The sequence below is a fragment of the Streptomyces sp. NPDC091271 genome, assembly GCF_044757505.1.
In the GTDB taxonomy this organism is placed as follows: Bacteria; Actinomycetota; Actinomycetes; order Streptomycetales; family Streptomycetaceae; genus Streptomyces.
This window is the reverse complement of the sequence record NZ_JBIVVD010000001.1, coordinates 1,286,528-1,337,660: the sequence shown is the minus strand read 5'-3', so window position 1 is coordinate 1,337,660 and position 51,133 is coordinate 1,286,528. Positions and strand designations below refer to the sequence as shown.

Annotated in this window: 43 protein-coding genes and 3 pseudogenes (1 of these 46 only partly in view); 13 read left to right on the top strand and 33 right to left on the bottom strand. The window is 70.5% G+C overall.

All coding sequences use genetic code 11. From position 1 onward, the window contains the following. Positions 1 to 108: 108 nt before the first annotated feature. Entirely contained in the window at positions 109 to 633 is a 525-nt protein-coding gene (locus tag ACIQM3_RS06360) for a hypothetical protein (protein WP_401619491.1), read from the bottom strand. Positions 634 to 863: 230 nt separating this feature from the next. Between ACIQM3_RS06360 and ACIQM3_RS06355 the strand changes: the two genes are divergently transcribed. Continuing rightward, on the top strand, positions 864 to 1,481 hold the full coding sequence (locus ACIQM3_RS06355) for a YceI family protein (protein ID WP_401619489.1): 618 nt from the start codon (positions 864 to 866) through the stop codon (positions 1,479 to 1,481). 64 nt (positions 1,482 to 1,545) lie between these two features. On the opposite strand, the gene ACIQM3_RS06350 is transcribed toward ACIQM3_RS06355, so the two are convergent. The 3 genes from ACIQM3_RS06350 to ACIQM3_RS06340 are packed head-to-tail and all read right to left on the bottom strand — an operon-like array spanning position 1,546 to position 3,683. Further along, the gene (locus tag ACIQM3_RS06350) at positions 1,546 to 2,184 is read right to left on the bottom strand and encodes an SAM-dependent methyltransferase (protein ID WP_401619486.1); all 639 of its coding nucleotides are present in this window, start codon (positions 2,182 to 2,184) and stop codon (positions 1,546 to 1,548) included. Beyond that, the gene (locus tag ACIQM3_RS06345; protein WP_401619483.1) at positions 2,181 to 3,221 is read right to left on the bottom strand and encodes an NAD(P)/FAD-dependent oxidoreductase; all 1,041 of its coding nucleotides are present in this window, start codon (positions 3,219 to 3,221) and stop codon (positions 2,181 to 2,183) included. The genes ACIQM3_RS06350 and ACIQM3_RS06345 overlap by 4 nt, the downstream gene beginning before the upstream one ends. Positions 3,222 to 3,236: 15 nt before the next feature. Continuing rightward, positions 3,237 to 3,683: an ATP-binding protein gene (locus tag ACIQM3_RS06340; RefSeq protein WP_401619480.1), complete on the bottom strand. Its 447-nt coding sequence runs from the start codon at positions 3,681 to 3,683 to the stop codon at positions 3,237 to 3,239. A gap of 348 nt (positions 3,684 to 4,031) precedes the next feature. On the opposite strand from ACIQM3_RS06340, the gene ACIQM3_RS06335 reads away from it, so the two are divergent. The 5 genes and pseudogenes from ACIQM3_RS06335 to ACIQM3_RS06315 all read left to right on the top strand — a co-directional run. Further along, entirely contained in the window at positions 4,032 to 4,853 is an 822-nt protein-coding gene (locus ACIQM3_RS06335) for a helix-turn-helix domain-containing protein (protein ID WP_401619477.1), read from the top strand. A 29-nt stretch (positions 4,854 to 4,882) separates the two neighbouring features. Continuing rightward, positions 4,883 to 5,041 (top strand): annotated as a pseudogene (locus ACIQM3_RS06330) (DUF397 domain-containing protein); the annotation flags it as partial. 10 nt (positions 5,042 to 5,051) lie between these two features. Beyond that, a complete protein-coding gene (locus ACIQM3_RS06325) occupies positions 5,052 to 5,885 on the top strand; it encodes an SMI1/KNR4 family protein (RefSeq protein ID WP_401619474.1) in 834 nt (277 codons plus the stop codon). Positions 5,886 to 6,009: 124 nt separating this feature from the next. Beyond that, the gene (locus ACIQM3_RS06320) at positions 6,010 to 7,392 is read left to right on the top strand and encodes a cellulase family glycosylhydrolase (RefSeq protein ID WP_401619471.1); all 1,383 of its coding nucleotides are present in this window, start codon (positions 6,010 to 6,012) and stop codon (positions 7,390 to 7,392) included. A gap of 182 nt (positions 7,393 to 7,574) precedes the next feature. Next, positions 7,575 to 8,285 (top strand): annotated as a pseudogene (locus ACIQM3_RS06315) (cellulose-binding protein); the annotation flags it as partial. Between the two features lie 56 nt (positions 8,286 to 8,341). Here the strand turns inward: ACIQM3_RS06315 and ACIQM3_RS06310 are convergent. From ACIQM3_RS06310 to ACIQM3_RS06300, 3 genes are all read right to left on the bottom strand, one after another. Next, positions 8,342 to 8,734 carry a type II toxin-antitoxin system VapC family toxin gene (locus ACIQM3_RS06310; RefSeq protein WP_401619468.1) on the bottom strand — a complete coding sequence of 131 codons (393 nt, stop codon included), beginning with the start codon at positions 8,732 to 8,734 and terminating at the stop codon, positions 8,342 to 8,344. Next, positions 8,731 to 8,967: a hypothetical protein gene (locus ACIQM3_RS06305; RefSeq protein WP_401619465.1), complete on the bottom strand. Its 237-nt coding sequence runs from the start codon at positions 8,965 to 8,967 to the stop codon at positions 8,731 to 8,733. The genes ACIQM3_RS06310 and ACIQM3_RS06305 overlap by 4 nt, the downstream gene beginning before the upstream one ends. 321 nt (positions 8,968 to 9,288) lie before the next feature. Then, complete coding sequence (locus tag ACIQM3_RS06300) at positions 9,289 to 9,753, bottom strand: GNAT family N-acetyltransferase (RefSeq protein WP_401619462.1); 465 nt, start codon at positions 9,751 to 9,753, stop codon at positions 9,289 to 9,291. A gap of 81 nt (positions 9,754 to 9,834) precedes the next feature. Between ACIQM3_RS06300 and ACIQM3_RS06295 the strand changes: the two genes are divergently transcribed. Beyond that, complete coding sequence (locus ACIQM3_RS06295) at positions 9,835 to 10,701, top strand: hypothetical protein (RefSeq protein ID WP_401619459.1); 867 nt, start codon at positions 9,835 to 9,837, stop codon at positions 10,699 to 10,701. Between the two features lie 65 nt (positions 10,702 to 10,766). Then, entirely contained in the window at positions 10,767 to 11,531 is a 765-nt protein-coding gene (locus tag ACIQM3_RS06290; protein WP_401619456.1) for a DUF4097 family beta strand repeat-containing protein, read from the top strand. Positions 11,532 to 11,537: 6 nt separating this feature from the next. On the opposite strand, the gene ppk2 is transcribed toward ACIQM3_RS06290, so the two are convergent. After that, positions 11,538 to 12,488, bottom strand: coding sequence for a polyphosphate kinase 2 (gene ppk2 / locus ACIQM3_RS06285; protein ID WP_401619453.1), 951 nt, complete (start codon positions 12,486 to 12,488; stop codon positions 11,538 to 11,540). A 163-nt stretch (positions 12,489 to 12,651) separates the two neighbouring features. On the opposite strand from ppk2, the gene ACIQM3_RS06280 reads away from it, so the two are divergent. Continuing rightward, the gene (locus ACIQM3_RS06280) at positions 12,652 to 13,257 is read left to right on the top strand and encodes an MSMEG_1061 family FMN-dependent PPOX-type flavoprotein (protein ID WP_401619450.1); all 606 of its coding nucleotides are present in this window, start codon (positions 12,652 to 12,654) and stop codon (positions 13,255 to 13,257) included. Here ACIQM3_RS06280 and ACIQM3_RS06275 read toward each other — a convergent pair. From ACIQM3_RS06275 to ACIQM3_RS06235, 9 genes are all read right to left on the bottom strand, one after another. Beyond that, on the bottom strand, positions 13,254 to 14,645 hold the full coding sequence (locus ACIQM3_RS06275; protein WP_401619448.1) for a hypothetical protein: 1,392 nt from the start codon (positions 14,643 to 14,645) through the stop codon (positions 13,254 to 13,256). The two genes, ACIQM3_RS06280 and ACIQM3_RS06275, sit on opposite strands and share 4 nt — an antisense overlap. A gap of 61 nt (positions 14,646 to 14,706) precedes the next feature. Then, positions 14,707 to 17,793: a glycoside hydrolase family 3 N-terminal domain-containing protein gene (locus ACIQM3_RS06270; RefSeq protein ID WP_401619446.1), complete on the bottom strand. Its 3,087-nt coding sequence runs from the start codon at positions 17,791 to 17,793 to the stop codon at positions 14,707 to 14,709. 43 nt (positions 17,794 to 17,836) lie between these two features. Further along, the gene (locus tag ACIQM3_RS06265; protein ID WP_401619443.1) at positions 17,837 to 19,249 is read right to left on the bottom strand and encodes a GH1 family beta-glucosidase; all 1,413 of its coding nucleotides are present in this window, start codon (positions 19,247 to 19,249) and stop codon (positions 17,837 to 17,839) included. Between the two features lie 52 nt (positions 19,250 to 19,301). Continuing rightward, positions 19,302 to 20,288: an ABC transporter ATP-binding protein gene (locus ACIQM3_RS06260; protein ID WP_401619440.1), complete on the bottom strand. Its 987-nt coding sequence runs from the start codon at positions 20,286 to 20,288 to the stop codon at positions 19,302 to 19,304. Beyond that, positions 20,285 to 21,340 carry an ABC transporter permease gene (locus tag ACIQM3_RS06255; RefSeq protein WP_401620026.1) on the bottom strand — a complete coding sequence of 352 codons (1,056 nt, stop codon included), beginning with the start codon at positions 21,338 to 21,340 and terminating at the stop codon, positions 20,285 to 20,287. The genes ACIQM3_RS06260 and ACIQM3_RS06255 overlap by 4 nt, the downstream gene beginning before the upstream one ends. A 5-nt stretch (positions 21,341 to 21,345) precedes the next feature. Next, positions 21,346 to 22,326: an ABC transporter permease gene (locus tag ACIQM3_RS06250; protein WP_401619437.1), complete on the bottom strand. Its 981-nt coding sequence runs from the start codon at positions 22,324 to 22,326 to the stop codon at positions 21,346 to 21,348. Next, the gene (locus ACIQM3_RS06245; RefSeq protein WP_401619434.1) at positions 22,323 to 23,381 is read right to left on the bottom strand and encodes an ABC transporter ATP-binding protein; all 1,059 of its coding nucleotides are present in this window, start codon (positions 23,379 to 23,381) and stop codon (positions 22,323 to 22,325) included. The genes ACIQM3_RS06250 and ACIQM3_RS06245 overlap by 4 nt, the downstream gene beginning before the upstream one ends. Positions 23,382 to 23,400: 19 nt before the next feature. Beyond that, the gene (locus ACIQM3_RS06240) at positions 23,401 to 25,080 is read right to left on the bottom strand and encodes an ABC transporter substrate-binding protein (protein ID WP_401619431.1); all 1,680 of its coding nucleotides are present in this window, start codon (positions 25,078 to 25,080) and stop codon (positions 23,401 to 23,403) included. A gap of 134 nt (positions 25,081 to 25,214) precedes the next feature. Continuing rightward, positions 25,215 to 26,189: a LacI family DNA-binding transcriptional regulator gene (locus ACIQM3_RS06235; protein ID WP_401619428.1), complete on the bottom strand. Its 975-nt coding sequence runs from the start codon at positions 26,187 to 26,189 to the stop codon at positions 25,215 to 25,217. Positions 26,190 to 26,479: 290 nt separating this feature from the next. Between ACIQM3_RS06235 and ACIQM3_RS06230 the strand changes: the two genes are divergently transcribed. Continuing rightward, on the top strand, positions 26,480 to 28,348 hold the full coding sequence (locus ACIQM3_RS06230; RefSeq protein WP_401619425.1) for a lectin: 1,869 nt from the start codon (positions 26,480 to 26,482) through the stop codon (positions 28,346 to 28,348). Positions 28,349 to 28,357: 9 nt separating this feature from the next. Here the strand turns inward: ACIQM3_RS06230 and cimA are convergent, their stop codons facing one another. From cimA to ACIQM3_RS06190, 8 genes are all read right to left on the bottom strand, one after another. Continuing rightward, positions 28,358 to 29,965, bottom strand: coding sequence for a citramalate synthase (gene cimA / locus ACIQM3_RS06225; RefSeq protein ID WP_401619422.1), 1,608 nt, complete (start codon positions 29,963 to 29,965; stop codon positions 28,358 to 28,360). 278 nt (positions 29,966 to 30,243) lie between these two features. Further along, positions 30,244 to 30,888: a TetR/AcrR family transcriptional regulator gene (locus ACIQM3_RS06220; RefSeq protein ID WP_401619419.1), complete on the bottom strand. Its 645-nt coding sequence runs from the start codon at positions 30,886 to 30,888 to the stop codon at positions 30,244 to 30,246. Between the two features lie 3 nt (positions 30,889 to 30,891). Beyond that, complete coding sequence (locus ACIQM3_RS06215; protein WP_401619416.1) at positions 30,892 to 31,908, bottom strand: agmatine/peptidylarginine deiminase; 1,017 nt, start codon at positions 31,906 to 31,908, stop codon at positions 30,892 to 30,894. Between the two features lie 8 nt (positions 31,909 to 31,916). Next, complete coding sequence (locus ACIQM3_RS06210) at positions 31,917 to 33,599, bottom strand: urease subunit alpha (protein WP_401619413.1); 1,683 nt, start codon at positions 33,597 to 33,599, stop codon at positions 31,917 to 31,919. After that, the gene (gene ureA, locus ACIQM3_RS06205; RefSeq protein WP_401619410.1) at positions 33,599 to 34,288 is read right to left on the bottom strand and encodes an urease subunit gamma; all 690 of its coding nucleotides are present in this window, start codon (positions 34,286 to 34,288) and stop codon (positions 33,599 to 33,601) included. The genes ACIQM3_RS06210 and ureA overlap by 1 nt, the downstream gene beginning before the upstream one ends. Before the next feature lie 121 nt (positions 34,289 to 34,409). Beyond that, positions 34,410 to 35,513 (bottom strand): branched-chain amino acid aminotransferase, encoded by a 1,104-nt coding sequence (locus tag ACIQM3_RS06200; protein ID WP_401619407.1) that lies wholly within the window; start codon positions 35,511 to 35,513, stop codon positions 34,410 to 34,412. Between the two features lie 294 nt (positions 35,514 to 35,807). Further along, positions 35,808 to 36,851 (bottom strand): 3-isopropylmalate dehydrogenase, encoded by a 1,044-nt coding sequence (locus ACIQM3_RS06195; RefSeq protein WP_401619404.1) that lies wholly within the window; start codon positions 36,849 to 36,851, stop codon positions 35,808 to 35,810. Between the two features lie 104 nt (positions 36,852 to 36,955). Beyond that, entirely contained in the window at positions 36,956 to 37,084 is a 129-nt protein-coding gene (locus ACIQM3_RS06190; protein ID WP_401619401.1) for a hypothetical protein, read from the bottom strand. Between the two features lie 363 nt (positions 37,085 to 37,447). Between ACIQM3_RS06190 and ACIQM3_RS06185 the strand changes: the two are divergent. Continuing rightward, positions 37,448 to 37,680 (top strand): annotated as a pseudogene (locus ACIQM3_RS06185) (2Fe-2S iron-sulfur cluster-binding protein); the annotation flags it as partial. Positions 37,681 to 37,778: 98 nt separating this feature from the next. Here ACIQM3_RS06185 and ACIQM3_RS06180 read toward each other — a convergent pair. Continuing rightward, entirely contained in the window at positions 37,779 to 38,405 is a 627-nt protein-coding gene (locus ACIQM3_RS06180; RefSeq protein ID WP_401619398.1) for a TetR/AcrR family transcriptional regulator, read from the bottom strand. A gap of 143 nt (positions 38,406 to 38,548) precedes the next feature. Between ACIQM3_RS06180 and ACIQM3_RS06175 the strand changes: the two genes are divergently transcribed. Further along, positions 38,549 to 40,840, top strand: a complete 2,292-nt coding sequence (locus tag ACIQM3_RS06175) for a glycoside hydrolase family 3 N-terminal domain-containing protein (RefSeq protein ID WP_401619396.1) — start codon at positions 38,549 to 38,551, stop codon at positions 40,838 to 40,840. A gap of 135 nt (positions 40,841 to 40,975) precedes the next feature. Here ACIQM3_RS06175 and pruA read toward each other — a convergent pair whose 3' ends face one another. Next, positions 40,976 to 42,607 (bottom strand): L-glutamate gamma-semialdehyde dehydrogenase, encoded by a 1,632-nt coding sequence (gene pruA / locus ACIQM3_RS06170; RefSeq protein WP_401619393.1) that lies wholly within the window; start codon positions 42,605 to 42,607, stop codon positions 40,976 to 40,978. Positions 42,608 to 42,652: 45 nt separating this feature from the next. Beyond that, entirely contained in the window at positions 42,653 to 43,579 is a 927-nt protein-coding gene (locus ACIQM3_RS06165) for a proline dehydrogenase family protein (protein WP_401619390.1), read from the bottom strand. Between the two features lie 177 nt (positions 43,580 to 43,756). Between ACIQM3_RS06165 and ACIQM3_RS06160 the strand changes: the two genes are divergently transcribed. Further along, positions 43,757 to 44,896 carry a PucR family transcriptional regulator gene (locus ACIQM3_RS06160; RefSeq protein WP_401619387.1) on the top strand — a complete coding sequence of 380 codons (1,140 nt, stop codon included), beginning with the start codon at positions 43,757 to 43,759 and terminating at the stop codon, positions 44,894 to 44,896. A 35-nt stretch (positions 44,897 to 44,931) separates the two neighbouring features. Here the strand turns inward: ACIQM3_RS06160 and serA are convergent, their stop codons facing one another. The 5 genes from serA to ACIQM3_RS06135 form a co-directional block, all read right to left on the bottom strand. Continuing rightward, a complete protein-coding gene (gene serA / locus ACIQM3_RS06155) occupies positions 44,932 to 46,524 on the bottom strand; it encodes a phosphoglycerate dehydrogenase (protein WP_401619384.1) in 1,593 nt (530 codons plus the stop codon). A gap of 302 nt (positions 46,525 to 46,826) precedes the next feature. Beyond that, a complete protein-coding gene (gene ilvC, locus ACIQM3_RS06150) occupies positions 46,827 to 47,828 on the bottom strand; it encodes a ketol-acid reductoisomerase (RefSeq protein WP_389193933.1) in 1,002 nt (333 codons plus the stop codon). A gap of 104 nt (positions 47,829 to 47,932) precedes the next feature. Beyond that, on the bottom strand, positions 47,933 to 48,460 hold the full coding sequence (gene ilvN / locus ACIQM3_RS06145) for an acetolactate synthase small subunit (protein ID WP_104789338.1): 528 nt from the start codon (positions 48,458 to 48,460) through the stop codon (positions 47,933 to 47,935). 22 nt (positions 48,461 to 48,482) lie between these two features. Beyond that, positions 48,483 to 50,339 carry an acetolactate synthase large subunit gene (locus ACIQM3_RS06140; protein WP_401619380.1) on the bottom strand — a complete coding sequence of 619 codons (1,857 nt, stop codon included), beginning with the start codon at positions 50,337 to 50,339 and terminating at the stop codon, positions 48,483 to 48,485. 217 nt (positions 50,340 to 50,556) lie between these two features. Further along, positions 50,557 to 51,133 carry the end of a putative bifunctional diguanylate cyclase/phosphodiesterase gene (locus tag ACIQM3_RS06135; RefSeq protein ID WP_401619377.1) on the bottom strand. 2,255 nt of this gene lie beyond the right edge of the window, so only the last 577 of its 2,832 coding nucleotides appear in the window; its start codon lies beyond the right edge, outside the window; it ends in the stop codon at positions 50,557 to 50,559.

Sequence of the window (51,133 nt, the reverse complement as noted above, 5' to 3'; positions counted from 1 at the left end):
CGGCGCCCCCGGGGGGGGGGGGCGGCCCCCCCCCCCCGGGGGGGGGCCCCCCCCCGGGGGGGGGGGGCCCCCCCCGGGGGCCCCGGGGCCGGGCCTGTGCGCGTGAGGTCAGCAGCCGCCGCAGTTGTAGTACGTCACGTCCCAGTGGTTGCCCTCGTCGGCGTAGATGTTGCCGGAGCCGGACTTGTACTGCGGGGCGCCGTCGCCGCGCAGGCCGATGTAACTGAACACTCCCTTGACGTAGTTGGTCAGGCAGGTGCTCTTCCCGAAGTCCAGCTTGTAGCCGTTCCAGTGCGAGTACGTGCCACTGGCGTGCCCGGTCTCGGTGCCCCCGGTGATGTTCAGGGCGCAGCCCGTGGCGCTCTTCAGGGTCTGGGCACCCTGGGCGCTGGTCAGGTTGAGCTGGTCGAAGGACGTGCAGGTGGAGACGTTCCGGTTGGAACAGCCACCCGAGGACGACCAGGTGATCCCGGACGAGCTGAAGCGGGAGGTCGCCTGGGAGTGGGTCAGCTTGGTGACGGCGTGCGCCTCGGTGGCACCACCGCCGAGAACGCCGACGCCGGGTGCGAAGAGCGCGCCGAGGACGAGGGCGAGAGCGGTGAGGGCCGAGCGGAGTCGGGGACGGGTCAGCATGGGGGGATTCCTCCTGCTCATGACAATTACGGGCAGGGAGAGATAGTGCCCCAGCTCTACGCGCGTCCGCCAGGGGGCGGCGGGGCCCCCGTCAGACCATCCGCGACTTCCGGACCGGCCTGGACCCTTGATGTTGAACTTTGAACAAGATGGCGCTACAGTCGAACTCGTTGAAGGTTAAATCAACTCTTCGACGGCCACTCGTCTGATCCGTCCCCCGAGGAGGAGCCATGGCTCTGTTCAACCGCAAGAACAACGACGCCCCGACCGCCACCGCCACCCTCGCGGTGGACCCCGCGCTGGCCGCGCTGACCGGCACCTACACGATCGACCCGGCCCACAGCAGCATCGGTTTCACCGTGCGCCACGCCATGGTCACCAACGTGCGCGGCTCCTTCGGTGAGCACGAGGGCACCCTGGAACTGGACGGCTCCGCCCCCTCCAACTCCTCCGCCTCCATCGACGTCAAGATCTCCAGCGTCGACACCGGCATCGCCGACCGCGACGGCCACCTGGTCAGCGGCGACTTCTTCGACGCCGAGACGTTCCCCCTGATGACGTTCCGCTCCACCGCCGCCGAGCAGCTCGGCGGAGACACCTACCGCGTCACCGGCGACCTCACCATCAAGGACGTCACCCGCCCGCTCTCCATCGACCTGGAGTTCAACGGCTCCGCGACCGACCCCTTCGGCAACCAGCGCGTGGGCTTCGAGGGCAGCGCCGAGATCCTGCGTTCCGACTGGGGCCTGACCTACAACGCCGCGCTGGAGACCGGCGGGGTGCTGGTCGGCGACAAGGTCAAGCTGAACTTCGACATCTCCGCCATCAAGGCCGCCCCGCAGGCCTGACCCTCCCGAACCGAGCGCGCCCGCCGGCTCTCCCCTTCCCGGGGAGGACGGCGGGCGCCCGGCGTCAGCGGCCCGCGATACGGCGGACCTTCAGCGCGTTGTCCGTGCGGGTGGTCGGGTTGCCCTCGGGGTCGTTCTGGATCCGCTCGTGCTCCTCGCTGAGCAGCACCTCCCACTCCCCGTCCGGCAGTTCGAGCGAGGCGAGCACCTCGTCCGTCGTGGGCAGCTCCATGTCCTGGTGGTCGTGCTCCCACGAGGGGAAGCCGGCGTGCCCGACGATCAGGAGCACGCCTCCCGGTGCGACCGCCCTCGCCGCCCTGCGCAGGATCTCCTCGCGGGGCAGGTCGCCCATCGAGTGCAGGAACTGGGCGGAGACCAGGTCGTACTCCCCCTGGGGGAACGAGGCCCCCAGGTCGTGCCACTGCCAGTCGATCCGGTCGGCGACATCGGCCTCGGCCGCGTGGACCGCCGCCCGCTCCAGGGCCACCCGCGAGATGTCCGTGGCGGTGACCCGCCAGCCCCACCGGGCGAGCCAGACCGCGTCCGCGCCTTCGCCGCACCCCAGGTCGAGGGCGCGGCCGGGCTTCAGCCCCTCCACTTCACGGACGAGGGCGACGTTGGGGTTCCCGCTCCAGATCCGGTCGCTCTCGCGGTACCGGTCGTCCCACATCTCGGCGTCGGTACGGGTGCTGTCCGTGGTCATCGTGATGTCTCCTGAAGTCCGTGACGGCGGTCCCCGAGCACACGCTCGGTGACATGGCGCTCGGCCTCGGCCGAGAAGGGCGCGCGGCGGGCGTCGACCGCGCGGCGGGTGTCCTCGGTGACGAGGGCCATGTTGATGGCCGAAGCCGCCTTCAGCCCGGCGGCAGCGGCTCCGACGACCTGCTCCATGAGGTTGGCGACGTTCCCGGCCACCCAGACCCCGGGCACATCGGTCGCCCCGGCCGGGTCGGCCGCGATGTACGTGCCGATGACCTGGCCGCCCATCTCCATCTCGGTGGGCCGCAGACCCAGGCTCTCCAGGACCGCCGAGCGTGCGGTGAAGCGGGGCTGGACGACGAGCGCCTCGCGCGGGATCAGCGTGCCTCCGGCCAGCCGCACACCGGTGAGCCGGCCGTCGGCCACCTCCACGGCGGCCACCTCGCCGTCCACCACCGAGATGCCCCGTGCGGCGAACTGCTCGTACTCCTCGTCGCTGAAGTCGGGCTGGTCGTTCCGGAACAGCGTCACGTCGTCGGTCCACTGCCGCCAGAGCAGCGCGTGGTGCACGGCCATGGGGCTGCTCGCCAGAATGCCGACCGGCCTGTCCCGCACCTCCCACCCGTGGCAGTACGGGCAGTGCAGCACCTCGCTGCCCCAACGCTCGGCCAGGCCCTCCACGGCCGGCAGCTCGTCGACTATCCCGGTGGTCACGAGCAGGCGACGGGCGTGGACGGTGGTCCCGTCCTCCCGCACGACGCGGAAGCCGTCGGCCAGCTTCTCGGCCGAGACGACGTTGCCCTGGACGATCTCGGCGCCGTAGTCCGCCGCCTCGGCGCGGCCGATGGCCAGCAGCTCCAGGGGCGGGACGCCCTCCCGGCCCAGGTAGTTGTGCGCGTGGGCCGCGGGGGCGTTGCGCGGGCTGCCCGCGTCGATCACAAGCACGGAACGCCGGGCCCGGGACAGGGCGAGCGCCCCGCTCAGCCCGGCGGCGCCACCGCCGATCACCACTACGTCGTACCGCTGGTTCGTCTCACTCATGCGGAACACCTCCTGTTACGGAAGATGGTGCGCGCGCGGCGACGATTCGACAAACCTGCTTGCCGAACCGGCAAACTCGCACCAGACGGTCTTCCCAGGGTCCCGCTCCCCGACCTCCCACGCATCGGCGAGCGCCCCGACGAGCGTGAGGCCGCGTCCGTACTCGGCGAGGAGCCCGGCGCCCACCGGCTCTCCCACCCGGCCCCCGCCGCTGTCGTGCACCTCGATCCGGAGCACGCTCCCCCAGGTGAGCTGGACCCGGAAGCCCCTCCCGGGCGGGACGCCGTGGACCAGCGCGTTGGTCGCCAGCTCGCTCACGCAGAGGAGTACGTCGTCGAGGTCCACCTCGCACGCCCAGTCGACCAGAGCCTCCCGGACGAACTGGCGCACGAGCGGCACCGACCTGCGCTCACGGCGGTAGAACGCCTCACGGAAGGAGGCGAGTTGCGTTGTCTCGTTCACGGCACGACTGTCACAGAACGTCACTACTGTGGGTCACCGAGTCAGGTCGTACACCGCGTTTGTACGAGCGCTGACGGGTCCGGCGGGGCTCGTGTACGGGGAAAGGCACGGTCACCTCCGCCAGCTCGTCGCACGTTCACAGCCCAGCAGACGACCTCGCCGACGTTGCCCTACACAGCGATCGAGTCGCATCTCCCAATTGGCGGTCGAGTCGTCGCGAGGCCCCGGGCGGCCAAGCCTTTCCAGCCATCTCACGGCGACGCCATGACAGCCATACCCAAAGCCCCTGGGTCCCGCCGATCTTACGAGTGACCAGTTCGAACCCACGACAAGAAAGTAGGGCACGTCATGCACTCGGTGAAGAGGAACAAGCGGGTCACGTCCTGGCATGTCATCGGCGCCCAGCTCGCCGCGTTCCGGCGCGCGGCCGGATACACACAGGCGTCACTGGCCGACCGGTGCTGTGTGGGCGAGGACACGATCGCCTCGATCGAGCAGGGCCGCCGGCCGCTCCAGGCGGACTTCGCGGCGCAGCTGGACGAACTGCTGGACACGAAGGGGGCGTTGGCGGTCGCGGTGGCGAAGGTGCCGCAGAAGGAGCGATTCCCGGCATTCGTGCAGGACTTCGTGGAGTACGAGCAGGAGGCGGTGACGCTGCTGTCGTACGAGAACCAGGTTGTCCCAGGGCAACTTCAGACCGAGGCGTACGCACGCTTCGTGTTCTCGTGCCTGTTCCCACCTCTCGAAGAGGAACAGCGGGAGGAGTGGGTGACGGCCCGGCTCGACCGGCAGAAGCTCCTCGAACGCAGGCCACGGCCGATGCTCCACTTCATCCTGGAGGAAAGCATCGTGCGCGGCGAGATCGGGGCCTCCGCCATGCGGCGGGAGCAGATCCAGCACCTGCGGCGGTGCATGGAACTCCCTTTCCTGGGTTTGCAGATCATGCCCGCGAAGCTCCCCAAGCACGCGGGTCTGGCGGGCCCGATGGTCCTGCTGGAGACGCCCGATCACGACCATCTGGCCTATGTGGAGGCCCAGCTGACCAGCGTGCTCCATGATGATCCGGATGACGTCAGTGTCCTCCAGCAGAAATATGGGATGCTGCGTTCGCAGGCGCTTTCCGTCGAGAACAGCGCGCGCCTACTGGACGACCTGCTTGGAGAGTCATGACTCGCGCAGCACACGGCACGGATCTCTCGTGGTTCAAGTCCAGCTACAGCAGCGACCAGGGCGGCAACTGCGTAGAGGTCGCCGCGCACCCCTCCGCCGTTCACATCCGCGACTCCAAGGTCACCGACGGCCCGGTCCTGACCGTGCCCCCGGCCGCCTGGGCCGCGTTCGTCACCTCCACCGTCTGAGGGTGCGCGCGTGACCGGCTCGCTCGCCCGGATCACCGAACGGGTACGCCCTCCCGCCGTGGTGGTCGACGGCCACGGCGACTGGACGGAGGCGGAGAGGACGCTGGGCACCCGGCTGCCCGAGGACTACAAGCGGCTGGTCGAGACGTACGGGCGCGGAGACTTCTGGGGTGCGCTGTGCCTCTGCACCCCGTTCGGTGACGACAACCCGGTCCCGCTCACGGCGGACCTCCTGGACGACTACGGGCCCCTGCGCGGCTCCTTCCCCGAGGCGTATCCGTACCCCCTCTTCCCCGAGCCCGGCGGCCTGCTCGCCTGGGCCGTGACGGAGAGCGCGGCGCACGTCTGCTGGCTGACCGAAGGGCCTCCCGAGTCCTGGCCCGTGGTGATCTGGTCACGCGACGACGACTACGAGCGGTTCGACTGCGGTGCCGGCGCTTTCCTGGACGGCCTGACGAGCCGCGCCATCACCTCCGAGCTCCTGCACCATGAGCCGGAGCTCGCCCCCTGGTTCGACCCCACGGTCGAGCTCGACCATGTGTACGTCCGGCTGGGCGAGGGGCCCCGCCCGTACGCCGAGCGCCTGCGGATCCTGCGCGACACGCTCGCCCCCACGTCGGACCGTGGCGGCTACGAGCACGACGGCCGGCGGCAGGACCACTTCGCCGTGGACGCGACCGGCTGGCTCCTGACGTACGAGTCGGCCTACGGCCATCAGCTCCGGGTCGCGTTCCCGCCCGCGGACAGCGCGGCGGCCCGCCGTGCCGTGCTGGCGGCCGTGGAACTCATGGGGTGCCCCGTGCAGTCGGCCGACACCATTCACGGCACATCGTCCTGGACCTGATTTCCTCACCGAAGCCTGCCGGATGTCTGTACGCGCATCGGCGCACGGTGTACGGTCTCGGCCCGATGGACCTTGGGAGCGCTCCCACCCCCCACTGTTTCCGCTTCGCACGAGGAGGAACGCTATGAAACGCCTACTCGCCTTACTGGCGACCTGCGCGACAGTCCTGGGCCTCACGGCAGCACTCGGCCCCCAGGAGGCGGCTGCCGCCACCGGCTGCAAGGTCGAGTACACCGTCGCCAGCCAGTGGCAGGGCGGCTTCCAGGCCGGAGTGAAGGTCACCAACCTGGGTGCCCCCACCAACGGCTGGACGCTCGAGTTCGCCCTACCGGATGCCGGCCAGAAGGTCGCCCAGGGCTGGAACGCCACCTGGTCGCAGTCCGGCTCCGCGGTCACCGCCGTCGGTGTCGCCTGGAACCGCACGCTGGCCACCGGCGCGACGGCCGACCTGGGATTCTCGGGCACCTTCACGGGCGCCAACCCGAAGCCCACGGCGTTCGAGCTCAACGGAGTCGCCTGCACGGGCTCCCTCGAAGAGCCCCCGCCCGGACCGGACCCGGAGGCCGACGGCACCCCCGTGGACATCAACGGGCCGCTCCACGTCTGCGGCGTGAACCTGTGCAACCAGTACGACCGCCCCGTCCAGCTGCGGGGCATGAGCACGCACGGCATCCAGTGGTTCGACGCCTGCTACAACGCCGCGTCGCTGGACGCCCTGGCGAACGACTGGAAGTCGGACCTGCTGCGCATCTCGATGTACGTACAGGAGGACGGTTACGAGACCGACCCGGCGGGGTTCACGGCACGGGTGAACGAGCTCGTCGACATGGCCGAGGCCCGCGGCATGTACGCCTTGATCGATTTCCACACCCTCACGCCGGGTGACCCGAACTACAACCTCGACCGCGCGAAGACGTTCTTCGCGTCCGTCGCCGCCCGCAACGCCGGCAAGAAGAACGTGATCTACGAGATCACCAACGAGCCCAACGGTGTGAGCTGGTCGGGCATCAAGAGCTACGCGGAGCAGGTCATCCCGGTGGTCCGTGCCGCCGACCCGGACGCGGTCGTCATCGTCGGCACCCGCGGCTGGTCCTCTCTCGGGGTCTCGGACGGCTCCAACGAGAGCGAGGTCGTCAACAACCCCGTCAATGCGGCCAACATCATGTACGCGTTCCACTTCTACGCCGCGAGTCACAAGGACTCCTACCGCTCCGCGCTGAGCCGCGCCGCCTCCCGGCTCCCGCTGTTCGTCACCGAGTTCGGCACCGTGAGCGCCACCGGCGGTGGAGCCATGGACCAGGCGAGCACCACGGCCTGGCTGGACCTGCTCGATCAGCTGAAGATCAGCTACGCGAACTGGACCTACTCCGACGCCCCCGAGAGCAGCGCGGCGTTCCGGCCCGGCACGTGCGGCGGCGGTGACTACAGCAGCAGCGGCGTGCTGAACGACTCCGGGGCGCTGCTCAAGAACCGGATCAGCACCCCCGACAGCTTCCCCACCAGCTGACCTGCGGCGGCGGGGGCCCACCCCCGCCGCCCCTTTCCGCACCACCTCACCCCCCTGCCTCGGAGGCACACGTGCGCATCGTCCCCCCACGATTACCGCGCCGGCCACGGCCGGCGGTCCTCATGGCCGTAGCACTGCTGGTGACCGGCTTCACCGCGACGTCCGCGAGCGGCGCGGAGTCCACCCCATCCCCGTCAGCCCCCGCCGACTGCGGCAGCGCGGTGATCTGCTCGGACTTCGAGGACCAGAGCGGTCCCGCGCCGTCCGGCGCCTGGCAGTTCACCGCACCGGACTGCCAGGGCACCGGCACGGCTGCCGTCGACACCGCCGTCGCGCACAGTGGCAGCAGATCGCTGCGGATCGACGGGCGGGCCGGTTACTGCAACCACGCCTTCGTCGCGTCCACCGCGGACCTGTCCTCGGCCGGCCCGGTGGTGTACGTACGTATGTGGGTGCGGCACACCACGGCGCTCCCCTCCGCCCACGTCACGTTCGTCTCCATGCCCGACGCCTCCCAGGCCGGACGGAGCCTGCGCGTCGGGGGCCAGAACGGCGCCCTTCAGTGGAACCGGGAGAGCGACGACGCCACCCTGCCGGCCCAGAGCCCGGTCGGAGTGGCGCTGAGCAGGCCGCTTCCGACGGAAAGCTGGCAGTGCCTGCGCTTCGCGATCGACACGACGGCACCGGGTCTCGACACCTGGCTCGGTGACGAACTCGTGCCGGGCCTGCACGCCGACGGTGTCCCCACCCAGGACATCGACCAGCAGTGGCTCTCCCGCACCACCGCTCCCCGGCCCACGGCCCTGCGGCTGGGCTGGGAGAGCTACGGGACGGGTGACGACACCCTGTGGTTCGACGACGTGACTGTCGACTCCACGCCCGTCGCCTGCTGAGGGTCCGCCGGAGCGCCGGGGGCAACCGCCTGCCCCGGTGCTCCGGCGCGTGCCGCTCAAGCAGGCGCCTCCACCGGCAGTCCCGCCTCGCGTGCGGCGTCGGCGAGCCGCTTGTCGTACGTGAGGAACGCGGTGAGCCGGGACCTCGCCCGAAGGGCTGTCGCCAGGTGGATGGCGTCAAGGCTGCGTACGCTCGCCGGCTTCACCGTCTGCGCCAGAATCCTCACACCGGCGTCGATGTCCATCATGTCGATCAGGTCGAGAACCGTATCGAGCCGGACAACGGCCGCGGGTGCGTGGCGAGCCAGCGCCCGGGCCGTTTCGATCTCGGTCAGGACAGAGCTGGTCCACCCGGTGTCCACCCGCTCATCGAGCCATGCCCGCAGTGCGTGGGACTCCGATTCGGCATGGACGAGCTTCACGACAGCTGCCGAGTCCAGGTAGATCACCGGTTCTCGCCCTCGCGATCACGAGAGATCTCGGCCCCCACGTCGATACCGTCGGGCTCCCCGAGCGGCATACGCAGCGCGGCTCGCCGCATCGCGGCTGCGCGCTCCTTGCGCCGGGCCGCTTCCAGCACCGCCTGCCTTATGGCCGCCGACCGGGAATCGCCGTCGGCTGTGAGGACGTCAAGGGCGCGTTCGGTCTCCGGGTCGGTGCGAATCGTCACGGTGTCAGCCACGATCCGAGCGTAAGACGATCTGTCTTACGTCGCAACTGTCACGCATCGGCATCGGGTGGCACCCCGCCCGCCGGACGGCAATGCGGTCGCCGCGGTCAGGAGAGGGCCGGGTCGGTGAGGTCCAGGGTCAGATGGTTCGCCAGTCGTTGGTGAGGACGGCGGTCGTCCCGTCCTAGCGCACGCTCACGAACGATATCCCCCAAGCTTCGTCGGGAAGTTACGGACCGAATCGCGGGCGTTATGCCCGTTTCTCGTGTCCGTAACTTCTCAGCCGGCTCGGTCTCAGCGGGCGTCCTCGGGCTCCACGGCGCTTGGAGGCGTTCAGGAGACGGTCCGGCGATAGACCTGCCGTGAACCGCCTTCCGGGCCGGGTTCGGCGGCCTCGGCCGGTGTGAAGCCGAGGCGTTCGTAGAAGACGCGTGCCCCGCTGTCCACGGCGCCCGGGTGGTCGGCCCCGAAGGTGACCACCTCGACGGTGCCGGGCCCCCGCACGTACCTGCGGAAGGCGTCCGCCATCAGCGCCCGTCCGGCACCTGTACCGCGCGCCTTCTCGGCCACGACGAGCCAGTGCACATGATGAACCGGTGCCTCCGCGCCGAACAGCAGGCCTCCGACGGTCTCCGCGTCCGGCGAGACGGCGACGAGCGCCGCAGACCGGCGGATGTGTTCCTCCACGGCGCCGTGGAAGCCGGGATCCTCCACCATCGGCCCGAACCAGTCCTCGACCTGGGCCGCAAGCGCGATGAAGCCGGCCAGGTCCTGTTCCCGCGCGAGTCTGACGATCACTCAATAAGTCTGGCAGACGAACTCGTACGGTCATATCGGAATCGGCGGGCTGTTCGCTGTCATGGTGGCTAAAGTCCCGCCATGACCACCACACCCGATTCCCCCGCCCTGCCTTCCCTGACCGTGCGCAGCCGTACCGGCTCCTTCTCGATGGAGAAGCGGTCGATCGTCCTGGAACAGGGCGGTGTCCGAAGACGCATACCGCTGGAGGCCGTTGAGGAAGTCCGCCTCGAAAGCCGGCGCGGGCCGGGCGTGCAGGTCGCCCTGACCGCTCCCGCGGGGGCGTCGGGCACGGTCTTCCGGGTGGGCTGCCGCAACCGGGCGTCGGCCACGGCCTTCGTGGACGCGGCGAACGGGGCGCTGCCCGTCCGGGACGCCGACGCACCGCGCGAGGACGGCGCGGCGCAGGTCGTCGTGCTCCCCCCGCTCGCGGGCAAGGACAGGAGGACGGCCCGCGACCGGCTCCTGATCGCCGCCGCGCTGTCCCCCGTGGCCCTCTATGTGGCGGGCCTGGTCGTCCTGATCGCGCACGGGGACATCTTCGGCGTGGTCTTCTGGCTCCTCGGTCTCAAGCCTCTCGCCTTCGGCCTGCTGCTCTACGGCCTGTCGGCCAAGAACCTGTACGACCGTGGGCTTCTGCGCCGTCGCGGCATCTCCGTGCTGGCAACGTTCGACCATGACCAGGGCAAGAAGCAGATCTACAGCTTCGTCGACGCGGAGGGCGTGAAACGGTTCTGCGAGCCCGACAGCGCCGCGGAGGCCGTCCGCGGCGCGCCCCGGCAGGTCACCGTCCTGTACGACCCCCGGCATGTCGAACGGGTCAAGGCCGTCCTCCCTCTGCGGACCTGGGTGCTCAGGACGATCGGTGTCGCCTTCGGCGGCACATCACTGCTGGTCCTCGGGTTCTTCCTGGTCCCGTACCAGCTCATCGAGCTGCTGTCCCGCTGAGCCGCAGTCATGTGATCGTCCGTCTCCTGCCATGGGATGGCCTCGCGCAGGGAACACGAGCGGGCATGGACATCACGGCTTTCACGCATCGAACGCGATGGGCCGCACTGCTGGCGGCCGCCCCCCTCCTCGCGGCGTGCGGCGGCGGGGACCCGGGCGCACGGCTCGGCGGGGCACCGCCCGCCCTGGGCCGGGGAACGCATCTGGTGATCACGACCGACAACGGCGTGCGCCTGCGGCCGTCCGAAGACGACCGGGTGGTCACCGAGGCCCGGATCGACAGCCGTTGGTCCCACCGCGACGGCACCCTGGTCCTCGATCTGTCCTGCCCCCGGCACGAGGAGGGCGGGGATCACGAGGACGGGCCGTGCCCCCGCATGCCGGCGGTCGGCATCCCCGCCGGCGTACCGGTCACGGTCACCGCCAGGAACGCGGGCATCGACGTGGCCGGCGTCGCGACGGCACTGGACCTGACCACCGTCAACGGGGACGTGACGGTCACCCGGTCCGGCCTCGGTGACGCCACCGTCCGGCTGGCCACCCGCAACGGCTCCGTGCGCGCCGGGGATGTGAGCTCGGCGCGCCTGCACGCGGAGACCGTCAACGGGGACGTGACGCTCGGCAGCACCACCTCACCGTCCCGTCTCGACGCCGCCACGACCAACGGCTCGGTACAGGTGGCGCTGCCCCACGACGCGCCCGCGTACGTCGTCGACGCGACCACGCGGAACGGCCGGGCCTCCGTGGCGTTCCCCTCCTCCACGGAGCGGAACGGGCACGACATGACCCTCGCCACGGTCAACGGTGACGTCACCGCCACGCGCGGCTGAGGGTCTTCAGGGATGTTCGCCCGGCCCTTCGGCGTGCGGGGCGAGGGGGGTGGGCGAGAGGACGGTGTCCTCCTCGCCCTGTTCCAGCAGGGTGGCGGCCGGGCCCACGACGAGGGGGTCCGGCTTGCCGACGGCCTCGTCGCTCTTCGCCGTGTAGTCGATGCGGGCGAGCAGGCTGCGCATCGCTTCGAGGCGGGCCCGGCGCTTGTCGTTGCTCTTCACGACGGTCCAGGGCGCGTGCTCGGTGTCGGTGGCGCGGAACATGTCGACCTTCGCCGTGGTGTAGTCGTCCCAGCGGTCGAGGGAGTCGATGTCCGTGGGCGAGAGCTTCCACTGGCGGACGGGGTCGACCTGGCGGATGGCGAAGCGCGTGCGCTGCTCGGCACGGGAGACCGAGAACCAGAACTTGACCACGATGATGCCTTCGTCGACGAGCATCTTCTCGAAGGCCGGGCACTGCCTGAGGAAGAGTTCGTACTCGGACGGGGTGCAGAAGCCCATGACGCGTTCGACTCCGGCCCGGTTGTACCAGGAGCGGTCGAAGAAGACGAGCTCACCGGGCGCCGGCAGATGGGCCACGTAACGCTGGAAGTACCACTGGCCCCGCTCGCGGTCCGTGGGCTTGTCCAGGGCCACGATGCGCGCGCCACGCGGGTTGAGGCGCTCGGTGAACCGCTGGATGGTGCCGCCCTTGCCGGCTGCGTCCCGTCCCTCGCAGACCACGACGACCCGCGCGCCGGTGTCCCTGGTCCACCGCTGGAGCTTGAGCATCTCTATCTGCAGGATGCGCTTGATCCGCTCGTACTCCTTGCGGCGGATCTTGCGGTCGTACGGGTAGTTCTCGCGCCAGGTCCCGATCGGCCGGCCCGCCTCGTCGAGCAGGATCGGCTGCTCGGGCCTGCTGGTGTCGACGGTCAATCCGTCCAGCAACTGCTTCTCCACCCGGTCACGGTCCACCCGGTCAAGCTTGTCACCCGTTCGGGCTCCGCGCCACCAGGCGTTGGGGGGGCGCGGGCGGTGCGGCCCCGGCACGGGCACGGCCGCAGGCGTAAGTAAGGTTGCCCTAACAGTGCCAGGTCAGCGATCCGCTGCTGTGCCCCCGCGAGGTACGGAGAATCTCTTGTCGAACGCCGCGCCCGTGGCCGCCACCGCCGACGCCCCCTCCCCCGGCGGTGACCCCCTGGCCGGGGCGGTGCCCCTGCGGTCGGCGGAGCAACTGAGGGAGATCCTCGGCACTCCGTGGCCGCTGGTCATCGACAAGGTCCACGAGGAGCTCACCGAGGACGACCTGGACCTCCTGGCCCGCGCGCCGTTCTGCGCAGTCTCGACGTCCGACGCCGACGGCAACTGCGACACCTCCCCGCGCGGCGGCGCACCGGGCTTCACCCGGGTTCTGGACGCGCGGACGCTCGCCCTGCCCGATCTGCCGGGCAACCGCCGTGGCGACAGCTTCCACAACATCCTGTCCAACCCGCACGTCGGCCTGCTCTACCTGATACCCGGCGTGATGACCGTCCTGCGGATCAACGGCCGCGCCCGCGTCCTCACGGACGCCCCCTTCTTCGACGGGATGACGGTGAAGGGCCGGCGTCCCGACCTGGCCCTGGTCGTGGAGATCGACGAGATCTATCTGCACTGCCCGGCGTCGCTCAAGCGCTCGGGCATGTGGGCGCCGGAGACGTGGGAGGGCGCGGGGCCGGGAAGGCCTGACATGCCCGGGGTCTAGAACCCGCCGCCGCCGTCGAAGCCTCCGCCGCCGCCTCCGAAACCACCGCCGTCGCCGAAGCCGCCACCGCCGAAGCCGGACGAGTCGAAGTCGGAGCCGGAGACGTCGCCGCCGCCCCAGTCACCGCCCCCGCCACCGCCGAAGTCACCGCCGCCGTACTCCGCCGCGTACGCCGGGGTGGAGAGCATCGAGCCGAGCATGGTGCCGACCAGCAGGCCCGGGAGCAGGCCGCCGCCGAAGTAGCCGCCGGCCCAGGGGCCGTAGGCCGGGCCCGCCTCCCAGTAGGGGCGCCGTCGGCCGTCGCCCACGTCGACCGTGCGGCTCAAGGGGTCCTCGCCGTCGCGCAGCCGCACCTCGTCGGCGCCGCAGACCGGGACCTCGCGGGCCGCTCCGCCGGACGGCGTCCACAGGACATCCGCGACGGAGGGCCCGTGGCGCGGGTCGAAGAAGCAGGGCGGGCGGCGGGCCGGGAGGGCCCGGCCCCTGCGCCGGGCCTCCAGGACGGCGAGCGAGAAACGGCCGTCCTCCAGGGCCTGGGTCACCCCTCGTACGTCGGAGGGGTGCTGCGCGTCGCCCATGCGGGACTTGGCGTCCTCGTAGGAGTCGAGCGCACGTTCGTAGTCGATGCGCATCGCGTCGTTCGCGCCCTTCTCGGCGGGATGGAAGTCCAGCCGGTCCAGGGTCTCGCCGTACGCGGTGATGTCCTCGTCCACGACGACCCGGAGCTTCTCCAGGGCGGCCCGCTCTTCCTCCTCCTTGCGCTTCCTGTTGCGGCGGACGACCGCGAACGCGGTGCCTCCGCCGACCAGGACCACGCCGCCGAGGACGATCAGACCGGCCACCGGGGCGCCGTTCTCCGCGCCGTCGCCGGCGTCGCCGCCGGACCAGGATGCCGGGGCGCTGCCCTTGGCCTCGTCGACGGCACGGTCGACGAAGGCGTTGAGCTGGGTAGCGGCGTCGGCGTCCGCGCCGGGTGCCTTCACGGCGGTGGTGAGGTTCTCGACGGCCCGCGTCGGCATCACCTGCGGGTCGGCGCCCGCGTCGAAGCCGTCGCCGAGACGGACCGCGTAGACGCCGGTGACTCCGGTGTCGGTGCGCAGGTTCTGCAGGAGGTTCTCGGGCGGGTACTCGGACGTCGCGGGCAGCACGGCCACGAAGACCGGCTTGTCGGCGTCCTCGATCTTCTTCTCCAGGGCGGCCTCCTGGGACGCCGAGAGCTGGCCGGACGCCGCCGGGTCGACGTAGACGGGGTCCTCGCGCAGAGCGGTGGCCACGTCGTCGATCGTCGAGGGGGCGGCGGCCTGGGCAGCGGGGACCAACGCCAGCACGACCGCCGAGACCATCAGCAGCAGGCAGGCCCACAAGGGAGCGAACAGCCTTTTCCGCATACTCCGAAAGTAACCCGAACGGGCGAATAATGCGTCGCCCGCCCGGGTCGCCTCCGTGCTGTTACACGGCGCGGTACGCCGCGCGCAGCTTCGACACCGCCCCGGTGAGATCGCCGGTGAGCAGCAGGTGGTCGGCCTCGGCGAACGGTTTGGACACCGCCGCGGTCAGCTTTCCGCCGGTCTTCTGCTGGACCAGGAGTCTCGCCCGGTCCACGATCTCCTTGCCCGCCGCGGTCCTCCCGAGGCCCGCCCGCTCGGCGAGCCCCGCGGCGACGGCGAGCCCGGTGAGGGTGGCCTCTCCGCCCTGCGGGGCCTTCCGCAGGGTGGTCAGTCCCCAGCCGTACGGGAACTGCGGGTCGTACGCCGTGTCGCCGACGTTGACCGGCAGCTGCGACTCGGACTTCGGCCAGGTCACCGGGAGCTGCCCGGTGAAGGCCCGCTTGCCGTAGAGGACGTCGGCGACCCCGTCGCCCTCGGTGCCCGGCAGCCAGGAGGCGACCAGGGCGTCGACGGAGCCGAGCCGGTCGCCGATGAGCTGGGGGCGGCCCGAGACGACGAGGACCGCGCACTTCATGGCGGCGCAGACCGTGTCGACGGCCTTCTTGTCGGCGTCGGTGAGCTCCAGGTCGTGGCCGTTGCCGACGTCCCCGATGCCTTCGGCGTACGGCTTCTCACCGACCACCACGACTCCGGCGTCGTATCCCTCGGTCGGGGCGGAGGCGTCCTGCGAGAAGGTGGCCGAGGAGGTGTTCTTCTCGATGCCCTTCAGGATCGTCGTGCCCGGGGTGGTGGCACCGGAGGCGCCCTGCCAGCTGATGGTCCAGCCACCGGCCTGGTTGCCGAGGTCGTCGGCGTTGGACCCGGCGACGTAGACCTTCTGGGACGCCTTGAGCGGCAGCACGGCGCCGTCGTTCTTCAGCAGGACCTGGGACTTGGCGGCCGCCTCGCGGGCGACCGCGCGGTGTGCCGCCGATCCGACCTCGTCCAGGTTCGACGTGTCGGCGTAGGGCTTCTCGAAGAGGCCGAGGCGGAACTTCTGGGTGAGGATCCGCGACACCGCGTCGTCGATCCTCACCTGGCTGATCCGGCCGGCGGTGACCTCGTCCTGGAGTGTCTTCGTGAAGTCCTGGTACGCCGTCGGGACCATGATCATGTCCAGGCCCGCGTTGACCGAGGTGCGCACGTCGCTCGCGTAGTCGCCCGGGATCTGGTCGATGGCCTGCCAGTCGCTGATGACGAAGCCCTCGAAGCCCATCCGGTCCTTGAGGACGCCGTTGATCATCTCCGCGTTGGCGTGCATCTTCACCGGGCCCGCGTCGTCGCCGAGGACGTCGAGCGAGGAGTACGACGGCATGACCGTGCCGACGCCCCGCTTCACGGACTCGGCGAACGGCGCGAGGTGGACGGCTTCGAGCTCCTGGCGGGTGACCTTGGTGACGCCCTGGTCGATGGTGTACGACCCGGTGGTGGAGGAGCCGAACTCCGTGCCGCCGTCGCCGACGAAGTGCTTGGCGCTGGCCAGCACCTTGTCGTTGCGGTCGAGGTCCTTCCCCGACGGGCTGCCCTGCATGCCGGTGATGACCGTCTCCATGGCCTCGACCAGCGCCGGGTCCTCGCCGTACGCCTCGTAGGAGCGGCCCCAGCGCTCGTCCCGTGTGACGCAGACGCAGGGGGCGAAGTCCCACGGGATGCCGGTGGCGCGGACCTCGTTCGCCGTGACGGCGCCGGTCCTCTCCGCGAGCTTCGGGTCGCGGCCCGCGCCGATGCCGATGTTGTGCGGCATGATCGTCGAGCCGATCACGTTGTTGTGACCGTGCACCGCGTCCACGCCGTAGATCAGCGGGATCTGGAAGCGGGTGGCCTGCGCGCGCAGCTGGTAGGCGTCGGTCATCTTCGCCCAGGCCTCGGGCGTGTTCGGGGTGGGTACGGAGCCTCCGCCGGAGAGCAGCGAGCCGAGGTCGTACGTGGCGATGTCGCCCTGGGACCTCAGCGCGTTGCGCTCGGCCTGGGTCATCTGGCCGGCCTTCTCGGCCGGGGACATCCGCGACAGCAGGTCGGCGACGCGCTTCTTCACCGGGAGCTTCGCGTTCTGGTACGGCAGCCCGTGGGCGTCGATGACGACCTGGGGGTTCTCCTTGGGCGCCTTGGCCCCGGTGACGGTGAGTTCGAGCGGGATCGTCTCCGCGGACTCGGCGTCCTTGTCCTTGGCGGTGGCCACGGAGACGGTGTGGGTGCTGCCGGAGGCGGTGCCCGCCGGGAAGGTGTGCGTGCCGGTGACCGGTGTGTAGTCCTTGCCGGACCCGGCGCTGCCGCCCTTGGTGGCGTACGCGACGGTGACGGGCTCCTCGGTGGGGAGTGAGCCGGTCGTGGCGACGGAGATCCTGATGTCCGCCGTGCCGCCCTCCTTGACCGTGTGGACGGCGGAGTCGACGACGACGCTCGACTTCAGCGCCGGGTCGGCCTTGCCGTACAGCTCGACGGCGTCCATGGCGAAGGAGCCGGGGGCGCCGGTCGGGAGGGTGAGGGCGTAGCCCCACATCTCGTTCAGGCCGAGGACCTGGTCGATGCCGCCGACGGGCTGGTAGTCGGCCCGGTAGACGAAGTCCGCGAAGGGGATCTCGACCTGGTGCCAGCCCTCCCAGTCGTCGGTGAAGGAGGTGGTCCACAGCTCGGAGGCGCCGCCGTTGGCTCCGCCGTCCTTGATCTCGAAGTTGATCCGCTTGCCCGAACCGGGCGGCAGGGGCGCGGTGTTCTGGCCGTACCACCAGAAACGGATGCCCTTGTGGGCGGTCCAGTCCTTCGGGGGCTGGCCGACGGCGAACTCGTGGCTGAGTCCGCCGTAGGCGCTGATGTCGTAGGTGCCCTGGAGGACCTTGGCCCCCTCGGGGGCGTCGGCGCGCTCCTCGAACGCGAGGGCGGGGTGGTCGTCCGCGTCGCCGCCCCAGGTGAACAGTGAGTCGGCGGGCGGATTGCCGAGCGGGACCTCGCCCTCGAAGCGGTCGACGAGGACGGGTGCGGGATCCTCCGTGCCGGCCGCCGCGCTGGGGACGGCCCCGGCGAGCAGTGACGCGAGGACGGTGGCCGCGGCGAGCGCGGCCGTGGCCGGTCTCGCCCGGTGGCGGGCGCGGGCGTGCGGTGGACGTGGCATGTGCGGCTCTTCTCTGGTCCGGTGGTTGTTCGGCACGGGAGGATCAGTCGGTGCTGGCGTTCCGGGTGAGGTGGATCGTGTCGCGGTACCACTTGGCGCTGTCCTTGAGCGTCCGCAGCTGCGTGTCGTAGTCGACGCGGACGATGCCGAACCGCTTGTCGTAGCCGTAGGCCCACTCGAAGTTGTCCATCAGCGACCAGGCGAAGTAGCCCCGGACGTCGGCGCCCTGGCGACGGGCCTCGGACACGGCGGCGATGTGGTCGGCGAGATAGGCGGTGCGGTCGGTGTCGGGCACGGAGCCGTCGGCGGCGACGGTGTCGTCGAAGGCGGCCCCGTTCTCCGTGATGACGGTCGGCAGCGCGTAGTCACGCTGGAGCCGCAGCAGCAGGTCGGTGAGCTCGGTGGGGGTGATCTCCCAGTCCATGGCGGTGCGCGGCAGGTCGCGCTCCACCCCGCGGACGACGGGGAAGCCGTCGGCGTCGGTCGGCGAACCCTCCTCGGTCACTCCGGAGAACAGGGCGCCGCGGTAGAAGTTGACGCCGAGGACGTCGAGTGGGGTCGCGATGGCGGCCAGGTCGCCGTCCTGGACGGGCAGTTCGATGCCCTGGGCCGCGAGGTCGTCGACGACGTCCTGCGGGTAGCCGCCGTGGACGATCGGGTCGAGGTAGAGGCGGGTGCCCATGCCGTCGGCACGGCGGCAGGCGTCCCGGTCGGCCTCGCTGTCGGTCTCCGGGGTGGCGGTGCCGAGGTTGAGGGTGATGCCGAGCTCCAGCGGGCTGCTTCCCGCCGCCTCGCGCATCTGCCGGGCGGCGAGCCCGTGGCCCAGGAGCAGATGGTGGACGGCGCTCACGGCGTCGCCCATGTCGGTGCGGCCGGGGGCGTGGGCACCGTACGCGTATCCGAGCATCGCCGAGCACCACGGCTCGTTCAGGGTCGTCCAGTGCTCGACCCGGTCCCCGAGGGCCTCGTACGCGAGCGTGGCGTACTCCGCGAAACGCAGGGCGGTGTCGCGGGCCGGCCAGCCGCCGGCGTCCTCCAGCTCCTGCGGCAGGTCCCAGTGGTACAGGGTGATCCAGGGGGTGATCTCCCGCCCCTGGAGCTCGTCGACCAGCCGCTTGTAGAAGTCGAGGCCCTTGGCGTTGGCAGGGCCACGGCCACCCGGCTGGATGCGCGGCCAGGCGAGCGAGAAGCGGTACGTGTCGACCCCGAGGCCCGCGATCAGCTCGACGTCCTCGGGCATCCGGTGGTAGTGGTCGCAGGCCACGTCGCCGTGCTCCGCGTTGTGCACGGCGCCCGGCACACGGCAGAAGGTGTCCCAGATGGACGGCGTGCGGCCGTCCTCCGCGGCCGCACCCTCGATCTGGTACGAGGAGGTGGCCACGCCCCAGCGGAAGTCGGCAGGGAGTCCCTGGACGGCGGCGGGCTGCAGGCTGCTGCGGGGCGTGACGAGATTCATGGGTCTCCGAACTCCGGTTCTGCTGTGGGGTGGTGGGCGGATGTGCGATCGGTCAGTGGTGCAGCCAGCAGGCGACCTCGCGGTCCTGGCCGGCGTCCGGCGGGGCGAGCGCCGGGACCCGCTCGGCACACGGCTCGAAGGCCTTGCCGCAGCGGGGGTGGAAGGCGCAGCCGGTGGGCATCGCGGAGAGGTGCGGGGGCGAGCCGGGGATGCCGGTGAGCTCGCGGCGGGGGCCGTGCAGCGCGGGGAAGGAGTGGAGCAGGCCCTCGCTGTAGGGGTGGCGGGGGTCGCGGTAGATCTCGGCCGCGCCGGCCTGCTCCACGATCCGGCCGCCGTACATGATCGCGATGCGGTCGGAGAACTCGATCAGCAGCGAGATGTCGTGGGTGATGAAGACGACGGAGAAGGAGAGGCGCTCCCGCAGTTCCACCAGCTTGCGCAGGATCTGCCGCTGCATCACCACGTCGAGCGCGGTGGTGGGCTCGTCCATGATGACGATCTCGGGTTCCAGTGCGAGCGCCATCGCGATCATCACGCGCTGGCGCATGCCGCCGGAGAGCTGGTGCGGATAGGCGGCGAGCCGGTCGGCGGAGATGCCGACGAGGTTGAGCAGTTCCTCGGCCCGCGCGGTCCGCTCGGCGGCCCGCATGCCGGGGCGATGCGCGGTGAGTACGTCGGTGAGCTGGCTGTGGACGGTGTGCACGGGGTTCAGCGAGTTCATCGCCCCCTGGAACACGATCGACAGTTCCTGCCAGCGGAAGGCACGCAGCTCGTCCGGGGTGAGGGAGAGGATGTCGACGGGCTCGCCGCCCGGCCGGTGGTAGTGGACGTCCCCGCCGGTGATCACTCCGGGCGGGGAGAGCAGCCGGGTGACGGCGTAGGCGAGGGTGGACTTTCCCGAGCCGGACTCGCCCGCCAGGCCGAGGACTTCGCCGCGGTGCAGGGTGAGGTCGATGTCCCGCAGGGCGCGGACGCCGTTCGCGCCCGTGCCGTAGTCGACGTTCAGGCCGCTGATGGAGAGGATCGGCTCGGCGGTCATGCGCTGTGCTCCTTGCTGGGCGTTCCGGGCGGCTCGGGTGCGGCGGGCGCGGCGGCGCGGGCCACCGGCGTGAAGCCGGGCGCGGTCTCCTCGGGCGCGGTGGCGCGGGCCACAGGGGTGAAGCCGACCCGCATCCGGACCTTCCGGGAGGAGCCCGTCGCGGTGCGCAGGCGCGGGTTGACGAACTCGTCGATGCCGAAGTTGATGAGCGAGAGGGCGGTGCCCAGCAGGGCGATGCACAGCCCGGCGGGCACGAACCACCACCAGGCGCCCTGGGCCAGGGCCTGGTTGGACTGGGCCCAGAAGAGCACGGTGCCCCAGTTCCAGTGGGAGATGTCGGCGACGCCGATGAAGGCGAGCGTGATCTCCGAGAGGACGGCGAAGATGACGGTGCCGACGAACCCGGACGCGATGACGGCCGTGAGGTTCGGCATGACCTCGAAGAGGATGATCCGCCAGGTGGACTCGCCGGTGGCCCGCGCCGCCTCCACGTAGTCGCGGCGCCGGAGCGACAGGGTCTGGGCGCGCAGGACGCGCGCGCCCCAGGCCCAGGAGGTGAGGGCGATGACGGCGGCGATCAGCATGTCCCCGGTGTCCTCGACGAAGCTCGCGATGATGATGATCAGCGGCAGGCCCGGGATGACGAGGAAGATGTTGGAGAGCATCGAGAGGATCTCGTCGGCGGCTCCGCCGAGGAACCCCGCGCTGACCCCGATGAGCACGGACAGCACGGTCGCCAGGATGCCGGCGAGGAATCCGACGAGCAGCACGCCGCGGGTGCCGACCAGGATCTGCGAGAGGACGTCCTGCCCGGTCTGCGTCGTGCCGAACCAGTGGTCGGCGGACGGCGGTTGCAGCAGCTGGTCGCTCATCGCGTCCGGGTCGTACGGGGCGAGCCAGGGGCCCGCCACGGCGAGGATCACGAAGAAGGCGAGGATCAGCAGCCCGGTGCGGGTCTTCCCGCCGCGGAGGAAGCGGAATCTGGCCCGGCCTGCCGCGGCGGGGGTGGGCGGGTCGTCCAGTACGGCGACGTCGGTGGCGGTGACGGACACAGTCGTCATGCCTCCTTACGAGTGCGGGGGTCGAGGAGGGCGTAGGCCATGTCGGCCAGCAGGTTCGCCGCGAGGACGGAGAGCGTGATGATCAGGAAGACGCCCTGCATCAGCGGGTAGTCCTTGGCTCCGACGGCCTGGAACAACTGGTAGCCGATGCCCGGGTAGGAGAAGACCATCTCGACCAGCAGGGTGCCGCCGACGATGAAGCCCAGCGAGAGGGCGAAGCCGGAGATGTTGGGCAGGACGGCGTTGCGCGCGGCGTAGGAGAACATCACGCGCCGCTCGGACAGCCCCTTGGCCTGCGCCACCATGACGTAGTCCTCGGAGGAGACGGTCACCATCATGTTGCGCATCCCGAGGATCCAGCCGGCGATGGCGCTGAGCACGATCGTCACGCCGGGCAGCACCCCGTGGTAGAGCGCGCTGGAGACGAACGGCCAGTCGAAGGCCGGGACCAGGGAGTTGTCGTAGCCTCCGGCGGCCGGGAAGATCTGCCACTTCACCGCGAACACGGCGATGGCGATGAGACCGAGCCAGAAGTACGGGATGGCCGAGATGAAGGTGGTCACGGGCAGCAGCCCGTCGAGCCAGGAGCCGCGCCGCCAGCCGCTGTAGACGCCGATGCCGGTGCCGAGCAGGAAGCTGATCAGGGTGGTGATGCCGACCAGGGCGAGCGTCCAGGGCAGCGACTGGGAGATCACCTCGCCGACCGGGGTCGGGAAGAAGGTGAAGGACAGTCCGAGGTCGCCGTCGAGCAGGTGGGACCAGTAGTCGGTGTACTGCGACCAGATGGACTGGTTCTCGTCGAGCCCGAACAGCGCCTTCAGGGAGGCGATGGCCGTGGTGTCGAGCTGCCCCTGGTAGCGGCTCATCAGGGCGTCGACGGGGTCGCCCGGCATCAGGCGCGGGATCAGGAAGTTGATGGTGATGGCGGCCCACGCGGTGACCGCGTAGAAGGCGATCCGCTGGAGGATGTACTTCACTTCGCTGCTCCCTCGGCGGTCGTGCCGTCGTACAGCCAGCAGGCGGCCCACTGGCCGTCCGCGAGGTCGAAGCGGGGCGGCAGTTCGGTGCGGCACCGCTCCATGGCCTTCGGGCAGCGGGGGTGGAAGCGGCAGCCGTCCGGCGGGGCGATCAGGGAGGGCGGCTCGCCGCTCCCGGTCTCCTCCTGCGCCTCCTCGTCCGCCACCCGGTCGGGATCGGGCGCGGAGGCGATCAGCAGCTGGGTGTAGGGGTGCGCGGGGTGCTGGGTGACCTGCTCGCTGTCGCCGCCCTCGACGATGCGTCCGGCGTACATCACCAGGGTGGTGTCGGCGAAGTAGCGGGCGGACGCGATGTCGTGGGTGATGTAGAGGATCGCTAGGTGCAGGCGCTCCTTGAGGTCGCGCAGCAGGTTGAGGACGCCGAGCCGGATCGACACGTCGAGCATCGAGACCGGTTCGTCGGCGAGCAGCACCTGGGGGTCGGCGCCGAGCGCGCGCGCTATCGCGACGCGCTGGCGCTGCCCTCCGGACAGCTCGTGCGGGAATTTGTCCAGGAACTGATGAGGAGGAGTCAGCTGGACGCGTTCCAGCAGGGCCGTCAGGTTCGTCTCCAGCTCCGCGTCCCCGCTCCCCGCCCGGCCATGGATCTTCAGGGCGCGGGTCAGGTGGTAGCGCACGGTGTGCACCGGGTTGAGCGAGGCGAACGGGTCCTGGAAGATCAGCTGGACCTGCTTGACGTATCTGCGGAAGGACCGGCCACGCCCGGCCTTCACCGCCGTGCCGCCCAGCTGGATCTCGCCCGCGGTGAGCGGGTAGAGCTGGGCGAGCAGCCGTGCGACGGTGGACTTTCCGGAGCCCGACTCCCCCACCAGGGCCGTGACGGTGCCGCGCCGGAGCTTCAGCGAGACGTCGTCGACGGCGTGGACGGTGCGGCGTCTGCGGGCGACGAGGTCGCCGGCGGTGCGCCGTACGGGGAAGTGCTTGGTGACTCCGCGTGCTTCGAGCACCACGTCGGTCGCGGTGCGCACGTCTGCGGACTGTGGTTCGGTGGTCATGGCCGGTTCTTCCCCGTACTTACTTGGCGGGCTTGAGGTTCAGCACGACTTCCAGCGCGTCGGGCTGGGTGTGCTGCGGGGCGGCGTACGGGTCTTCCTCGGTGGGCCAGCCCACCCAGTTCTTCGTGGAGTACTCGGCGCCGATGGGGGCCGCTGCCGTCGGGATGAGCGGGGCCTGCTCGACCATGATCTTCTGGAGGGCGTTCATCGCCTTGGTGCGCGTGGGGTCGTCCGTGGCGTTGGCGTACTCCTTCAGCGCGGCGGTGGCCTCGGGGCTCTTGAAGCGGCCGAAGTTGCCGAGCTGGGAGGGCTTGCCGATGGGCTGGAGGATCGCCCCGTCCATGATGTTCTGGTACATGTCGTACGGAGTGGCGCCGCTGTTGGTCCAGTGCAGGGTGGCGTCGAAGTTGCCGGCGGCGACGTCGTTGGTCCACGCCTCGGCGGTCTGCGTCTTGACCTTGGCCTCGATGCCGAGCTGCTTGATGTTGTCCTTGATGATCGAGAGCCCGGTGATGTAGTCGTTCCAGCCGGCCGGGTCGGTGAAAGTCAGCTCCACCGGCTTCCCGTTGGGGTCCTTGAGGACACCGCCGCTGAGCTGGAACCCGGCGTCCTTGAGGAGCGCCTTGGCACCGTCCACGTCGGGTTCGGTGGTGGCGCTCTTGTACTCCGGCGCGAGGAACGGGTCACCGGCGGGCAGCGGGATGCCGGTCGGGTTGCTGATCTCCGGGTAGAGGGTCGCCTGGGCCTGCACGTGGATCGCCTTGCGGTCGACGACCATGGCCATCGCCTTGCGCAGGGCCGGGTTGTCGAACGGCTTGCGGGCGGTGTTGAACCACAGCCCGTGGATGCCGAGCCCGGAGGGGAACCAGAGCTTGTGGTTCTTCGGGTCCTTGGCGACGTACAGCTGCTTGTAGTTCGGCATGAAGACGAACGACCACTCGAGCTTGCCGTTCGCCAGGGCCGTGGTCGCGGCGCTGTTGTCGTTGTACGTGCTGTAGCGCAGCTCCTTGACCTTGGTCTCGCCCTTCCAGTAGGTGGGCGTGGCGGTCAGGGTGGTGGTCTGCGGGGTGAAGGTCTTCAGCTTGTACGGGCCGGAGCCGACCGGGGTGCGGTTGGGCCAGGTCTCGGGGTTCTCGACCTTCTCCCAGATGTGCTTGGGCACGACGTACGTCGTGATGATCTTGTTCTGGTTGACGAACTGGGAGTCCTTGAAGGTCAGGACGACCTTCTTGCCCTCGACGGTGACGCCGTCGTACGGGATGCCGTTGCCGTTGAGCGCCGGGTGCTTCTTGAGCAGCTCGAAGGTGAACGCGACGTCTTCGGCGGTCAGCGGCTTGCCGTCGGCCCACTTGGCCCGGTCGTCCAGGGTGAAGGTGACCTTGGTGAAGTTGGCCTCCCAGTCCCACGCGGTCGCCAGCCACGGATCCGCCTTGTCGGTGGGGCGGATCTGGTTCGTCATCGCCAGCGGCTCGTAGATCATGAAGCGGTAGCCGAGGGTGGCGCTCGCCGAGGTCGCGAGGAACGGGTTGCTGTTGTTCGTCTGCGGTCCGTCCGGTTTGCCGAGGGTCAGGACACCGGACGCGCCGGCCCCGCCCCCCTTGTTGGCACCCGAGTTGGCGGACGAGCAGCCGGCGGCGAGCGCGACCACGGCGGTGGCGACTGAGAGCGCTCTCAGAGTGTGACGACGGCGTACGGACATGGCGACTCCAGGAGGACTGCGGGTCTGGGAGATCCGGCGGTGGTGGCAGCGCTGGACGCGCGGGGTGCGGGTGAGGCGTGTGCGGGTGCGGCTGGTTCGGGGATGCGGACGGGTGTCCGGCGGGGCCGGGTCCGTTACGGCGCCGAGTGGCGCACGACCAGTTCGGTGGGCAGCACGACCGGTCCGGCCGGTACGGCGGTGCCGCCGAGGTGGGAGAGCAGCAGGCTCGCCGCCGCCTCGCCCATCTGCCGCGTGGGCTGATGCACGGTGGTCAGCGGTGGTTCGGTGTGTTCGGCCATCGGGATGTCGTCGAAGCCGACCACCGCGATGTCGTCGGGTACGCGGCGGCCGGCGGCTCTCAGGGCGCGCAGGACCCCGGTCGCGGTGATGTCGTTGTGGGCGAAGACCGAGTCGAACTCCGTGCCGGCCGCGAGGAGTTCCTCCACGGCGAGACGGCCGCGGTGTTCGGTGAAGTCCCCGTCCACGACCAGGTCGGTGGGCAGGACCGAACGGAAGCCCGCGAGCCGGTCGCGGACGCAGCCGAAGTGCCGCGGTCCGGTGACGACCAGGGGCCTGGTGCGCCCCCCGTCCCGCAGATGGCGGGCGGCGGACGCGCCCCCCTCGTGATTGGTGGTCACGACGGAGGGGAATTCCGGGTGGTGGCCCCGGTCGTCGATCAGGACGATCGGCAGACCGGACCGGTGGAGTGCGGTGAGCTGGTCGAGCGTGTTCTCCGGTTCGACGACGACGAGCCCGTCGAAGGCGCGCGCCGACACCTGGGTGGTGAAGCGCTCGACGGACCGCGCGCCCCGGGTGCACGTGAAGAGCAGGAGCCCGTAGTCGGCGGCCTCGACCGTGTCGACGATCCCCTGGAGCACCTCACCCATCCAGGGCCAGGTGAACGAGGGCACCAGCAGGCCGACCGTACGGCTGCGGCCGCGTGCCAGCCCGACGGCGCCGGAGCTGGGTACGTAGCCGAGGTCAGCGATCACTTCACGAACGCGGGCAGCGGTCGAACCGTCCACTTCGCCCTTGAGGTTGATGACCCGTGACACAGTCGTCTTGCTGACGCCGGCCTCACGGGCGACATCGGCGATGGTGACACGCAACGGGGCCTCCAGGGACAAGGCAGGACAGGGGTGGCGTGGGCTTCGGTACCGGTTCCGTAACCGGTACCGGAACCGGTACCGGCGTTGCGGCTGGAGTTAACCGCGCCGGAACAGGGGCGTCAATACTTCACGCCGACATTGGTCCGTACCCATGATCGAAGCAGGTCCGGCGAGCCTTCGGTTCACTTCTTGAACGAACGAAGGTCTTGACGCGAACACGTAAGAGCAGTTCACTCACGGCTCGTTCGACGGCACTTCCCCCACGCCCCTGCCGAGAAAGGCAGCAGCCCATGATTCGGACAAGCAGAGCGGTGAGAGTCCTCGTCGCGACGGCGCTCGCGACCGCGGGACTGGCCGGACTCTCCTCCGGTACCGCACAGGCCGCCGGTGAGACCGTGAACATCGTGCTGACCACCACGGACGACTCCGGCGGACGTCATGTCACCCGGGGTCTCCAGCCGCAGACGCCGATCGCCTTCGGTTCCGGCAACGGCGGCTCCGGCACGAACATCACCGTCGACGAGAACACGCGCTACCAGACCTTCACCGGCGGCGGCGCCTCGTTCACGGACACGGCGGCCTGGCTGATGAAGGGCAGCGGGGCGCTGAGCCAGGCGACCCGCGACGAGACGATGAAGAAGCTCTTCTCCCCCACGGAGGGCATCGGGCTCTCGTTCGTACGCAATCCCATGGGCGGTTCCGACCTGGCGCGGTTCGGCTACACCTACGACGACATGCCGGCCGGTCAGACGGACCCGAGCCTCGCCAACTTCTCGATCGCACACGATCTGCAGGACGTGCTGCCGCTCACCGAACAGGCCAAGCAGCTCAACCCGGCCCTCACGACGGTCGCCTCCCCGTGGACCGCGCCGGCCTGGATGAAGGACAGCGGACAGCTCAACGGCGGCTGGCTGAAGGCCGAGAACTACGGCGCTTACGCGAACTACTTCGTGAAGTACCTCCAGGCCTGGAAGGACCAGGGCGTCCCGGTCGACTACGTCACCGCGCAGAACGAGCCGACCTGCTGCTCCGGCTATCCGTCGATGAGCTGGAACGGCTCCGGGCTGGCCTACTTCACCAAGAGCGAGCTGCTGCCGAAGCTCCAGTCGGCGGGCCTGGCCACCAAGGTGCTGGCGCACGACTGGAACTGGGACACCTACGACGCGTACGCCGCCGCGACGGTCGACGACGCGGCGGTGCGCAGCCACCCGAACTTCGGCGGGATCGCCTGGCACGGGTACGGCGGTGACATCGCCAAGCAGACGGCCGTGCACAACCGGTACCCGGGACTGGACGCCTTCCAGACCGAGCACTCGGGCGGCACGTGGATCGCCGACCAGCAGCGCGAGGACATGCTGAACATCATCGACTACACCCGCAACTGGGCGAAGTCGGTGACCAAGTGGTCGCTGGCCGTCGACCAGAACCGGGGCCCGCACAACGGCGGCTGCGGCACCTGCGACGGGCTGGTCACCGTGCACAACGGGGACAGCAGGCACGGCCAGGTCGACTACACGGTCGAGTACTACACGATGGGCCACCTGACGAAGTACGTCCGGCCCGGCGCATCCCGTATCGCCTCCACGGGCAGCTCGGCCGTGCCCAACGTGGCCTGGCGCAACCAGGACGGTTCGAAGGCCCTGATCGCGTACAACGGTTCGGCGTCCGCCCAGCAGGTCACCGTCAACTGGGGCGGGCAGAGGTTCACCTACTCGCTGCCCGGCCGCACCTCGGCCACGTTCACCTGGTCGGGCACCCAGTCGGGCTCCTCGGGCAGCAGTGGCGCCCTCGCGGGCACCGGCGGCAAGTGCCTGGACGCCACAGGCAACACCGGCGCCGACGGAACCCCCGTCCAGATCTGGGACTGCACCGGCGCGGCCAACCAGCGCTGGACGGTCGGCGGCGACGGAAGCATCAAGGTGCTCGGCGCCTGCCTCGACGTCACCTCGGGTTCCACGGCCGACGGAGCAAAGGTCCAGCTGTACACCTGCAACGGCTCGGGCGCGCAACGCTGGACGTACGACGCGTCGACGGGGGACGTGGTCAACACGGCGGCGGACAAGTGCCTCGACGTGACCGATCAGTCCTCGGCGAACGGCGCCCGCGTCCAGATCTGGAGCTGCACCGGAGCCGCCAACCAGAAGTGGCGGCTCCAGTAGGGCTCTCCGTCAGTCGGTCGGCTCGACGCCCGCACGCAGCAGGCCGTACGTGTAGGCGTCCTCCAGGGCCTGCCAGGACGCGGCGATGACGTTCTCGGCCACGCCGACCGTCGCCCAGTCACCGGATCCATCGCCCGTGGTGATCAGCACCCGGGTGGTGGAGTCGGAGCCGGTGCGGCCTTCCAGGATGCGGACCTTGTAGTCGACCAGCTCCAGCTTGGCGAGCTGCGGATAGATGCGTTCCAGGCCGACCCGGAGCGCCCGGTCCAGGGCGTTGACCGGGCCGTTGCCCTCGGCGGTGGCGACGATGCGCTCGCCCTTGGCCCAGAGCTTCACGGTCGCCTCGTTGGCGTGGGTGCCGTCGGGGCGGTCCTCGACGATGGCCCGCCAGGACTCGACGCGGAAGTAACGGCGGGGCCTGCCGTCGACCTCCGAACGCAGCAGCAGCTCGAAGGAGGCGTCGGCAGCCTCGTAGGTGTAGCCCCTGAGCTCGCGCTCCTTGACCCGCTCGACGACCCGTTGGACGAGTGCGCGGTCGCCCCCCAGGTCGATGCCGAGCTCCTTGCCCTTGAGCTCGATGGAGGCACGGCCCGCCATGTCGGAGACCAGCATCCGCATGGTGTTGCCGACGTGCTCCGGGTCGATGTGCTGGTAGAGGTCCGGGTCGACCTTGATCGCGGAGGCGTGCAGCCCTGCCTTGTGCGCGAAGGCGGAGACACCGACGTACGGCTGGTGGGTGGAGGGCGTGAGGTTGACGACCTCGGCGATGGCGTGGGAGATACGGGTCATCTCGGCGAGCGCGCCCTCGTGCAGGACGGTCTTGCCGTACTTGAGTTCCAGCGCGGCGACGACGGGGAAGAGGTTGGCGTTGCCGACCCGCTCGCCGTAACCGTTGGCGGTGCACTGCACGTGGGTGGCGCCCGCGTCGACGGCGGCCAGGGTGTTGGCGACGGCGCAGCCCGTGTCGTCCTGGGCGTGGATGCCGAGCCGGGCGCCGGTGTCGGCGAGGACGGTGGAGACGACGGCCTGCACCTGGGCGGGGAGCATCCCGCCGTTGGTGTCGCAGAGGATGACCACGTCGGCGCCGGCCTCGTGGGCGGTGCGCACGACCGCCTTGGCGTACTCCGGGTTGGCTCGGTAGCCGTCGAAGAAGTGCTCGCAGTCGACGAAGACCCGGCGGCCCTGCTCCCGGAGGTGGCTGACGGTGTCGCGGACCATCTCCAGGTTCTCGTCCAGGGTGGTGCGCAGGGCCAGTTCCACATGGCGGTCGTGGGACTTGGCGACCAGCGTGACGACGGGGGCGCCGGAGTCCAGGAGCGCCTGTACCTGCGGGTCCTCGGCGGCCTTGCCGCCGGCCCGGCGGGTGGCGCCGAAGGCGACGAGCTGGGCGTGCTCGAAGTCGATCTCCTGCTGGGCGCGAGCGAAGAACTCGGTGTCGCGGGGGTTGGCGCCGGGCCAGCCGCCCTCGATGAAGCCCACGCCGAAGTCGTCCAGATGCCGGGCAATGGTCAGCTTGTCCGCGACCGTCAGGTTGATGCCTTCACGCTGCGCACCGTCGCGCAGGGTGGTGTCGAAGACATGGAAGGTGTCGTCGGGGGCCGTGGCCTTGGTGGTCATGCTGATCTGACTCCTGTCGGGTGAGCGGATCCGGACGAATCGGCTCCACTTGCCCCCATCATCTCGCGTGCCTCGCCCCGGCCGTGGTGTGGGCCGGAAAACGAAAAAACCCCTCGCGGGTGCGAGAGGTCTGCGCGCGGGTCTGGGGCACGATGTCCGTTCCGTACATGGTGGTACGGGACGGTCACTGCGGACCGGCGCGCCTGCTGCCGATAATCATGGCGAACGAGGACACGCCCGCAGTCTGGCACAGCGGCACTCCCTGGTCCCGGCCCGTCTCAGGATGCGGGCGTGATGTCCGTCGCAGGGGCGGCCGGCGCGGGAGGTGCGAGCGTCTCGTCCGTATATCTGCGCATCTGGTCCAGGACCTGTTCCCGTCCGGTGCCGGGGATGCCGACGGTGACATGGACGCTGAAGCCGTCCAGCAGGGCCCGCAGGCGGGTGGCGGCCCGGTCGGTGTCGACGGCGCGGAACTCGCCGCGCGCGATGCCGTCGGCCAGCAGCTCCGTGAGGTCGCGGTGCCAGGCGTCCTCGATGGCGGCCTGCCGGGCGCGGGCGTCGTCGTCGGCGCCCTGCGAGCGGTTCCAGACCTCCAGCCAGAGCGTCCAGTGCGGGTCGCGATGGCCGTCGGGGACGTACAGCGCGATGTAGGCGTCGAGCCGCTCGCGTGCGGTGCCGGGCCCGGTGAGCAGGGCCCGGCGTTCAACGCCGAGCCGTGCCTCGCTCCACTCCAGGGTCTGCAGCAGCAGCTCGTCCTTGGTGCGGAAGTAGTAGAGGAGGTGGCCGCTGCTCATCCGCACCTCCCGGCCGAGCCCCGCCATGGTGAGCCCGTCGAGCCCACGCTCGGCGACGGTGGCCATGACGGCGGCGAGCACGTCCTCCCTGGGCGGGGCGATGTTGCGACGGCGCGGGGTACTGGGCACGGTTCAGATCCTGGGCTGTTGCTGCGTGATGCAGTGGATGCCTCCACCACCGGCAAAGATCGTACGGGCGTCGACGGGTGTCACCGTACGGTCGGGGAAGAGGTCGCCGAAGACGGCCGCCGCCTCCTCGTCCCTCGGGTCGTCGAAGGCGCAGAGGACCACTCCGCCGTTGCAGAGGTAGTGGTTGATGTAGGAGTAGTCGGCCCACGCGCCGTCGGCGTCGGTGAGCGCCGTGGGGGCGAGGACCTCCACGACCTCCAGCGGGCGGCCCCGGGCGTCCGTGGCGGCCCGCAGGATCCGGACGGTCTCACGGGTGATCCCGTGGTCCGGGTGGGAGGGGTCCGGCTGGACGTGGGCGACGACGACCCCCGGGCGGGCGAAGGCGGCGACGATGTCGACATGGCCGAGGGTGCCGTACGTTCCGTAGTCCCCGGCCAGGCCCCGGGGCAGCCAGATCGCCTTCTCGGTGCCGAGGCGGGCGTGGATCTCGTCCTCGACGGCCTGCCGGGTCCAGCCGGGGTTGCGCTCCTTGCCCAGCTGGACGGTTTCGGTGAGCAGCACGGTGCCTTCGCCGTCCACGTGGATCGCGCCGCCCTCGTTGACCAGGGGTGAGCTGTGCACGGGGACGCCGGCGAGGTCGGCGACGGCCCGCGCGATGTGCCGGTCGTGCTCCCAGCGGGCCCACCCCTGGGCGCCCCAGCCGTTGAACGTCCAGTCCACAGCGGCGAGTCGCCGGCCGTCGGTGACGAACGTGGGGCCGATGTCGCGCATCCACGCGTCGTCGAGGGGACGTACGGCCGTCTCGATGTCCGGGCCGAGGAGCTCCCGGGCGCTGTCCTCCTGGCCCGGCCCGACGATCACGGTGACGGGTTCGAAGCGGCGTACGGCGCGGGCGACGCCGGCCCAGGCCCGGCGGGCCTCGTCGAGCTCGGCGCCGGTGGCGAAGGTGGGGTTGGGGCCCGGCCAGGCCATCCAGGTGCGCTCGTGGGGGGCCCACTCGGGCGGCATACGGAAGGTCATGGCGGGTCCTAGAGAAAGTAGAGGCGGTTGAGGGAGACGGATTCGGCGGCCGGTGAGCGCAGAGGGTCGCCGTCGAGGGTGACGAGGCCGGTCTCGCCGTCCACGCCGACTGTCCCGGTACGGGAGTTGAGGCGCAGGTCCGCCGGTCCGATGGAGCGTGTGCCACGGACCGCGACCCTGCGGCGGCGGGTGGGCATGAGGTCGGCGCCCAGCTGGGTGGCGGCCTCGGCGACGAAGGCGACGGAGAGGTCAGCTGCCGTGGCCCCGTACGCGCCGAACTGCGGTCCCAGGACAAGGGGTTCGCAGGTGTCGGTGGCGGCGTTGGGGTCGCCCGTGACTCCGTAGGCGGGGAAGCCGGACTTCAGGACCAGCTGGGGCTTCGCACCGAAGAACTCGGGGCGCCAGAGGACGATGTCGGCGAGCTTGCCCGTCTCGATGGAGCCGACCTCGTGCGACAGACCGTGGGCGATGGCCGGGTTGACCGTGAGCTTGGCGATGTAGCGCAGCACACGCCCGTTGTCGTCACCAGGCCCGTCGCCCTCCATCGGGCCGAGCTCGGCCTTCATCTTCGCGGCCATGGCGAAGGTGCGGCGCACGGTCTCACCGGCCCGGCCCATGCCCTGCGCGTCGGAGGAGGTGATCCCGATGGCGCCCAGGTCGTGCAGCACGTCCTCGGCGCCCATCGTGCCCGCCCTGATCCGGTCGCGGGCCATCGCGGCGTCGCCGGGGAGGTCGGTCTTGAGGTCGTGGACGGAGACGATCATCCCGTAGTGCTCGGCGACAGCGTCCCGGCCGAAGGGGAGCGTCGGGTTCGTGGAGGACCCGATGACATTGGGGACGCCGGCCATCTTCAGCACGTTGGGCACGTGCCCGCCGCCGCATCCCTCGATGTGGAAGGCGTGGATCGTACGGCCTTCGAGCACACTCAGGGTGTCCTCGACGGACAGGCACTCGTTCAGCCCGTCGCTGTGCAGGGCGACCTGGACGTCGTGATCCTCGGCGACCCGCAGCGCGGTGTCCAGGGCGCGGGTGTGGGCGCCCATGTCCTCGTGGACCTTGAAGCCGCAGGCGCCTCCCTCGGCGAGCGCCTCGACCAGCGGCGCCTCGTGGGAGGACGAACCGCGGCCCAGGAAACCGATGTTGACGGGCCAGGCGTCGAAGGCGTTGAAGGCGTGGCGCAGGGCCCACGGGGAGTTGACGCCCACGCCCCAGACCGGGCCGAACTCCTGGCCGATGATCGTGGTGACGCCGGAGGCCAGGGACGCCTCCATGATGCGCGGGGAGAGCAGATGGACATGGGGGTCCACGGCGCCCGCCGTCGCGATCAGGCCCTCGCCCGAGACGATGGTGGTGCCCGTGCCGACGACCACGTCGACGCCGTCGACGGTGTCCGGATTGCCGGCCCGACCGATCGCGGCGATGCGGCCCTCGCGGATGCCGATCGAGACCTTCCGGATGCCGAGCACGGCATCGATGACCAGGACGTTGCTGATGACGACGTCGCAGGTCTCCCGGACGGCGGCGGCCTTGAGGTGCAGGCCGTCCCGGGCCGTCTTGCCGAAGCCTGCCAGGAACTCGTCGCCCTGCTTCTGGGCGTCGGACTCCACACGGACGGTCAGCCCGGAGTCGCCGAGCCTGATCCGGTCCCCGGCGCGCGGCCCGTGCACGGAGGCGTATTCGTACGGGTCCATCACTCCCTCTCCCCCGCTCCGAGGTAGCCGCAGGCCGCCGCTCTGCGCAGCGCCTCCTCCTTGGCGCCCGGCGCGTCGAGCGGTCCGTCGACGAGCCCGGCGAAGCCGATCGCGATCCGGTCGCCGCCGATGGGGACGAGTGCGGCCTCGGCGGTCTCCCCCGGGCCGAAGCGGACGGAGGAGCCGGCCGGTACGCCCAGCCGCATCCCGTACGCCGCCGCGCGGTCGAAGTGGAGCCGGGGGTTGGACTCGAAGAAGTGGAAGTGCGACGTCACGCTGACCGGGACGGTCGCGGTGTTACGGACGGTGAGCCGCACGGCGGGCTCCGGCCCGGGCGTCGCGGGGCCGGGGAGGAGCGCGCCGGGGGCGTCGTCGCCGAGAGTCCCGCCGTCGAGGGGGCCGCTGACGACGGCGAGCCGGGACCCGTCGTCGAACACCGCCTCCACCTGGACCTCGGTGACGACGTCGGCAACGCCCGGCAGCACGTCGTCCGGCCCGAGCACGGCACGGGCGGCCTCGATCGCCTCGGCCAGCCTGCGTCCGTCCCTGGCCGCCTCGCAGACGGTGTCCGCGATCAGGGCGGTCGCTTCGGGCACGTTGAGCCGCAGACCACGGGCGCGCCGGGCCCTGGCCAGCTCGGCCGCGCCGAAGAGCAGCAGCCGGTCGCGTTCGGTCGGGGTCAGTCGCACGTCACGGCACCTCCTGGTTGGAGCAGCACTCTAACCATGTTTTGAGCGGCGCTCAAAACTCGGGGGACGACAAAGGCCGCGCCCCTGGTGGGCGCGGCCTTCTCGTGGGTACGGCGGACGACTAGCCGAGCTCGTGCATCCAGCCGTGCGTGTCCTCGGCGGTGCCGCGCTGGATGTCCAGCAGACGGTCCCGCAGCTTCATGGTGACCTCGCCGGGGGTGCCGTCGCCCTGGGTCCACTCGCCGCCTGCGGACTTCACGGTGCCGACGGGCGTGATGACGGCCGCGGTGCCGCAGGCGAAGACCTCGGTGAGGGTGCCGTTCTCGGTGTCCGTGCGCCACTGGTCGATGGAGACGCGGCTCTCCTCGGAGGCGTAACCGAGGTCACGGGCCACGGTGAGGAGGGAGTCGCGGGTGATCCCGGCGAGCAGCGACCCGGTGAGGGAGGGGGTGACGATCCGCTTGCCGCCGTCCTCCTGTCCGTACACGAAGTAGAGGTTCATGCCGCCGAGCTCCTCGACCCACTTGTGCTCGACCGCGTCGAGGTAGGCGACCTGGTCGCAGCCCTGCTCAGCCGCCTCGGCCTGGGCGAGGAGGGACGCGGCGTAGTTGCCGCCGGTCTTGGCGTCGCCGACCCCGCCGGGGACGGCCCGCACCCGGTCCTGGGAGAGCCAGATCGAGACCGGCTGCACACCGCCGGGGAAGTAGGCGCCGGCGGGAGAGGCGATGACGACGAAGAGGTACTCGTTGGCGGGGCGGACCCCGAGGCCCACCTCGGCGGCGATCATGAACGGGCGCAGGTAGAGGGACTCCTCGCCGCCGTGCGGCGGGACCCAGGCCTGATCCTGCCGGACCAGGACGTCACAGGCCTCGATGAAGGTCTCGACGGGCAGCTCCGGCATCGCCATGCGGGCGGCGGACCGCTGGAAGCGGGCGGCGTTGGCCTCGGGGCGGAAGGTGGCGACCGATCCGTCGGGCTGCCGGTAGGCCTTGAGGCCCTCGAAGATCTCCTGCCCGTAGTGCAGGGTCATGTTGGCCGGGTCGAGCGACAGCGGGCCGTACGGCACGAGCTGCGCGTCGTGCCAGCCGCGGCCCTCGGTCCAGCTGATCGTCACCATGTGGTCGGTGAAGTACCGGCCGAACCCGGGGTTGGCCATGGCCGCCGCGCGCTCCGCGTCGGACAGCGGGTGCGAGGAGGGCTTGAGCTCGATCGTGGGCGTCGTCATGAGTGCGTGTCCTTCACCGGTCTTGTGTGTGATGGACCGCGCTCACGCCCGCTCCTGCCCGGCAGCCGCCGGGCAGGTTGTAGGACGTCCGAGCTCTACCGCGCGCCGCGGTCCCGCGTTCGATTATCTCCCGGGGGCGGCTGTGCACGAAATGATGCGATTGCGGTGACGTTCACGGCGACGCTCACGCGACGCGAAAACGCGGTCCAGGGGTCGATGGTGGCACCCGGAGACCGCGAGAAGAAGCCGCCGGGTGCGGTTGCGACCCGGCGGCTTCGAAGTGGAGACGTCGGGTCAGCTCGCTACGCGTACCGCGAGCGCGTCGCCGATCTCGTCGGTGGTACGTGCGTTCTGTCCGTCACGCTCCGCGAGGTCGGCGGAGACGGCCTCCTCGATGCGCACGGCCTCGGCCTCGTAGCCGAGGTGGCGCAGCAGGAGGGCGACGGAGAGGATCGTGGCCGTCGGGTCGGCCTTGCCCTGGCCCGCGATGTCGGGCGCGGTGCCGTGCACCGGCTCGAACATGGACGGGAAGGCGCCCGTCGGGTTGATGTTGCCGGACGCGGCCAGGCCGATGCCGCCGGTCACGGCTGCGGCCAGGTCGGTGAGGATGTCACCGAAGAGGTTGTCGGTGACGATGACGTCGAAGCGCTCCGGCTGGGTGACGAAGAAGATCGTCGCGGCGTCGACGTGCAGGTAGTCGGTGGTGACCTCGGGGAACTCGGCCGCGACATTGTCGAAGGTGTTCTTCCACAGGTGGCCGGCGTACACGAGGACGTTGTTCTTGTGGACCAGCGTCAGCTTCTTGCGCGGGCGGGCCGCGGCGCGCGCGAAGGCGTCGCGCACGACGCGCTCGACGCCGTAGGCGGTGTTGACGCTGACCTCGGTGGCGACCTCGTGCTCCGTGCCCGTGCGCAGGGAACCGCCGTTGCCCGTGTACGGGCCCTCGGTTCCCTCGCGGACGACGACGAAGTCGATCTCGGGACGGCCGGCCAGCGGCGTGGCGGTGTTCGGGAAGAGCTTCGACGGCCGCAGGTTGATGAAGTGGTCGAAGGCGAAGCGCAGCTTCAGCAGCAGCCCGCGCTCCAGCACGCCCGACGGCACGGACGGGTCACCGATGGCGCCGAGCAGGATGGCGTCGTGACCCTTGAGGGCCTCGAGCTCCGCGTCGGGGAGGGTCTCACCGGTGCGGTGCCATCGCTGGGCGCCGAGGTCGTACTCCTTGGTCTCCAGCTTCACATCCTGCGGGAGAACAGCGTTGAGAACCTTGAGGCCCTGGGTGACGACCTCCTGGCCGATACCGTCGCCGGGGATCACTGCGAGATCGATGCTGCGAGACATACAGGCACCCTAGCTTCCGTCCCACCCCATGACATTCGACGTCCACGATACGGACATCGCGTGTCCCCCGCGGGGGACGGATGCCATGAGGCGGGACCGGGACCTCAGTGGCCGGTCGACCCGCCGTTGTCCCGGCGGTCGAGGGCGCGCTGCAGGGCGGCGGCGGCGTTCTTGCGCTCCGCCTCGGCGGAGCGGGAGCTGTGACGGACGCGGCGGACAGTGGTCTCGGCCATGAGGGATCGACTCCTTGAGATCGCGTGGATTTCGAGATCGGGACTTCGCGCAACGGATATCGAGATCGGGATTTCGAGGCGCCGGCAGGGGCGGGGAGCTGCCGCAGGGGTTGCCTGCTCGGGGCACGCTCACACACGCCGGTCGCTGGATCAGCGATTCGTTCGGCTCCTACAAAGCTAGGACAGCTCGGGCCATCTGTCTCTACAGATACTCGGACTTCCTACTATCTGAGACGGCGGCGGCGGATCCCCACCGCCCGGACAGGGAATTCGTCGTGACCGGCGGGCGCGGCACCACGTACGGGCGGACCGGGCGTCAGCCCTCGGACGTCAGCCCCCGGACGTCAGCCCCCGGACGTCGCCGCGGTCTGCGTCCGGTGCGGGGACACCGTCGCCGTGCCGGCCGACGAATCCCTGCCGGACGCCCTCGCCCATGCCGGACACCCCTCCCGTCCGGGTGCCGCGAAGGCGTCTGCGGCAGCTGCAAGGTCACCGTCCTGGGCGGCGCACCCGAGCACCGGGACGACATCGGCGTTCCCGAGCGCCGGATGTACGCCTGCGTCTCCCGGGCCCTGTCCCCCCGGCTCACCCTGGACCACTCGCCGCGCAGGCGGCGACTGCGCCGTCCGGCCGCTCCTGCACCTGGGCCGCAGGGGAGTCCCGCTCGGCCGCTCCAGCCCCGGCTGACGCGTCCTCAGAGAGCCACGGTGAGCTGCGCCTCGATGTGCGCGCGCAGGACGCTCGCCATGTCCGTGGCGCAGTCGCTGAGCAGCCACTGCACCTGGAGCCCGTCCATCAGGGCGATCAGCTGCCGGCCCGCTGCGTCCGGGGCGATACCGGCCCGCAACGCGCCTTCCTGACGCACCTGTTCGTAGGTGAGCTGGGCACCCGCGACCGAGTTCTCGTAGCGGCGCACGAAATATCCGTGGGCGGGGTGGTCGGCGGCCGTCGCCTCGGTGGAGACCACCGAGAACAGCTCGACGATCCCGCGCCTTCCGGCGTTCAGCGCGGCCAGTTCGGCGAAGCGTCGCAGCCGTTGGACACCCGTGGTGCCGCCGACCGAGAGCCATGCGTCGTCCACGTCGTCGCGGTGCTCCAGCACGGCGAGCAGCAGCGCCTCCTTGGTCGGGAAGTGGTGCAGCAGACCGGTGTGCGAGATGCCGCTGCGGGTCGCGATCACCCGTAGCGACGCTCCCCGGTAGCCGGCCTCGCCGAACAGGGCCATGGCCTGATCGAGGATCTCGCGCCGCTTGGCGCGGCCCTTCGCGTAGCCGCGCGGTGCTTCGGCCGACACTCGCCACTCTCCCGGTCCGCCGGCCATCGGTCAGGCCGGCACTTCGGTCCATCGGACACCCATTCAACCGCCCGAGGGCCCGGGCCCCGGAGATTGGGCCCCGGAGATACTTACCAGGTGGTCGGTATTGACTCTATGGTGAAGGCGAACCATTCGCGAAAGGACCCCCGGTGGCCCCCTCCCTGCCCTATCTCGACCCCGCCCTCCCCGTCGCCGAGCGGGTCGGCGACCTCCTCGGCCGCATGACCCTGGCCGAGAAGACCGGTCAGATGCTCCAGCTGAACGCCAAGAACGGGGTCCGCCACCTCATCGAGGACCTGCACGCGGGCTCGATCGTCCACGCCTCGCCCGCACACGTCCTCGAAGCGGCGGAGCTGACCGGGCGGACCCGGCTGCGCATCCCGCTGCTGGTCGCCGAGGACTGCATCCACGGCCACTCCTTCTGGGAGGGGGCCACGATCTACCCCACGCAGCTCGGTCTGGCCGCGACCTGGGACCCGGAGCTCGTGGAGCGCGTCGCGAGGGCCACCGCGGTCGAGGTGGCGGCGACAGGCGTCCACTGGACGTTCTCACCGGTGCTCTGCATCACCCGGGACCTGCGCTGGGGCAGGGTCAGTGAGACCTTCGGCGAGGACCCCTTCCTGATCGGCGAGCTGGCCTCGGCGATGGTCCGCGGCTACCAGGGCGAGGGCCTGGACGACCCGACGGCGGTCCTGGCGTGCGCCAAGCACTTCGCGGGGTACTCCGAGACCCAGGGCGGCCGTGACGCGAGCGAGGCCGACATCTCCCGGCGCAAGCTCCGCTCCTGGTTCCTGCCTCCGTTCGAGCGGGTCGCCCGCGAGGGCTGCCGTACGTTCATGCTCGGCTACCAGTCCATGGACGGGGTGCCGATCACCGTCAACGACTGGCTGCTCAACGAGGTGCTGCGCGGCGAGTGGGGCTACACCGGCACGCTGGTCACCGACTGGGACAACGTCGGCCGCATGGTGTGGGAGCAGAAGATCTACGCCGAACACGCCCAGGCCGCCGCGGCGGCGGTCCGGGCGGGCAACGACATGGTGATGGCCACCCCTCAGTTCTTCGAGGGCGCGCAGAGCGCGGTCGCCGAGGGAACTCTGGACGAGGCGGAGATCGACGCGGCCGTACGGCGCGTCCTGACCCTGAAGTTCGAGCTCGGCCTCTTCGAGAATCCCCGCCACCCCGACGCCGCCCGGCAGGCCGCCGTCATCGGCAGCGCCGGGCACACGGCGCTGAACCTCGAGTCCGCCCGCCGGTCGCTGGTCCTCCTCACCAACGACGGCACCCTCCCGCTGGCCGGCGGACTGACGGCCGGCCAGGACGGACGCGCCGTCGCCGGTGCGGGCTCCGCGCCGCGTACGGTCGCCGTCATCGGCCCCAACGCGGACGACGCGCAGACCCAGTTGGGCGACTGGGCGGGCTCCTCCGGCCAGACGGACTGGATGCCGGACGGCCACCCGCGCGCCATGATCCGCACGGTGCTCGACGGCTTCCGCGATCATGTCCCGGACAGCTGGCACGTCACCTACGCGCGGGGCGCCGAGATCCTCTCCGTGGGTCCCGACCCGGAGGGCGCGTTCTTCCCTGACGGGCAGCCCCGCCCGGACGTGGTCGTCCCCGCGGAGCCCTCCGACGCCCTGATCGCCGAGGCCGTCGCCGCGGCCGAGGCCTCCGACCACGTCGTCGCCGTGGTGGGCGACCGCATCGAGCTGGTCGGCGAGGGGCGCTCGACCGCGACCCTGGAACTCGTCGGTGACCAGGTGGCACTGCTCGACGCGCTCGCCGCGACCGGCAAGCCGATGGTCGTCGTGGTCATCAGCTCGAAGCCCCTGGTGCTGCCGCCGTCCGCGCTGGGCGCGGCGGCGGTCCTGCACGCCTTCAACCCGGGCATGCAGGGTGGCCGTGCGGTCGCCGAGGTCCTGCTGGGCCTCGTCGAGCCGTCGGGCCGACTGCCCGTCTCCTTCGCCCGGCACGCGGGGCAGCAGCCGACGTACTACAACCAGATCCGCGGCCAGCACGGCTCCCGGTACGCCGATCTCACCCAGCGTCCGGCCTTCGTGTTCGGCGAGGGCCTGAGCTACACGACCGTCGCCTACTCCGGTCTGGAGGTGCTCACGGCGAGCGTCGGGGAGCGCGACACGCTGCGGGCCCGCGTCACCCTCCGCAACACGGGTACGCGGCCGGCCCTGGAGACCGTGCAGGCCTACATCAGCGACACGGTGACGTCCGTGACCTGGGCCGAGAAGGAGCTCAAGGCCTACCGCCAGGTGACGCTGGCCCCGGGCGAGGAGCGCGAGGTGCTGCTGGAGCTGCCTGTCTCCGAGTGCACCCTCGTGGACGCCGCCGGCCGGCGCGTCGTCGAGCCCGGCGCCTTCGAGCTGCTCGTCGGCCCGTCCTCGTCCGACGACTCCCTCCTGCGGGCCGGCTTCACCGTGAAGGGCTGAGGCGGGGCCCCGGAAATGGAAACCGCCTCCCGGCCGGCGGGGGGAGCCGGTCGGGAGGCGGAGTTCGGGGCGGGGCGCCCGGGGGCACCCCGGAGGGCGGAGCGTGGCGGGTGGCCGAGGCCACCCGCCATTCTCTTAGCCCTGGTGGGGGTAGGTGTAGTCGGTCGGCGGGACCAGCGTCTCCTTGATGGCGCGGGTCAGCGTCCAGCGCTGCAGGTTCTGCGGGGCGCCCGCCTTGTCGTTGGTGCCCGAGCCACGGCCGCCACCGAAGGGCTGCTGGCCGACGACGGCACCGGTCGACTTGTCGTTGATGTAGAAGTTGCCCGCGGCGTAGCGGAGCTTGTCCATCGTGTACGCGGCGGCCGCGCGGTCGTTGGAGATGACCGCGCCGGTCAGCGCGTAGTCGGAGACCGACTCCATCTGCTCCAGCATGGCGTCGTACTTCTCGTCCTCGTAGACGTGCACGGCGAGGATCGGGCCGAAGTACTCGGTGGTGAAGACCTCGTTGGCCGGGTCGTCGCAGACGATGACGGTCGGGCGGACGAAGTAGCCGACGGAGTCGTCGTACGTGCCGCCGGCGACGATCGTGCACGTCGGGTCGGCCGCGGCGCGGTCGATGGCGGCCTTGTTCTTCGCGAAGGACCGCGCGTCGATGACGGCGCCCATGAAGTGCGACAGGTCGGTGACGTCACCCATGGTGATGGAGTCGACCTCGGCCGCGAACTCCTCCTTGAAACCGGAGTTCCAGATGGAGGCCGGGACGTAGGCGCGCGAGGAGGCGGAGCACTTCTGGCCCTGGTACTCGAAGGAGCCGCGGGTCAGCGCGGTCTTCAGGACGGCGCGGTCGGCGCTCGGGTGCGCGACGACGAAGTCCTTGCCGCCGGTCTCGCCGACGAGCCTCGGGTAGGTGCGGTAGTTGGCGATGTTGTTGCCGACCGTCTTCCACAGGTGCTGGAAGGTGGGGGTCGAGCCGGTGAAGTGGACACCGGCCAGGTCGCGGTGGTTCAGCGCCACCTCGGAGACGGCGATGCCGTCGCCGGTGACCAGGTTGATGACGCCCTTGGGCAGCCCGGCCTCCTCCAGGAGCTGCATGAGCAGCACGGCGGCGTGGGTCTGCGTCGGGGACGGCTTCCACACCACGACGTTGCCCATGAGGGCGGGCGCGGTGGGCAGGTTGGCCGCGATGGCCGAGAAGTTGAACGGCGTGATCGCGTAGACGAAGCCCTCGAGCGGGCGGTGGTCCATGCGGTTCCACACGCCGGGGGAGTTCGCCGGCGGCTGCTCGGCGAGGATCTGGCGCGCGTAGTGCACGTTGAAGCGCCAGAAGTCGACGAGCTCACAGGGACAGTCGATCTCGGCCTGCTGCGCGGTCTTGCCCTGGCCGAGCATCGTGGAGGCGGCCAGCGTCTCGCGCCAGGGACCGGACAGCAGCTCGGCGGCGCGCAGGATGATGGCCGCGCGGTCGTCGAAGGACATGGCGCGCCAGGCCGGAGCGGCTGCGAGAGCCGCGTCGACGGCGTCCTGGGCGTCCTGCTCGGTGGCACCGGCGAAGGTGCCGATGACGGCCTTGTGGTTGTGCGGCTGCACGACGTCGACACGCTCGCCGCCGCCCATGCGCTTCTCGCCGCCGATGGTCATCGGCAGGTCGATGGGGTTCTGGCTGAGCTCCTTGAGCTTCGCCTCCAGGCGGGCTCGCTCGGCGGTGCCGGGGGCGTAGGAGTGGACCGGCTCGTTGACCGGCGCGGGGACCTGGGTGACAGCGTCCATGAGTGCCTTGTCTCCTTGGTTGAGGTGGGTGGTCGGCCGGGCAGGTCAGCCCTTGGTGACGACGGAGCGGGCGAAGAAGAGCAGGTTGGCCGGCTTCTCCGCGAGGCGGCGCATGAAGTATCCGTACCAGTCGGTGCCGTACGCGGTGTAGACGCGCATCCGGTGGCCCTCGGCCGCGAGCCGGATGTGCTCGTCGCTGCGGATGCCGTACAGCATCTGGAACTCGTACTCGTCCAGTTTGCGCCCGGCCTGGCGTGCGAGCTCCTGGCCGATGGCGATGAGACGGGGATCGTGGGAGCCGATCATCGGGTAGCCCTCGCCCAGCATCAGCGTCTTCAGGATGCGGACGTACGCCTTGTCGATCTCCGGCTTGCTCTGGTACGCGACGGAGGCGGGCTCCTTGTAGGCGCCCTTCACCAGGCGGACCCGGCTGCCCGCGGCGGCGAGGCGTCGGGCGTCGGCCTCGGTGCGGAACAGGTAGGACTGGATCACGCAGCCGGTCTGCGGGAAGTCCTTCCGCAGCTCCTCGTGGATGGCGAACATCGAGTCGAGGGTGGTGTGGTCCTCGGCGTCCAGCGTGACCGTGGTGCCGATCGCGGCGGCGGCCTCGACGACGGGGCGGACGTTGGCGAGGGCCAGCTCGTGACCACCCTCCAGCGCTTGGCCGAACATCGAGAGCTTGACGGACATCTCGGCCTGGGTGCCGAGGCCGAGCTCCTTCAGGCGGCCGATGAGCTCCAGGTAGGCGTCGCGCGCGGCGGCGGCCTGCTCGGGGGTGGTGATGTCCTCACCCACGACGTCCAGGGTGACCTCGAGGCCCTTGGCGGCCGCGTCCTGGATGACGGGGACGACCTGGTCGACGCCCTCACCGGCGATGAAGCGGTCGACGACCTGCTTGGTGCCCGGCGCGGCCGAGATGAAACGACGCATCTTGTCGCTGCGTGACGCGGCGAGAATCACGGGACCCAGCACGGGGCACCTCCACGGAGTACGAACGAGGCCGGACCGGTAGGCATATGAACAGACCGGGACGGCACGGAGAACCACTGTGAAATCTAGGGACCCGTGTACCCGCCTGCCATCGACAGCTGTCACGCATCCGTGTACTGGATCTCAGACAAATGTCTGAAGGGGTGCGAGAATGACGGGGTGAAGGGCGATTACCAGGAGCTGGTCGACGAGATCTCCGCGCTGCTCAGCGCCCCCGCGACGCTGGAGAACCGCGATTTCGGCCTGGTCGCCTTCGGGGCCCACGACAGCGACGACGACACGGCCATGGACCCTGTCCGTACGCGCTCGATCCTCACCCGGCGCTCCACCCCCGCGGTCCGGGCCTGGTTCGAGGGTTTCGGCATCACCCGTGCGACGGGCCCGGTCCGCATCCCGGCCGCCCCGGAGGCCGGGGTGTTCCGGGACCGCATCTGCCTTCCGGTACGCCATCGGGGTGTCGTGCTGGGCTACGTGTGGCTGCTGGACGCCGACCCGGGACCGACGGACGAGCAGCTGACCGCGGCGATGGACGTGGCGTCCCGCATCGGGGCGCTCCTCGCCGACGAGGAGCGGGCGGGCGCGGACCTGTCGCGGGAGTTCGGCGCGGTGCTCGTCGCCGGGCGCGGCTGGCAGCGCGACATGGCGGTGGCCGCTCTGCACGACGCCCTGGGAGCCGACGCGGACGGGCTGCACACGGTGGTCTCTGTGACCCCGTGGCCCGGCGAGACCCCTTCCGTGCGTACGGTGCCCTCGGCTGCGGCCCTCGCCACGGCGCCCTGGGCCGGCGGCCATGCCCTGGCCGCCCTGGTCCGGCTGCGCTCCCCCGAGGCGCTCGACCCGGCGACGGCGGCTGCGGAGCGGCTGCGCACCACCGCCGGGCCCGCCGCGACCGCGGGCCTCGCCGCCGCCCGCCGGGGCCTGGCGGAGCTGGCGGACTCCTGGCACGAGGCCCTGTCCGCCGCCCGCGCCGCCGCGGCGGAATCCCGCTTCGGCCCGGTCGCCGACTGGTCGGCCATCGGCCCGTACCGGCTCCTGACCGCCCTGCCCCGCACCCCGGACACCGCGCCGGACCGGGCCGTCCGCCCCCTGCTGGCCCCGCCCCACGCGGAGCTGGCGCGCACCGCCGAGGTGTTCCTCGACCTGGCGGGCCAGGCGAGCCGGACGGCCACGGAGCTGGGAATCCACCGCCAGACGCTCTACTACCGGCTCGCCCGGGTCCAGCAGCTCACCGGCCTCGACCTGAACGACGGCGAGGACCGGCTCCTGCTGCACATGGCGCTGAAGCAGACCCGGCTGTAGAAGCGCGGGGCCACGCACGACCGCGCGGGGACCGGTCAGTCGGTGAGGTTCACCGAGCGGGCCGAGACCGCGCCGATCTCGTCGGCGATCTCGTTGAGGACCGACTGCGGGATGGTGTCGTCGACCGTGAGGACGACCAGCGCCTCGCCGCCCGCGTCCTGCCGGGAGACCTGCATGCCGGCGATGTTCAGCCCGGCCTCACCGAGGATCTTGCCCACCGCGCCGACGACGCCGGGACGGTCCTCGTACCGCAGGACGACCATGTGGTCGGCGAGGGCCAGGTCGACGTCGTGCTCGCCGATGGCGACGATCTTCTGGAGGTGCTTGGGGCCGGCCAGCGTGCCGGAGACCGCGACCTCCTCGCCGCTCGACAGCGTGCCGCGGACGGTCACCACGTTGCGGTGGTCCGGCGACTCGGAGCTGGTGGTGAGGCGGACCTCGACACCGCGCTCCTGCGCGAAGAGCGGGGCGTTGACGTAGCTGACGGTCTCGTCGACGACGTCCTCGAAGACGCCCTTGAGCGCGGAGAGTTCCAGCACCTTCACGTCGTGCTGGGTGAGCTCGCCGTAGACCTCGACGTCGAGACGGGCCGCGACCTCGCCCGCGAGCGCGGTGAAGATCCGGCCGAGCTTCTCGGCGAGCGGCAGTCCGGGACGCACGTCCTCGGCGATGACACCGCCCTGGACGTTGACCGCGTCGGGTACGAGCTCACCGGCGAGCGCCAGGCGGACGGACTTGGCGACGGCGATGCCCGCCTTCTCCTGCGCCTCGTCGGTGGAGGCGCCGAGGTGCGGGGTGCAGACGACCTGGTCGAACTGGAAGAGCGGGGAGTCCGTGCAGGGCTCCTTGGTGTACACGTCCAGACCGGCGCCGGCGACCCGGCCCTCCTTGAGGGCGGAGGCGAGCGCCTCCTCGTCGACGATGCCGCCGCGCGCGGCGTTGACGATGCGCACCGAGGGCTTCACCTTGTGCAGCGCGTCGTCGCCGATCAGGCCGAGCGTCTCGGGGGTCTTGGGGAGGTGCACCGTGATGAAGTCGGAGACCTCGAGCAGCTCGTCCAGCGTAAGGAGCTTGACGCCCATCTGCGCGGCGCGCGCGGGCTGCACGTAGGGGTCGTACGCGACGATCTTCATGCCGAAGGCCGACATGCGCTGCGCGACCAGGACGCCGATGCGGCCGAGGCCGACGACGCCGAGGGTCTTCTCGCTGAGCTCGACACCCGTGTACTTGGAGCGCTTCCACTCGCCGTTCTTCAGGGCGGTGTTGGCCTGCGGGATGTTGCGCGCGGTGGCGACGAGCAGACCACAGGCCAGCTCGGCGGCGGTGACGATGTTGGACGTCGGCGCGTTGACGACCATCACGCCGGCCTTGGTGGCCGAGGAGACGTCGACGTTGTCCAGACCGACGCCCGCGCGGGCGACGACCTTCAGCTGCTTCGCCGCGGCGATGGCCTCGGCGTCGACCTTGGTGGCGGAGCGCACCAGGATCGCGTCGACGTCGACGATGGCGGGGAGGAGTTCGGCGCGGTCCGCGCCGTTGCAGTGCCGGATCTCGAAATCCGGACCCAGAGCGTCGACCGTGGCGGGCGACAGCTCTTCAGCGATGAGTACGACAGGTTTCGAGCTCACGTGTGTCCTCACAAGTCCAGTGCGGACGGCCGTCCCGACGGCCGCAGGCGGTGGAGGGGCTAGCCGCGTGGAAGACGCACGACACTGTGGGCCCTGACGCGTGTATGTGTTGTTGAGAGTGTAGTCATGCGGCCGGGCACATACTGCGCCCCGGTGGAAGGATCACCCGCACGGGGTGGACGGTCTGTACAGCCGTACGGTGCCGCCTCCTGCCACCCACCTCTCCCCGCAGTGACACGGGGTGTGAGGCAGGCCGTGCGCCGAGGGGCAGGCCCGGTGCGGACCTGCCCCTCGGCGAGAACTCAGGCGTCCTCGTTGTCGACCCAGCTCATGAGCTTGCGGAGCTCCTTGCCGGTGGTCTCCAGCAGGGACTCGCTGTCGGCCTTCTTGTACTCGTTGTACTTGGGCAGACCGTTGTGGTACTCGGCCATCCACGCCTTGGCGAAGGTGCCGTCCTGGATCTCGGCGAGGACCTTCTTCATCTCGGCCTTGGTGGCGTCCGTGATGATGCGCGGGCCGGTGACGTAGTCGCCCCACTCGGCGGTCTCCGAGATGGACCAGCGCATCTTCTCCAGGCCGCCCTCGTACATGAGGTCGACGATGAGCTTCAGCTCGTGGAGGCACTCGAAGTACGCGATCTCCGGCTGGTAACCGGCCTCGGTCAGCGTCTCGAAACCGGCCTTGACCAGGGCGGCGGTGCCACCGCAGAGAACGGCCTGCTCACCGAACAGGTCGGTCTCGGTCTCCTCGGTGAAGGTCGTCTTGATGACGCCGGCGCGGGTGCCGCCGATGCCCTTCGCGTAGGAGAGGGCGAGCTCCAGGCCCTTGCCCGTGGGGTTCTGCTCGACGGCCACGATGCACGGGACGCCGCGGCCTTCCTCGTACTGGCGGCGGACCAGGTGGCCCGGGCCCTTCGGGGCGACCATGCAGACGTCGACGTTGGCCGGCGGCTTGATGAAGTCGAAGCGGATGTTCAGGCCGTGGCCGAAGAACAGCGCGTCGCCGTCCTTGAGGTTGTCCTTGACGGACTCCTCGTAGACCTGGGCCTGGATCGGGTCCGGGACGAGGATCATGATGACGTCGGCCTCGGCGGCGGCCTCGGACGGGGTCACCACGCGCAGGCCCTGCTCCTCGGCCTTGGCCTTGGACTTCGAACCCTCGTGCAGACCGACACGGACGTCGACACCCGAGTCACGCAGCGACAGCGCGTGGGCGTGCCCCTGGCTGCCGTAACCAAGCACCGCGACCTTACGGCCCTGGATGATGGACAGGTCGGCATCGTCGTCGTAGAACAGCTCGGCCACTGGGTCTTCTCCTTGGTGTGCAGGTGTTGCGTCCCACCGTACGGCGGGGTGCGTCGGATACGTTGCCGGGTCTCGCCATACGAGCGGCGGAGCGACCCGTGGGGTCACGCCGTACGGTCGAGTGCGCGCAGAGAACGGTCGGTGATCGAGCGCGCGCCGCGCCCTATGGCGATGGTGCCGGACTGGACGAGCTCCTTGATGCCGAACTGCTCCAGCATCTTGAGCATGGCCTCCAGCTTGTCGGCGCCCCCTGTCGCCTCGATCGTGACGGCCTCCGGGGAGACGTCCACGGTCTTGGCGCGGAACAGCTGGACGATCTCGACGATCTGGGAGCGGGTCTCGTTGTCGGCGCGGACCTTCACCAGGACGAGCTCCCGCTGGATCGCTGCGGAGGGCTCGAGTTCGACGATCTTCAGGACGTTGACCAGCTTGTTGAGCTGCTTGGTCACCTGCTCCAGGGGCAGGCCCTCGACGTTCACGACAATGGTGATGCGTGAGATGTCGGGATGTTCGGTGGTACCGACCGCGAGCGAGTCGATGTTGAAGCCGCGCCGGGAGAACAGGGCCGTGATCCGGGCGAGGACACCCGGCTTGTTCTCGACCAGGACGGAGAGCGTGTGCTTGGTGGACATGGAGTCGGTCTCTCTCTGTCTCTCAGTCGTCTTCGTTGTCGCCGAAGTCGGGGCGGACGCCGCGCGCTGCCATGACCTCGTCGTTGGAGGTGCCGGCGGCGACCATCGGCCACACCATGGCGTCCTCGTGGACGATGAAGTCGATGACGACCGGGCGGTCGTTGATCGCGTTGGCCTCGGCGATGGCCTTGTCGAGGTCTGCCGGGTCCTCGCAGCGGATCGCGTAGCAGCCCATGGCCTCGGACAGCTTGACGAAGTCCGGGACGCGGGTGCCCTTGGCGGCGTTGCCGTCCGCGTCCGGGCCCGAGTGCAGCACGGTGTTGGAGTACCGCTGGTTGTAGAACAGGGTCTGCCACTGGCGGACCATCCCGAGCGCGCCGTTGTTGATGATGGCGACCTTGATCGGGATGTTGTTGAGCGCGCAGGTGGTGAGTTCCTGGTTGGTCATCTGGAAGCAGCCGTCGCCGTCGATCGCCCAGACCGCGCGCTCGGGCATGCCGGCCTTGGCGCCCATGGCGGCCGGGACGGCGTAGCCCATGGTCCCGGCGCCGCCGGAGTTGAGCCAGGTCGCGGGCTGCTCGTACTGGATGAAGTGCGAGGCCCACATCTGGTGCTGGCCGACGCCCGCCGCGAAGATCGTGCCCTCGGGGGCGAGTTCGCCGATGCGCTGGATGACCTGCTGGGGCGAGAGGCTGCCGTCCTCCGGCAGGTCGTAGCCGACGGGGTAGGTCTCGCGCCAGCGGTTGAGGTCCTTCCACCAGGCGGCATAGTCGCCGGTGTGGCCTTCGGTGTGCTCGGCCTGGACCGCCTGGACGAGGTCGGCGATGACCTCGCGGGCGTCGCCGACGATCGGGACGTCCGCGGCGCGGTTCTTGCCGATCTCGGCCGGGTCGATGTCCGCGTGGACGATCTTGGCGTAAGGGGCGAAGCTGTCCAGCTTGCCGGTGACGCGGTCGTCGAACCTGGCCCCGAGCGCGACGATCAGGTCGGCCTTCTGCAGCGCGGTGACGGCGGTGACCGAACCGTGCATGCCGGGCATTCCCACGTGCAGCGGGTGGCTGTCGGGGAAGGAGCCGAGCGCCATCAGGGTGGTGGTGACGGGCGCTCCGGTGAGCTCTGCCAGGACCTTCAGCTCCGCGGTGGCGCCGGCCTTCATGACGCCGCCGCCGACGTAGAGCACCGGGCGCTTGGCCTGGGTGATGAGCTTGGCGGCCTCACGGATCTGCTTGGCGTGCGGCTTGGTGACCGGGCGGTAGCCCGGCAGGTCCATCGTCGGCGGCCAGCTGAAGGTGGTCTTCGACTGCAGCGCGTCCTTGGCGATGTCGACGAGGACCGGTCCCGGACGGCCGGTGGAGGCGATGTGGAAGGCCTCGGCGATCGTGTGGGCGATGTCCTCGGCGCGGGTGACCAGGAAGTTGTGCTTCGTGATCGGCATCGTGATGCCGCAGATGTCGGCTTCCTGGAAGGCGTCCGTGCCGATGGCCGCGGAGGCCACCTGCCCGGTGATCGCGACCATGGGCACCGAGTCCATGGCCGCGTCGGCGATCGGGGTGACCAGGTTGGTCGCACCGGGACCCGAGGTGACCATGCAGACACCGACCTTGCCGGTGGCCTGCGCGTAACCGGTGGCCGCGTGACCGGCACCCTGCTCGTGGCGGACCAGGATGTGGCGGACCCGGGTGGAGTCCATCAGCGGGTCGTACGCCGGGAGGATGCAGCCGCCGGGGAGGCCGAATACGGTGTCGGCGCCGACTTCCTCGAGAGAACGGATGAGGGACTGCGCGCCCGTGAGGTGCTCAACGGTGGCGGAGGACGGTCCGCCGTTACGGGCCCGCGGCTGCGGGTGCTGGGCCCCGGTGGCCTGCTCGGTCATCGGCATTCTCTTCTCGAAGCTGAGGGTTTATGCGGTGTTTTTGCGGGGTTTTGAAAGGTCCCGGTGCAACAAAAAACCCCTCGTGCCGTGAGGCAAGCGAGGGGAGCGCGCCGGTGCGGTCTGCGGGGTGTCCATGAGTGACCCTGCTTCAGCCGACGCGCTTTCCAAGTACGAGAATTCGGGTGCGCATGGCATTGACCCTCTCTCCGGCACACACATGGTGTCAAGTGGGTGGGACGGGAGTCTCATCATGTGAGCGGCCCTGGAGCGGGAGCGCGCCGCCCGCCAGCACCGGTTGAGCGGCCGGGCCGATGCCCGGGACGGGGTACGTCCCCCGGATCAGGGTGCGCCGCAGCCGGTACTCGTCCAGCGGGCCGGCGAAGGCCATCCCCTGGCCGTGCGTGCACCCCATGGCCCGCAGGGCGCGCACCTGTTCGGGCACGTCCACCCCGTCGGCCACGGACTGCATCCCGAGATCTCCGGCGATGCGCAGCAGCCCGCTGGTGATCTTGTGCAGCCTCGCCGACTCGACGACGCCCTCCACCAGGCACCGGTCCAGCTTCAGGACGTCGACGGGCAGCCGGCGCAGGGCGTTGACCGCGGCGTACCCGCTGCCGAAGCCGTCGAGCGCGATCCGGACGCCGAGACGGCGGAGCGCGACCAGCCGCCGCTCCAGCTCGTCGATGGAGATCCGCGGGTCGCTGTCGGCCACTTCGATCATCAGGGCGCCGGAGGGCAGCCCGTGCCGGGTCAGGAGCCCCTCGACGGACCCCAGGGGCAGCGCGCGGTCCAGGAGCCGG

Excerpts from the sequence above, each read along its gene's own strand:
- ACIQM3_RS06360 (WP_401619491.1), bottom strand. The coding sequence starts at position 633 with ATGCTGACCCGTCCCCGACTCCGCTCGGCCCTCACCGCTCTCGCCCTC.
- ACIQM3_RS06200 (WP_401619407.1), bottom strand. The coding sequence starts at position 35,513 with ATGACGACGCCCACGATCGAGCTCAAGCCCTCCTCGCACCCGCTGTCC.
- ACIQM3_RS06210 (WP_401619413.1), bottom strand. The coding sequence starts at position 33,599 with ATGGACCCGTACGAATACGCCTCCGTGCACGGGCCGCGCGCCGGGGAC.
- ACIQM3_RS06140 (WP_401619380.1), bottom strand. The coding sequence starts at position 50,339 with ATGCCGATGACCGAGCAGGCCACCGGGGCCCAGCACCCGCAGCCGCGG.
- ACIQM3_RS06355 (WP_401619489.1), top strand. The coding sequence starts at position 864 with ATGGCTCTGTTCAACCGCAAGAACAACGACGCCCCGACCGCCACCGCC.
- ACIQM3_RS06230 (WP_401619425.1), top strand. The coding sequence starts at position 26,480 with ATGATTCGGACAAGCAGAGCGGTGAGAGTCCTCGTCGCGACGGCGCTC.
- ACIQM3_RS06265 (WP_401619443.1), bottom strand. The coding sequence starts at position 19,249 with ATGAATCTCGTCACGCCCCGCAGCAGCCTGCAGCCCGCCGCCGTCCAG.
- ACIQM3_RS06240 (WP_401619431.1), bottom strand. The coding sequence starts at position 25,080 with ATGTCCGTACGCCGTCGTCACACTCTGAGAGCGCTCTCAGTCGCCACC.
- ACIQM3_RS06290 (WP_401619456.1), top strand. The coding sequence starts at position 10,767 with ATGGACATCACGGCTTTCACGCATCGAACGCGATGGGCCGCACTGCTG.
- ACIQM3_RS06320 (WP_401619471.1), top strand. The coding sequence starts at position 6,010 with ATGAAACGCCTACTCGCCTTACTGGCGACCTGCGCGACAGTCCTGGGC.
- ACIQM3_RS06180 (WP_401619398.1), bottom strand. The coding sequence starts at position 38,405 with ATGGCCGGCGGACCGGGAGAGTGGCGAGTGTCGGCCGAAGCACCGCGC.
- pruA (WP_401619393.1), bottom strand. The coding sequence starts at position 42,607 with ATGGACGCTGTCACCCAGGTCCCCGCGCCGGTCAACGAGCCGGTCCAC.
- ACIQM3_RS06335 (WP_401619477.1), top strand. The coding sequence starts at position 4,032 with ATGCACTCGGTGAAGAGGAACAAGCGGGTCACGTCCTGGCATGTCATC.
- ACIQM3_RS06190 (WP_401619401.1), bottom strand. The coding sequence starts at position 37,084 with ATGGCCGAGACCACTGTCCGCCGCGTCCGTCACAGCTCCCGCTCCGCC.
- ACIQM3_RS06245 (WP_401619434.1), bottom strand. The coding sequence starts at position 23,381 with ATGACCACCGAACCACAGTCCGCAGACGTGCGCACCGCGACCGACGTG.
- ACIQM3_RS06295 (WP_401619459.1), top strand. The coding sequence starts at position 9,835 with ATGACCACCACACCCGATTCCCCCGCCCTGCCTTCCCTGACCGTGCGC.
- ACIQM3_RS06260 (WP_401619440.1), bottom strand. The coding sequence starts at position 20,288 with ATGACCGCCGAGCCGATCCTCTCCATCAGCGGCCTGAACGTCGACTAC.
- ACIQM3_RS06275 (WP_401619448.1), bottom strand. The coding sequence starts at position 14,645 with ATGCGGAAAAGGCTGTTCGCTCCCTTGTGGGCCTGCCTGCTGCTGATG.
- ACIQM3_RS06270 (WP_401619446.1), bottom strand. The coding sequence starts at position 17,793 with ATGCCACGTCCACCGCACGCCCGCGCCCGCCACCGGGCGAGACCGGCC.
- ACIQM3_RS06345 (WP_401619483.1), bottom strand. The coding sequence starts at position 3,221 with ATGAGTGAGACGAACCAGCGGTACGACGTAGTGGTGATCGGCGGTGGC.
- ACIQM3_RS06215 (WP_401619416.1), bottom strand. The coding sequence starts at position 31,908 with ATGACCTTCCGTATGCCGCCCGAGTGGGCCCCCCACGAGCGCACCTGG.
- cimA (WP_401619422.1), bottom strand. The coding sequence starts at position 29,965 with ATGACCACCAAGGCCACGGCCCCCGACGACACCTTCCATGTCTTCGAC.
- ACIQM3_RS06350 (WP_401619486.1), bottom strand. The coding sequence starts at position 2,184 with ATGACCACGGACAGCACCCGTACCGACGCCGAGATGTGGGACGACCGG.
- ilvN (WP_104789338.1), bottom strand. The coding sequence starts at position 48,460 with ATGTCCACCAAGCACACGCTCTCCGTCCTGGTCGAGAACAAGCCGGGT.
- ACIQM3_RS06195 (WP_401619404.1), bottom strand. The coding sequence starts at position 36,851 with ATGTCTCGCAGCATCGATCTCGCAGTGATCCCCGGCGACGGTATCGGC.